Below are 56,866 nucleotides of genomic sequence, written 5' to 3' on the forward strand. Positions count from 1 at the left end.
ATTCCTCGGCATTCTCGCCGCCTGGCGGCGCGGCAGTGTCTTCGACGTCGTCGTGTCCGTCGGCGCGATCTTCGCCACCTCCGTCCCGGCGGTGGTCACGTCGCTGATCGTGCTCTTCTTCTTCGGCTTCACGCTCAACTGGTTCCCGACGGGCTATTCCGCCGATCCGGCGCTCGATCCCGCGTTCTCCCTGACCTATATCCTCAGCGTTCTCTATCACGGCATCCTGCCGATGCTGACCTTGTGCACGGTGCTGACCGGTGGTTTTGCCGTCACCATGCGCAACAACATGATCAACCTTCTTGGCGAGGATTATATCGTCATGGGGCGGGCCAAGGGGCTTTCCGACAGCCGGGTCATGATCTGGTATGCGGCGCGCAATGCGCTCCTGCCAACGGTCAGCAGCCTTGCCATCGCCATCGGCACGGTGCTCGGCGGTTCGCTGGTCACCGAAGTCGTGTTCAATTATCCCGGCCTCGGGAACATCCTCTACCAGGCCATTCTCGCCCGCGACTATCCCGTCATTCAGGGCCAGCTCCTGATCATGACCATCGCCATGCTTGTCGCCAATTTCATCGTGGATATCAGCTATGTGCTGCTCGATCCGCGCCTGCGGAGGACATGAGCCATGCAACCTCTCATCGCCGGACTTGTCCGCAACCGCAAGGCCCTGGTCGGCATGATCATTCTTCTGATCATCGTCCTGATCGCCCTCGCGGCACCGCTGCTGACAGAGTATAACCCGGCAGCGCGCGTCGGCCGGCCGCACCAGCCGCCGTCGGCCGAGCATTGGCTCGGCACCACACGCATCGGCCAGGATGTCTTTGCCCGGTTGATCTACGGGGCGCGGACATCGCTTGCCGTCGGTTTCGGCGCCGGGCTCCTGATTACGGTGCTGGGCACGGCGCTCGGCATCATTGCCGGTTATCGCGGCGGCAAGACAGATGAAGTCATCAGCTTCTTCACCAATATGGTGCTGGTGGTGCCCAACCTGCCGCTGCTGCTGGTGCTTGCCTCCTTCATCGGTCAGGCCAGCCCGCTGGTCATTGCCATTATCCTCGGCTGCACGTCCTGGGCCTGGGGCGCGCGCGTTACCCGCGCCGAAACCCTGTCGGTTAAGCAGAAGGATTTTGTCAAATCGGCCGAAATGATGGGCGAGCCGCGCTGGCGTATCATGACCTTTGAAATCTTCCCCAATCTGATTTCCATCGTCGGCATCAATTTCATCGGCAGCGTGATTTTCGCGATCATCACGGAAGCAACGCTGGAGTTCCTTGGCCTTGGCGATCCCAAGACCGTGTCCTGGGGCATGATGCTGTACAACGCGCAAAAAGCGTCAGCCCTGTCCGTCGGCGCCTGGTGGGATATCCTGACCCCGTGTTTCGCCCTCGCGCTGCTGGGGATCGGCCTGTCGCTGCTGAACTTTGCGGTCGACGAGATCGCCAATCCGCGCCTTCGCACGGGAAACAGCATGAGCCGCTGGTCGGCACTGATCCGCTCCGGGGAGGGCCGCCTGTGACCGCACCGCTGCTTCAGGTGAAAAACCTCACCATCGACTATATCGGCGACAGCACGGATTTTCGCGCAGTGGACGATGTCAGCTTCGACGTCGCCCGCGGGGAAGTCTTCGGTCTTGCCGGAGAATCCGGTTGCGGCAAGAGCACCATCGCCTTTGCCATCAGCCGGCTGCACAAGCCGCCGGCATTGATCCGCTCCGGCCGGATACTGCTCGAGGACAGGGATGTGCTTGATCTCAACCCGGCGCAGTTGCGGGATTTCCGCTGGCGCGAAGTTGCCATGGTGTTCCAGAGCGCCATGAATTCGCTCAATCCCGTGCTGCGCATTCAGGAACAGTTTTATGACGTGCTGCGCACGCACCAGAAGATGAACCGGGCGCAGGCGCGCGAGCGGACGGCGGAGATGCTGCGTCTTGTCGATATTCCGCCCGACCGGATGAAGGATTATCAGCACCAGTTTTCCGGTGGCATGCGCCAGCGTATCGTTATTGCGATCTGCCTTGCGCTCAATCCGAAGATCGTCGTGATGGACGAGCCGACCACCGCGCTCGATGTGGTGGTGCAGCGCGAGATCCTGCAGCGCATCAACGAGCTGCGCCGTACCTTCGGCTTTTCCGTGCTGTTCATCACCCATGACCTCGGCCTGATGGTGCAGTTCTGCGACCGCATCGGCATCATGCTGGCGGGCAGGCTCGTGGAGCAGAACACCGCGGAAAACATCTATGGCGCGCCACAGCACGACTACACCAAAAAGCTCTGGGCTTCCTTCCCGTCGCTGCACGGAGAACCGGTGATGGAGAAGGTATCGATATGAGCGATCCGCAAACCGCCATCCTTGCGCTCGACCGCGTGTCGAAGTCCTTTGGCACCGCGCCCTTCAACGTGAATGCGGCGCAGTCGGTTTCCTTCGAGCTGCATGCCGGCCGGACCCTTGCGCTTGTCGGTGAATCCGGCAGCGGCAAGACCACCTGCGCCCGGCTGGTGATGCGGGAATACATGCCAAGCGAAGGCCAGCTGCTGTTCAAGGGCAAACCTGTCGCGACCGACAACGCCAAGGCGCTCGCCGCCTATCGCCGCTCGGTGCAGATGATCTTCCAGGATCCGTTTTCCTCGCTCAATCCGGCCCATACAATCGACTATCACCTGCGCCGCCCGCTGCAGTTGCACCGGCGCGATCTGCGGGGAAAACAGCTCGATGCTGCCATTGAGGAACTGCTGACCCGGGTCAAGCTCGATCCGAAAATCGTCGCGCGCAAACACCCGCATGAACTGTCGGGCGGACAGCGCCAGCGCGTCAACATCGCCCGCACGCTGGCGGTCGGCGCCGAAGTGATCGTGGCGGATGAGCCGACATCCATGCTGGATGTCTCGGTGCGTCTCGGCGTGCTCAACCTGCTCAACGAGATGAAGCGGGACATGAAGCTTGCGCTGCTTTATATCACCCATGACATCGCCACTGCCCGCTACGTCGCCGAGGACATTGTCGTCATGTATGCCGGACAGATCGTCGAGTGGGGCAATGTCAACAAGGTCATCGACAACCCGCAGCATCCCTACACCCGGCTTCTCCTGTCGGCGGTGCCCGATCCGCAGATGCGGTTCGACGATCCGAAGGCGCAATTGAAGGCGGCCGATGTCGACGAAGTCCGGCGCTTGTCAGCGGTGCCGCAGGATCGCATCGTCGCTATCGAGCCCGGCCATTTCATCCGCCAGATCGCAAGCGGCAGGGCGGCGTAAAGCGCGCCGTCGCGATTGACCAAAACTGCCGGATGATTGCACAATCCTCCAAAGCGGATCAAAGCTGGCGGTTCGGCTCTGGTTCGCGCGCGTGATGACACCTAGATAGGGTGGGCATTACCCGAGGAGAACTGCCGTGGACAAAATTACCGAGCTTGCACAATTGATCGAAAAGCACACGGGTGCCGATGGGCTGTTTTCGACGGATATTCCGCGCCTGAACCTCGCCCGTGCCACGGCGCCGACCGAGCCGAACCATGTGGTGCATGAACCGGCGGTCTGTGTGATCGCCCAGGGCCGCAAGCGCACAATGCTGGGTGACGAGGTCTATTATTATGACAAGGCGACCTATCTGACCGTTTCCGTTGATCTGCCGATTGTCGGACATGTCATCGAAGCGTCGGAAGACGAGCCCTATCTGTCGCTGCGCCTTGACCTTGATCCCACCATGCTCAGCGCATTGCTGCTGGAAGCGCCGAAGGAAAGTTTCAGTAACCAGCTGCCCGACCGCGGCATGTCGCTCAATCCGATGGGGCCGGACCTGCTCGACAATGTCGTGCGGCTCGTCCGCCTTCTCGATACGCCGAAGGACATTTCCATGCTGGCGCCGCTGACCGAGCGTGAACTGCTCTACCGGCTCCTGACGGGCGAACAGTCTGGCCGCCTGCGCCAGATCGCCCAGTCGGAAAGCCGCCTGCATCAGGTGAACAAGGCCATCGGACTGATCAAGCGCAATTTCCGCAAGACGCTGCGCATCGAGCATGTGGCCTCCGAAGCCAATATGAGCCCGTCCTCCTTCCATCAGCATTTCAAGGCGGTGACGTCGATGAGCCCGCTGCAATACCAGAAGCAATTGCGGCTGCAGGAAGCACGGCGGCTCATCCTCAGCCAGTCGCTGGACGCGGCAACGGCGGGCCACGCGGTGGGCTATGACAGCCCCTCGCAGTTCAGCCGCGAATATGCGCGCCTGTTCGGCCAGCCGCCGCTGCGCGATATCGCCCGGCTGAAGGACATGCCGGACTATCTGCTGGAAGGCTAGAGCCGCCTACCGGTCGCCTTGTCGAAAATGTGCAGGGCACCGGCATCGATGGCAAAGCGCTGGGCCATCCCGGCTGTCACCGCCGATTTCGGCGGCAGGCTGGCGGTCAGGCGCTGGCTGCCGATGGTCGATGTGACCACCAGTTCGGGGCCGGTCAGCTCCACCACCTCGACCATGGCATCGATGCCAAGCGCCGCGTCACCAGCCGGAGCAAGGCTCAGGCTTTCGGGGCGGATGCCGATGACGACATCGCGTGCCTGACCGGCCTTTTCCCGGATATCGGCGGGAAGCGCAAAGCCGCTCAGCGATCCGTCAATATGGGCGATACCCTCGGCCACCGTGGCTTCCAGCATGTTCATCGGCGGCGAGCCGACGAAGCTGGCGACATAACGGGTGGCCGGGTGGTTGTAGATCTCATCAGGCGTTGCCAATTGCTCGATCTGGCCGTCGCGCATCACGGCGATGCGGGTTGCCAGCGTCATCGCTTCGATCTGGTCGTGGGTGACATAGACAATCGTCGTCCCCAGCATCAGGTGCAGGCGCTTCAGTTCGGTGCGCATTTCCATGCGCAGTTTCGCATCGAGGTTCGACAGCGGCTCGTCGAACAGGAAAATCTGCGGATCGCGCACCAGAGCCCGGCCGATGGCGACGCGCTGGCGCTGGCCGCCGGAAAGTTCGGAAGGCTTGCGTTCGAGCAGGTTTTCGATCTGCAGGATTTTTGCGGTCTTGCGCACGGCGTCCGTGCGTTCGGCCGCCGGAACCTTGCGCATTTCCAGCCCGAAGCCGATGTTGCGCGCCACCGACATGTTCGGATAGAGCGCATAGGACTGGAACACCATGGCGATGTCCCGGTCCTTCGGATGCACGCCGGTCACGGAGCGGTCGCCGATGCGCACATCGCCTTCCGTTGCTTCCGCCAGCCCTGCAATGATGTTGAGGAGCGTGGACTTGCCGCAGCCGGAGGAGCCGAGCAGCACCAGGAACTCGCCGCTGGCAAGCGACAGGTCAATACCTCTCAGGGTTTCGATGACGCCGTAGCGTTTCCTGATGTCGATGAGTTCAAGGGCGCTCATTGCGCATTCTCCGGCGTGGTGTCGAGGTCATGGCTGTCATAGCGGCGGGGTACGGTCGAGATGGCTTTGGATGCCACATGGACACCGGCGGCGATGCAGTGCTGCAGGGGCATTTCCCGGGCAAGGGCGGCCAGGAAGGCCGCATTGAAAACATCGCCGGCGCCGATCGTGTCGGCAACGGACACCATCGGTGCATCGGTCGTCACCAGCTGATTGTCCGGGCCGATGGCAAGGGCACCGTCCGATCCGCATTTGACCACGACGATGGCGTTTTCCGGCATCAGCGCCTTCAGCGTGCGCGCCGCGTCTGCGGGCTCGATGCTGTTGGCCAGCCGCGTTGTTTCCACCTCGTTGAACAGGGCGCAGTGACAGCGTGACAGCCATCGGCGGGTCGCCGCACGGTTGGCGTCGCTCCAGCCGCCGGCTGGCCAGCCCGTATCGAGCGCGACGCGGATATCGTTGGCATCAGCCCAGTCAAACAGCGCATCATAGTCGGCAACCAGCGCATCGGTCAGGAACGAACCGCACAGGAGGACATAACCGCCGCGCAACTGGTGCGTGTCCAGCATGGCGAGCACATCCGGCCAGGACAGGGCGCCGAGATGGCCGCGCGTGGTGAAGAATGTGCGCTCGCCATTGGGGTGGGTAATACCGACGGACAGGGTTGTTCCCATCGGGGCAACAGGCCAGCGCTGGCCGCGCACGCCGAATTCCTCGCGCAGCCATTGGCCGAACTGGTCGCTGCCGACATTGGCGGCGATCTGGAAGTCGATGCCGAGCCCTTCCCAGGTCAAAGCCGAATTGCCGGCCGAACCGCCGACACGCAGTTCGTCGTAATCGACCATGATCTCGGTGCCGGGCGTCGGCCAGGGGTCGGCAGGGCCGAGGATCAGGTCCACGTTGACATTTCCAATGACGGCCAGCGGGCGCATGTTCCTACTCGCTCCGCGTAATCTTGGTGGAGCGCACGGGCGTTCCGACATCGGCGACCCGTTCACCGGCAAAGGCGATCATGAAATGCTGCGCGGCGGGCAGCAGCGCGAAAATGGCGGCGATCCCGGCGGCTTCACCGGCATTGACGGTGGTAACGCCATCAATCGGCTTTTCGCCCGAGGCGTCGAACACCACCACAGGCGATCCTGCTTCGCACGCGGACACGGCCATTCCGGCAACCAGCCCGGCGGTGGCATCCTTGCCGCGGAACAGCACGACACCGACCTTCGGTCCGAGCATTTCCATCGGCCCATGCCGCAATTGCCCGCCTTCCAGCGAGAAGCAGGGGATGCGCGACAGTTCGGTGAGGCCGAGCGCTATGGCTTCGGCAACGCCCTGCAAACGGCGCCCCGATGTTACCACCGAGGAAACATCGGAGAGTGTTTTGACGGCCGCATCAATCTGCGCTGTGTCACCGCGTTGAAGGCGCTCGAGCGCTGCCGCGGGATCATCGCCAAGCGCTGTCAAAACAGCAAGATGCAGCGCAAAACTGACGGTCAGGCTGCGGGTGGCGGCAAAGGCGTTTTCGGTGCCGCCGGCGCCCACGAGCGAGGGCACGGTGCGGGCCAGCGTCGATCCGCCTTCGAGCGTCAGGCCGAACGTATCGGGCGCCACGCCCGCCTCGGCAAACCAGCGCAGCACTTCGGCGCTTTCACCGGACTGGGACGTTACAAACACTGTCTTGCCGCTGATCGGCACCGGCTGCCCGAGCTGTTCCGACAGGGGCAGCGCCACCGCATCGATCCCCAGGCTGCGATAGAGCGGCTCGACGGCCCGGCTGACCGCGTGGGAGCCGCCCATGCCGAGCAGCAGGAGGCGTCCGGTCTTGCGCAGCGACTGGGCGATTGTCGCGGCAAGCGGCTTTGCCGCTTCGAAGGAAGCGATTGCATCGGCATTCTGCCGCGCCATTTCCTTTTCGATCGCCACAAGGCCGGCGGGCCGGTTCTGGTCAGATGTCATGCTCATCCCTTGACGCCGCCATTGGTCAGGCCCGAAATCAGGGCACGCTGCATGAACAGACCGATGATCAGCGGCGGCAGGGCGGCCAGCACACCCGCTGTGGCGATCAGTCCGTAATCGGAGACCCGGCCGCCTGCAAGATCGGCGATGGCGACGGTGAGGGTCTTGGCCCGCTGGTCGGAGGTGAACAGCAGGGCATAGAAGAATTCATCCCAGGCGAGCAGGAAGGCAAAGAGAGCTGCCGTCGCCATAACAGGCGCAGCCAATGGCAGGGTAATCAGGCGCAGGATCTGGTCAAGCCGCGCGCCATCGACCGTCGCGGCGCTTTCGATTTCGCGCGGAATGGAATCGAAGCCGGATTTCATCAGCCATGTGGTGAAGGGCGCAAGGATGGTCAGATACACCAGGGCCAGCCCGAAAACATTGTTGAGAAGACCGAGGGCCGAGAGGGCCATATAGAGTGGAACGGCGAGAGCGACCGGCGGCAGCATGTAGGTGGCGATGACCGCATAGAGGGACCAGCCGACGCTTGGCGTGCGCGACACCGCCCAGGCCGAGGGTATGGCGACAACAAGTGCCGCCGCTGTTGCCATGCCTGCCACTTTGAGACTGTTGAAAAGCGAGGCGACGAATGCCTCCCCGGCGCTGTTGGCAACGCTCGACAGGAGAACGCCATAGCGTGAGAGGTCGATGGTTTCGGGCCACCAGCGCAGCGGCTTGGTGATGAGGTCGGTGGTCGACGAAATGCTCATGATGAACAGCCAGACCACCGGCGCAAGGATGACCGCCGCCAGCAGGAGCGCTGCGGCGTGGACAAGGATCGTGGCTGTCAGGCTGCGGCGTTCCATCAGGAGGCTCCTGCGCTTTTGCGGATCAAGGCGGCATAGGCGACGGCAAGAACGGTGACGAGAAGCGTGACGATCAGGGCAAGCGACGCTCCGGACCCCGCGCGCTGAAACGAGAAGGCTTCCTGATACACAAGGATGGACAGGGTGCGGGTGCTGTTGGCCGGGCCGCCGCGCGTCATCACCCAGATGAGGTCAAAGACCTTGAATGCTTCGATGGTGCGCAGGACCAGCGCCACCATCAGCGGGCCGGCGAGATAGGGCATGATGACGAAACGGAACCGGGCCCAGGCGCTGGCACCGTCCACCATCGACGCGGCGGTGATATCGCGTGGCACGGCCTGCAGCGCGGCGAGCGCGATCAATGCCACCAGCGGAAAATTCTTCCAGCAGTCGGCAACGATAAGGGCGGTCAGCGCCGTGCCGGGCTCGCCGAGCCATGAGCGATAGGTATCAAGAAGGCCGATCTGCGTGAGTGCCGCGTTGAGCGCGCCATATTCCGGGTTGTAGATCAGCCGCCACAGGGTGGCATTGACCACCGTGGGCAGGGCCCATGGCAGGATCATCAGCGCCCGCAAGACGGAGCGGCCATAGAACTGCTGGTTCAGGAGCAGCGCGGCGAGAACGCCGATCACCATTTCGGCTGCGACCGAAAGCACGGCGAACAGCGTGGTGGTAACGAGGGTCCGCTGAAAATTCGCGCCGGACAGCATTTTCACGTAGTTGTCGAGGCCAACGAAGCCGCCTGCCGTGCCGACCAGTTTGGCATCGGTGAAGGAAAGGCGCACGGTATCGACCAGCGGCCAGCCGATAATCGCAATCATGACGATGAGAAGTGGCAGCATCAGGAGCCACGCGCGTGTCGTAATCCAATTGCTCGTCATGAAAAGCAGCCTGCCACACTATCAATCATTGAGAAAGATACGGGCGGCGGTGCACATCCGCCGCCCGTATGGTTGCATCACAGGCCGCTGTTGGCAGCGGCTGTCTTGAGCGCATCTTCCGGCTTGGCCTGGCCGAGCAGCGATTCCTGCACTGCCTGCTGCAGGGCGGTCGACAACTCCTGATATTTTGGCGTCGTCGGGCGCGGATACATCACCGCAAGGCTCTGCTTGGCGGCGGCAATCAGCTCTTCCTGGCCCTTGGATACCGCCGGATCCGTATAGGATGATGCCCAGATCGGCAGGCTCAGCTTGGCATACTGGTTTTGTGTCTGCTGCGAGGTCATGAACGCAATATACTTCCAGGCCTCATCGGGATGCTTGCTGGTGGAGGTGATGCCGAGGCCCATCGAGCCGTTGACGGCGGAGACGGCGCTCTTGCCGTCGATACCCGGCGCGGGAACAACGCCGACCTTGCCGGCAACCTTGCTGTCCTTCGGATCATTGGCCATGTTGTACATGTAGGTCCAGTTGAGCGCGAAGGCGGCTTCGCCGTTCTGGAATACGCGGCGCACGTCCTCTTCCAGGAATTCCTTGGAGTTGGGGTTGGTCAGGCCGGACTTGTAGCTGTCGACCATGTAGTTGAGGGCATCGAGGCCGCCGCCCGACTGGAAGACGGGCTTGCCGTCCTTGATGAAGCTGCCGCCATAGGCACTGACCAGCGTGGCGTAATCGCAGATCGCGGCTTCCGCCTGCGACCAGCTCCAGGCGATCGGTGTTGCCAGGAGGCCCTTGTCCTTGATGGTCTTGGCCTGCTCGGTCAGTTCCGCCCAGGTCTTGGGCGGGTTCTTGATGCCGGCCTTTTCAAGGATTTCCTTGTTGTAGAACAGGTACTTCGTGTCGAGAATCCATGGCATGCCATAGCGCTTGCCCTGATACTCCACCGTGGTCCATGCCCCCGTGAGCACGCCGGTCTTCATGTCGCCGGTAATCTTGTCCGAGACGTCAAGCAGCACCTTGTTGGTGGCGTATTCCGCCGGCCAGATCACATCGAACAGAACCACGTCGTAACCGCCGCCCGAGCCCTGGGCCAGGACGGTCTTGTCATGCAGGCCTTCATAGGGCACGAATTCGAGGTTGACGGTGACATCCGGATTGGCCTTGGTGAAGGCCTCGCTCATCGCGCGGACATCGGCTTCGCTATAGGCAGCCTGCGCCATGAAAAGCGCGTTGATCTTGGTTTCTGCATGGGCGGGAGAGGCAAGCGCTGCTCCCAGAAGTGTTGCGCCAAGCAGCGCGGTCTGGATGGATTTCAACATGGTACCTCCTATTTGGCTCTTGTGGCCCGGAACCTGTCCGTGATGAACGGGTGCCGGTTGGTGGTCATTATGCGCGGGAGCTTTTGTCATTCAGGACTGTCCGCGACGTGCCTACGTCCAGCCAGTGCTCACGTTCCCCAAGACTCTTGCGGTCTTTTGATTAAATCAATTGTTTTGACTTATTTCTTGATCAATATTGATCTGGTGTCAAGAGGGGGCGGAATGGACGCGAGAAAATCGATCCGGGCCAAGAGCGGAACCAATCTGGGTGGTGCGAGCGCGCACAACCGTCGCATCATGATCGATGCGCTGCGGGTCAATGGCGCCTTGTCCCGCGCCGACCTTGCCCGTGCCACCGGACTGACCCCGCAGACCGTGTCCAACATCATCGAGGAACTGGCCCGGGACGGGCTCGTGCAGTCGCAGGCCAGTGTCCGCAAGGGCCGGGGCCAGCCTGCCACACCGTATCATCTGGTGCCCGATGGCGCTTTCGCCGTCGGCTTGCAGATCGACCGGCATGTCACGCGCACCGTCATCGTCAACCTGGTTGGCGACGTGCTGGTGCAGACGGAATCCAAATTGCCCTCCGGCGGCCCCGCGGAAGGGGTTCTTGTCATTCTCGATATCGTCAAAAAGGCCTGTGAAGCGCTGACAGCGCAATTCCCGCATGCGGCGAGAAAGCTTGTCGGGCTCGGCCTTGCCATGCCCGGCCCCTTCGGCATCAATGAGCTCTATGACGATCCATGGATGATGACAGCGTGGCAGAATTTTCCGCTGGCCGAACGGATAGCGGAAGGCACCGGCCTCGAAGTTGCCCTGCAGAACGATGCCTCGGCGGCGGCAACGGCGGAAAGGCTGCTGGGCGCCGCCCATGGCCTTGACCATGTCGTGTGCATTTATCTCGGCTATGGTCTCGGCGCCGGACTGATCCTCAATGGCGAGATCTATGGCGGGGCCTACTCCAATGCCGGCGAGATCGGCATGATGCTGGCGCTGGCTCCCGGCGACGATGCGAATGTCGAGCCGCTGGAGCACTACACGTCCATGGCCTCGCTGTGCAATGTGCTGGGTATCGACCCTTCGGACCCCCGGCTTTTCGCGCTGGTCACCGATGCGGTGGTCAATGGCGGTCCCGAAGTGGAGCGCTGGATCGACAACGCGGCGGACCGTTTGCGCCGGACTGTCCAGATGCTGGAATCGATCTTCGATCCGCAGACCACCATTCTGTGCGGCGGCGCGCCCAAAGCGCTGATTGACCGCCTGATCGAGCGGATGAGGCCCTTGATGCCGTCGATAGCGGACCGGGCTCTCCGCTACCCCGAGCCCCGCCTTCAGGCAGGGCTCGCTGATCCTTGGTCAGTCGCCTTGGGAGCGGCAGCGGAGCCGATTGCACGGGCCTTTGACCCGCGCTTCTCGGCAATTCTGAAAACGCCCTGATCAGGCGGCGTTCTTGATCGCGTCGCCCAGCATCGACACGATGGTGTCGATCTGTTCCTTCTCGACGATCAATGGTGGCGACAGGGCGATGATATCGCCGGTCACGCGCACCAGCAGGCCTTTCTTGAAGCAGTCGGTGAAGACATCGTAGCCGCGAGCACCCACAGCGTCGGGACGCGAGGCGAGTTCTATGCCGGCAACGAGGCCGATGGTGCGGATGTCGACGATGCCGGGCAGGCCCTTGAGGCTGTGGATCGCATCCTGCCAGTGCTCCGCCACATCGGCGGCGCGGGTCAGAAGCCCTTCCTCCTCGTAGACTTCCAGCGTGGCCAGACCGGCGGCGCAGGCGACGGGATGCCCGGAATAGGTATAGCCATGGAAAAGCTCGATCTGGCTCTCGGGACCATGCATCAGCGCGTCGTAAATGGTTTCGCTGGCAAACACTGCGCCCATGGGTACGGCACCGTTGGTCAGGCCCTTGGCGGTGGTGACGAGATCGGGCACCACACCGAAGTAGTCGACGGCAAACGGGGTGCCGAGGCGGCCGAAGCCCGTGATGACTTCATCGAAAATCAGCAGGATGCCATGCTTCTGGCTGAGTGCGCGCAAACGCTCGAGATAGCCCTTCGGCGGCAGGAGAACGCCGGTTGACCCCGCAACCGGTTCGACGATGACTGCGGCGATGGTTTCCGCACCGTGCAGCGCGACCAGCCGCTCCAGATCGTCGGCCAGATCCGCGCCGTGTTCAGGCAGGCCTTTGACGAAGGCGTTGCGGACGGGATCGTGCGTGTGGCGGATATGGTCGGTGCCTGGCAGGAGCGGAAAGACGCGGCGGTTGTTGACAAGGCCGCCGACGGAAATGCCGCCGAAGCCGACGCCGTGATAGCCGCGCTCACGGCCGATGACCCGGGTGCGCGTGCCCTGTCCGATGGCGCGCTGATAGGCGATGGCGATCTTCAGCGCGGTATCGACGGATTCCGAGCCGGAGCCGGTGAAGAATACTTTTGTCAGGCCGGCCTTCTTGCCGCCCGGTGCGTGCGCCGCAAGTTTTTCGGCAAAGTCGAAGGCGAGGGGGTGGCCCATCTGGAACGACGGCGCATAGTCCATGGTGATCAACTGGCGCGCCACGGCGTCGGCGATCTTTTCGCGCCCGTGCCCGGCATTGACACACCAGAGGCCAGCCGTGCCATCCAGCACCTGTCCGCCATCGACATCGGTGTAGTACATGCCCTTGGCGGAGGCGAGCATGCGCGGCGCTGCCTTGAACTGCCGGTTCGCCGTGAAGGGCATCCAATAATTTTCGAGTGATGGTGTATTGCTCATGAGCATGTGGGGCGACTCCTCTTCTCACCACAGGGAGCCATGCTTTCTATTCACCAACAAGTCCTTTTCTATGTTCACATAAAGCGTTGATTTTACTGAGTATGTCATTCATAAATTCATTATATCGAACATGTAGAACAGCCAGAGGGGCATCCGATGCAAATTGATCTGGGCGGGCGTCTGCGTTTCCTGCGGCAAAGGCACAACCTGTCGCAGCGCGAACTGGCCAAGCGGGCCGGCGTGACCAACTCCACCATCTCGCTGATCGAGTCCAATCAGACCAATCCCTCGGTCGGTGCGCTCAAGCGCATTCTCGATGGCATTCCCATCGGCCTGTCCGAATTCTTCGCCCTTGAACCGGACCGCAAGCAGAAGGTGTTCTACGAGGCGGGTGAGCTGGTCGAAATCGGCAAGGGCAACATCTCCTATCTGCAAATCGGCGAGAACCTGTTCGGCCGTGCCCTGCAGATCCTGAAAGAGCGCTATGAACCCGGCGGCGATACGGGGCGTGTCATGCTCGTGCACGAGGGGGAAGAGGGCGGTGTCGTCATCAGCGGGCGGATTGAAGTGACCGTCGACGACCAGCGCCGCATTCTCGGCCCGGGCGACGCCTATTATTTCGAAAGCCGCCAGCCGCACCGCTTCCGCTGTGTCGGCCCTAATCCCTGCGAGGTCGTCAGCGCCTGCACGCCGCCGACATTCTGATCAGCGCAGGGATGAAAACCAGGCGATGAGTTCGGCGCTGTTGTGCAGCCCGAACGCGCGCATGATGCGGGCGCGGTGCGCCTCGATGGTGCGTTTCGACAGGCCGATTTCCAGGGCAATCTGCGCATTGGTCTTGCCTTGGGAAACAAGGGTCAGCACCTGTTTCTGCCTGTCGGAAATGAGGCTGGCATTGCCTGCCACCGTCCGGTTCATCGGCTCGAAGCAGTAGAGCGCTTCGGCGAAGGGATCGGCGTGGTTGCCGCTGCGTCCGCGCACCCGGCACCAGAAGCTGGCGCCGTCGCGCCGCCGCATCACCCGCTCGTCGTAATAGACGCGCCCGCCGGCGAAATTCGTTCGCCACATTTCTCCTGTCCGCACGAAGTCGGTGATCTTGGGATAGAGGCGGCTGAAGCTCTGGTCGATCAGTTCGCCGCGTTCATAGCCGAAGGTCTCGGCGAATTCGAAATTGCAATCGCGTATGATACGGTGTGTCGCATAGACCATCGGCACCGGCATGTCGGTCAGCACGAAGCGTTTTGCGCTTCCTGAAACGGCAATGTCGGAGATAGGAAACTCGGCTGTGGTCATGCAGTATTAATACGACTACCTGTGCCATCAAGACAAGCCATACCGTTGCGGTAACGGCAGCGTTCAGACCCTGCCGCAGAGGATGCAGAACAATGGGAGAGTGTTCTTGAAAAAAGTACGATCAAATGTAAGCGATGCGCTGGATGGCGTGCTGTTTGACGGCATGACGATCATGGCGGGAGGCTTTGGCCTGTGCGGCATTCCGGAAGCCCTGATCTATGCGATCCGCGATTCCGGCGTGAAGAATCTGACGGTCATTTCCAACAATGCGGGCGTTGACGGCATTGGCCTTGGCGTGCTTCTGGAAACCAGGCAGATCCGCAAGATGATCTCGTCCTATGTCGGCGAGAACAAACTGTTCGCCCAGCAATATCTTTCCGGCGAACTGGAGCTGGAATTCAATCCGCAGGGCACGCTGGCCGAACGCATCCGCGCCGGTGGCGCAGGTATTCCGGCGTTCTTCACCAAGACCGGCGTTGGCACCATCATTGCCGACGGCAAGGACGTGCGCGAGTTCGATGGCGAGTCCTATGTGATGGAACGCGGCCTGTTTGCCGACCTGTCCATCGTTCACGCCTTCAAGGGCGATACCGAAGGCAACCTCGTCTATCGCAAGACCGCCCGCAATTTCAATCCGATCATGGCGACAGCCGCCAAGGTGACGATTGCCGAAGTGGAAAACCTGGTCGATGCCGGCAAGATCGATGGCGACCATGTCCACACGCCGGGCATTTTCGTCAAGCGCATCGTGCATGTGCCGAACCCTGTCAAACATATCGAACAACGGACGACCCGTCCGCGTCTTGTCGCTGCAAGCGAGGTGAACTGAGATGGCCTGGACACGTGATCAGATGGCCGAACGGGCCGCGAAAGAACTGCAGGACGGTTTCTACGTCAATCTCGGCATCGGTATTCCAACCCTTGTCGCCAACTACATCCCGACCGGCATGAGCGTTCAGCTGCAGAGCGAGAACGGCATGCTCGGCATGGGCCCGTTCCCCTATGAGGGCGAGGAAGATGCCGACCTCATCAATGCGGGCAAGCAGACGATTACCGAACTGCCGACAACCAGCTATTTCTCCGGGGCCGACAGTTTCGGCATGATCCGCGGCGGGCACATCGACCTGTCGATCCTTGGTGCCATGCAGGTGGCGCGCAATGGCGATCTGGCCAACTGGATGGTTCCGGGCAAGATGGTCAAGGGCATGGGCGGCGCCATGGACCTGGTGGCTGGTGTCAAGAAGGTCGTCGTTGTCATGGAGCATGAGGCCAAGGGCGAAGCCAAGCTTCTGGAAGCGTGCACGCTTCCGCTCACGGGACAGCGCGTCACCGATCTCGTCATCACCGATCTTGGCGTCTTCACGATCGAGCGGCGCGGTGAACCGAAGATGACGCTCATCGAGATAGCGCCCGGCGTTACCGTGGACGAAATCAAGGCAAAGACACAGGCGGCATTCGACGTCGCCCTGTAAGATATTTTACGTGCCATGCGAGCCGGCAGAGTGTGATCCTCTGCCGGCTCGCTGCGTTTTGGCGGGGGCGCGGCCATTTTACCCCGTTTTATCGGCAATTGGTCTGCAATGCTGACGCAATCTCGTCCTGCGATGATCAGGGCCAGGATGAATGACGACCGCCCGTGCAGGCGGTCAATAGTAAAAAGGCCATCGCATTGAAGTCTGTTTTTTGTGCGCTTATCTCACCCGAAGCGCTTTGGCGTATCATGCAACCGATCAAGCGAATGGCGTAACGGCGTGGATTCCTCAACAAACCAACCCGATCTGAGCAAGACTCTTGCTTCCATTGTGGACAATAAGAGCCGGCGGAACGTCTTTCGCAGGCATCCCTTTCTGTTTGGCGGCGGGCTTCTCGTCATCCTGGCTTTGGCGGCGGTGAGCTGGTTTTCGCGCGGGACCCACTATGACTACACCCAGAAGCCGCTGACCCGGGGCACGCTTTCCATCACCGTATCGGCGACCGGAACCGTTCAGCCGACCGAACAGGTGGATGTGTCCAGCGAGCTCTCCGGCACCGTGCGCACCGTTCTGGTCGACTACAACAGTTTTGTCGCCAAGGGCGACGTGCTGGCAACACTGGATATCGACACGATCAGGACCAACATCGAAAGCTCGAAGTCAAAACTTCTGGCATCGCGTGCGCGGGTCGTGCAGTCGCAGGCGACGCTTGAGGCCAAGAAGAACGCGTTCGAGCGCATGACATCGCTGCAGGACAGCAAGGTTTCGTCGGTACGCGAGCTGGATGTGGCCAAGTCGGAATATGACTCGGCCGTCGCCGCGCTCGACGTCGCCAATGCGGAGGTAGCCGTTTCGGAAGCGGAACTGCAGGTGAACGAGACCTCCCTGCGCAAATCCAAGATCGTTTCGCCGATCGACGGCGTCGTGCTCAGCCGCTCGGTCGATCCGGGGGCGACGGTGGCTGCCGCGTTTCAGGCGCCCGTGCTGTTCAAGCTCGCCGGCAACCTGAAGAAGATGCAGCTGCAGGTCAATGTCGACGAAGCCGATGTCGGTCTGGTCAAGCCGCAGCAGGACGCAACCTTCAACGTGGATGCCTATCCGGACCGGACATTCCCGGCAAAGATCGTCAATATCCGGTTCCAGCCGGAAACCGTATCGAATGTCGTGACCTACAAGGCGATGCTGGCCGTCGAGAATGATGATCTTGCCCTGCGTCCCGGCATGACGGCGACAGCCTATGTCAAGGTCAGGGAGGTCAAGGATGCCCTGCTGGTGCCGAATGCGGCCCTGCGTTTTGCGCCGCCCAACGCGCCGGCGAAAACCGAGGCAGCCGAAAGTCCCGAGCAGACGGCAAGCATCCCCGACACGGTGAAGAAGGAAGCCGGTGTGCAGCGGTCCGTCTGGGTGCTTCGTGCCGGCAAGCCGGAAAAAATCGAGGTACGCGCCGGGGCGACGGACGGGCGCAACACCATCGTGCTCTCGGGCGGCGTCAAGGAAGGCGACGAGGTCATCGTGGCAGCGAGCACGCCGCCCAAATGACCATCCAGTCCGTGCAAAAAGCCGTGCCGCTGATCGAATTCCGCCGGATCACCAAGAGTTATGGAGCGGGCGAGGCGGCGGTCCACGCCCTGGCCGGAGTGGACTTTGCCATCGAACGGGGCGATTTCGTTGCCATCATGGGGCCGTCGGGTTCCGGCAAGTCGACGGCGATGAACCTGATCGGCTGTCTCGACCGGCCAAGCACCGGGCAGTATCTGTTCGGCGGCACCGGCATCGACCAGCTCGACCGGCATCAGCAGACGACGCTGCGGCGCGAATTGCTGGGATTCGTCTTCCAGGGGTTCAATCTCCTGCGCCGCACATCCGCCGTGGAGAATGTGGAGCTGCCCCTCATCTATCGCGGCATGGGCGCTGCGGAGCGGCGCAAGCGCGCACTGGAAGCATTGCGGCAGGTGGGGCTGGCGGCACGCGCCAATCATGTCCCTTCGGAATTGTCGGGCGGCCAGCAGCAGCGTGTGGCGATTGCCCGCGCCATCGTCACCAACCCGCAGGTTCTGCTCGCCGACGAGCCGACCGGCAATCTCGACACGAAGACGAGTGCCGAGATCATGGAACTGATCTCCGGCTTTAACCGCGACAACGGCATCACCGTGATCATGGTCACGCACGAGCCGGATATCGCCGCCTATGCCAAGCGCATCATCCGCTTTGTCGATGGTCACATCCAGAGCGACGAACGCAGACAGGATATATAACCATGCTGCTTGAAGCGTTCCGGTTGGCACTGCACTCCATGTCGCGCAACATGATGCGCTCCTTCCTGACGATGCTGGGCATTGTCATCGGCGTCGGCGCGGTGATCGCCATGGTCACCGTCGGCAATGGCACGCGCCAGAGAGTGACCGGCGAAATCTCCAAGCTCGGCACCAATCTGCTGTTCGTATCGCCCGGCAATCCGGAGCGCCGGTCGACCCTGCCGCCGCGCACATTCGATATCCGGGATGTCGATGCGATCCGCGACCAGGTGCCGGGCGTGGCCGCTGTGGCACCGCTCGGCCAGGTCTCGGGCACCGCCATCCGCGAGGGCAACAGCCGGACGGCATCGATCGTCGGTTCCACCAACGATTACTTCACCACCATGAACTGGCAGCTTGCCACGGGCCGCAATTTTCTGGAATCGGAGGAGCGCAGCGGCCGCTCCGTCTGCATCATCGGTGCGACGGTGCAAAGGGTCCTGTTCGGCAACAGCATTCCGGACGGCGAGCGCATCCGCGTCAACCGCATTTCTTGCGAAGTCATCGGTACGCTGGTCTCCAAGGGCAAGGCAATCGACGGGCAGGATCAGGACAATATGGTCCTCATCCCATTCCGCATGTTCCAGCGGCGTATTGCCGGTTCGACCGATGTCTCCCTGATAACGGTTTCGGCCAGGGATGGGGCAACGGCACCGGTCAAGACAGCGCTTGAGGACCTGTTCAAGGAACGCCGCAAAATCCGCCAGTCGGGCGACCGGGATTTCGAGGTGACCGATCTCAGCCAGATTCTTGGCATCGTTTCCATGACCACCGTGATCCTGACCGGGCTCCTGTCGTCCATCGCTGCGGTCAGCCTGCTCGTCGGCGGCATCGGCATCATGAACATCATGCTGGTCTCCGTCACCGAGCGCACCCGCGAGATCGGCGTGCGCCTGGCCATCGGTGCCACGGAAGGGCAGGTGCTGACGCAGTTTCTGGTCGAGGCCATCGTGCTTTGCCTGTTCGGCGGCCTGATCGGCACGGTTATCGGCCTGGCGCTTGCCTTTACCGCGGTGACATTGATGGGGGTGCCGTTCGTCTTCGATCCGTCGATCGTCCTCATCGCCTTCGGCTTCTCTGCTCTTATCGGCGTGGTGTTCGGCTATTTCCCGGCACGCCGTGCCGCGCGGATGAATCCCATCGACGCACTGCGCTATGAGTAGCACCGGTAGCCCTGCGTCCTGTTTGAGCAGGCAAGCCCCCTGGACAGAACGGAGAGAAAACAGTCTTGGCGGGCAGGGACTGATGGGCGGGATCCCTGCAAGTGCCTTGACCATTCTCTCTCCGAACAGTGCCCATGATGGATAGGCACTTCTACGCCGCAGGCGCGTGGACGGGACTGAAATCCGCGGCGCTGCGGAGTGCGGTCGGACATGATCCCGGCGGCCTTTGCGCCACCGGGATCATGCGTCGTCGTCAGAACCGGTAGTTGAGACCGGCTTTAAGCTCATGACTGCCAATGTCGGTCTCGCTGCGGCCGAGAGCCGACGTTGCCTTCACATTGGGCGTGTGGATGTAGTTGTATTCAATCTTGGCCGACAGGCCGCCGGCAAAGGCCTGTTCAACGCCGGCGCCGACGAGATAACCGGTCTTCCAGCCGCTGGTGTCGCGCACCTTGTCGCCGGAATCGAATTTGGTCATGGCCACGCCGGCCGTTCCGAAGACAAGCGTCTGGTTGAAGGTCAGGCCCGCCTTGGCCTTGGCGGCGGCGCGCCATTTTTCTTCGACCTTGCCGCCAAGGACCTTGTGCTCGGCACCGCCGAGATAGGAGCCTTCCACTTCGGCACCGAGGACAGCCGGTCCCATCTGGTAGTTGTAGCCGCCCTGGATGCCGCCGCTCCAGCCGTTTCTGTCGGCGAAGGGGTTGGGAAACTTGGTAAAGGCGGTTCCGCCATGGGCGCCGATATACGCGCCGCTCCACTGGGAGGCGGGCGGATCACTATAGGCCGGTGCGGAATTGTAGAGATCGGCGGCCATCGCCGTCCCGGTTGATAAGGCCGCCAGCGCAAACACGCCGGCGAGCAAGACAGTCTTTCTCTGAGAGGACATTCGCATTACTCCAAACATACAAGCGCATGATCCACCGAACTGTCCGGCGACATGTTGATGCGCGGGTTCAACTCCTGAGAGCCTGATACACTTGGGTTGATCACGCTCTGGTACAGATGTCTTCCGGCGCGATGATCGCCCGATCCATGAAATGGCCACCGAAACTGACGCAAAACCCCTGCAATCGACCACCCCACTTCCGGCAATACCTATTGCGCCGGAAGACATGGTTTATTTTGCAATTGAAGATTGCATCCACATTGCACAGAACGGGAAAATGAGAAATTTTATTATATATTTCAATAATTTATAGCGTTTTTGTTTACGATTTCTTAAGCAAAAAAGGCATTCGGCGTGTCAGACGCTGTTCGCCGGCATGCCGCAAGGCGCGCCCTGTGCCTGGCGCCGCCGCGATCCCCCGGAAGGGTTTAACGGGTCTTTTCCACCACGCAGACCGGACCCCGCTCCGGGTGGCGCGAATCCGTGTCGACGCAGGTCGCATCATACCGGAACGTATCGTAGTAGACACCGCCTGCGCATCCCGTCAGCAGGGGAAGGCCTGCGGCCAGCGTCAAAAATACCGGTTTGAAATATTTCAGGGGGTGATGGTTCATTTCCGCCGCATCTTTCCTATATATAGCCTGTCACAAGTGACACAGTGGCGTAACAATCCACTGATATTCTTTAGGAATTGGTCGAGTTAACATTCCGCGAATTACAGTATTCTACTGACATCTGGTGCCTAAATAAGGCATGTTCGGACGGAGCTTTGCGATCACGTTTTTGGTGATCGCTGATAAAAGGCTTGATCGAAGACGATGGACGTATAAGTTCTGCCTTCCGATTTGTTAACCAACCATTCACGTTAGGAGCAAAGCGATGAGCACAACCGTCGGCGACTATTCATTGCCAGAAGCCATTTCCACGGCGATAGCCAATGGTACAAACATTGTTAGGGCGTTCCGCGAACAATTCGGATATTCCGTAGAGGATTTGGCCGTTGCGTGCGGTCTTACAACCCTTGAAATTGATACAATTGAAAGCGGGCAGAATTCCGACCCGACGAAATTGGAACGCATTGCCCATGCCCTCGGGCTGCCGGCAAATGCCATGACGCCTGACGTCTCAAAACGTCTAAGCGCATGAAATAATTGATTTTTTAAATCAAAAAATCCAAAAGACTGCCAGAGCCAAATCCCAACTCTGGCAGTCTTTTGATTCTGGTGATTGCCTGCCTACAGGCAGAGCAGCGTACGCGTCAGCGGGTGCTCGCCATCGGCCAGACCGTCAATCACATCGAAATGATGCTTTCCCGCCTCTTCCACCACATCCGCGTGACACTCGAAGCCTGACCAGATATTGGCCAACAGTGTGCTCTGGCGTACGAATTCCGGCCGTTCCGCGCCGCCGACCCAGGCTGTCACATCAATGCCTTCCTGCGGTTCGAGCAGGGCAGGGCTCTCCAGCCGCGCCTCGACAGCATCGAGATGAAACGTTTCATTCATCCGCGTCTTCATCAGGGGACGCAGGTCGCCGAGCGCCGATATGGGCACCGTTTTGCGGATGCGATGGCGAATCGGCTGCCCGAGCGGCGAGGTGGACGACACCATCCGCGCGACGAGATGCCCGCCCGCCGAATGGCCCGTCAGGTGAACCGGTCCGGGGACTTCTCCCGCGGCATGGGTAATGGCGGTGCCAATCTGCACGGTGATGTCGCTGATGCGGGCCTGCGGGCACAGCACGTAGGATGGGATGGCGACGGCAAACCCGTGCGTGAGCGGCCCCTTTGCCAGATGCGACCATGCCGACTTGTCGAAACTCATCCAGAATCCGCCGTGCACGAACACGACGAGGCCCTTCGCCTCACCGCGCGGCATGAAGAGATCGAGGACATTGCGTTCATGCGGACCGTAGCCGATATCGGCCCTCAGCCGCCCGGCGGTCGTCATTTCCGTGCGAAAGTCCGCGGCAAGCCCCTTCCATCTCGGCGGAAAATCATTTCCCCCGGGGATGTAGGCGCCATTGGAATAGGCGGCGTCCCAGTCGAATTTCGCGCTCATGACGGTTCCCCCATCGATGCCGTTGCCCAAGACTATCAGAGGACGAACCCGGCGCAAAATGCCGGGTTCATCATGCGGGTTGTCTATTCCCGTATCTTTTCGCGAATCTGCGTACCGGAACCCGATTTGCGCAGGTTGGGCAAGGCCAGCATCAGCAGAACGAATGCGCCGGTGGCGAATTTCAGATCGGCCGGGGCCAGACCAAGCGTCAGGCAGAAGGAAATCAGCTGGTAATAGACGATCGAACCGACCACCGGCGCCATGACCTGGCGCAGGATGGTTTGCCGTCCGGTGATCGCTTCGCCGATGATCAGCGCCGCAAGCCCGTTGATCAGGATGCCGAAGCCCATGTTGACGTCGACGAAACCTTGCGTCTGCACCATGATGCTGCCGCCGGTTGCCGAAAGCGCACTGGCAACGCCGACGCCCATGATGGTGGCGATGCCGACATTGATGCCCTGTGCCTCGGCCATGTCAGGGCTTGCGCCGACGGCGCGCATCGACGTGCCCTTTTCCGACATGAAGAAATACAGCATCAGGCCGACAACCAGGGCAATCAGGGCGCCGACGATCAGGATTTTCACCCATGAAACATTGGCAGAAGGACCCGCAAGAATGGTGAAGACCGTGTCATAGGTGAAGAGCGGAATGTTTGTGCGGCCCATGATGCGCAGGTTGATGCTGTAGAGCATCGTCATGACCAGGATGCCGGCGAGCAGCGTGTTGATCTTGAAGCGCAAATGGATGAATGCCGTGGTGCAGCCGGCGAGAAAGCCGCAGACAAGCGCGACACCGCAGGCCAGAAACGGATTGACGCCCATGCTGATCAGCGTGCCGCAGACGCAGCCGCCGAGCGGGAAGGCGCCTTCCGATGTCAGATCCGGGAAATTCAGGATGCGGAACGGCAGCATCACGCCGAGCACCACGAAGGCGACGATCAGGCTTTGCGCTATCGTGACGGGAATGAGACCGTAGAAACTGGTAAGAATGTCCAGCATGCTGCTCAACTCCCCTGCAATGCGATGGCGTCGGATTTGGTGTGAAACCGGTCAATCAGGTCGGGTACGGTAATGCCGCGTTTCTCCTCCTGTCCGATCTCAAGCAGAACCTTGCCTGCATCCATCATGACGATCTTGTTGCCGTACTTGATCGCATGTTCCATATTGTGCGTGACCATCAGCGTGGTCAGCTTCAGTTCCTCGACGGCGCGCACGGTCGTGTCCATCACCAGCTTGGCGGTGCGCGGATCGAGCGCGGCCGTATGCTCGTCGAGCAGCAGCAGTTTGGGCCGGGTCGACACCGCCATCACCAGCGATAGCGACTGGCGCTGGCCGCCGGACAAAAGCCCGACGGGCATGTCCAGCCGGTTTTCCAGGCCGAGATTGAGTTCCGCGAGCTGTTCACGATATTTGGCCTTGCGCGGCGCGGTCAGCCCATAGGAAAAGCCGCGCGGCTTGCCGCGCAATTCGGCCAGCAGCATGTTCTCGCCGATGGTCATGGTCGGCGCGGTGCCGATCATCGGGTCCTGGAACACGCGGGCAATGAACTGCGCACGGCGATGCGCGTTCAGCTTGGTGACATCCTGGCCGTCAATCGTGATGCGTCCGGCATCGAGCGGCAGTTTGCCGGAAACGGCGTTGAGAAAACTGGACTTGCCCGCGCCGTTGCTGCCGATGACGATGCAGAAGTCGGCCGGTTTGAGCGCGATGTTCAAGCCATCAAGCGCCCGGCGTTCATCCAGCGTGCCGCGATAGAAAATCTTTGTGCCGCCCGTTACGGCAAGCATGTTGGTAGTCATGTTTGAGCCCCTCAAACCAGGACGAAGCGCCCCGTGTCAAAAGTTCCTGCGCCTGTGATGGCGCAGGAACTATATGTTTGCAGACGATAGGAGAAGGCTTATTTGACGAAACAGCCGCAATCTTTGAGGGAGTCCGGGGCTTTATGCCCGGTTTTCTCCAGGACCTTCTCGTTGATCAGCGCCGCGTGATCCGCATAGGACGGCTTGATCGGTGCGAGGCTGGCAGCGGACTTTCCGGCAATGATCTCTGCAGCAAGCTTGGCGGCGTTCTGGCCAACCTTGGTGTAGGACACTTCGAAGGCAGCGGCGACAAGGCCGTCACGCACGGCCTGGGCCGAGGCATTGACGATCGGGATATTGATGCTGAGCGCTGCGGCGGCAACAGCGGGAACGGCCGGCTGCACCAGGTTCGAGGCCGGTACGTAAATGACATCGGCCTTGCCGGCGAGCGAGCTCACGCGCATCGGAATGTCATTGGTATTGTCGAGACCGACTTCCACGACGGTCAGGCCCTGCGCCGCGGCAGCTTCCTTGACCAGCTTCAGCACGGCAACGTCATTGTCTTCACCCGGATTGTAGAGATAGGCGAGACGCTTGGCATCCGGCAGCAGCTGCTTGATGAACTTGACGACGGAGTTGACGTCCTGCAGATCGGACGCACCGGTCATGTTCTTGTCGCCGGCTTCCCAGGAGGGTGTCAGCTTGGCGACGACCGGATCGGTCACGGCGGCGAAAACAACCGGCGTGCCGGTGTTGCCGACGATCTGGCGGGCGCCCTGTGCCACCGGCGTGGTGACGGCGAGGATCAGTTTCGGATTGGCCGAAGCCAGTTTCGTCACCATTTGCGGAATGAGCGTTGCGTCGAAATTCACCTGCAGCTCATCGAAAACCGCATCGGTAATGCCGAGCTTGACCAGTTCAGCCTTGAAGGCGGTGACTGTTTCGTCCAGCTGCGGATGCTTGCCGAACTGCGCAATGCCGATCTTCGTTTCCGCATAGGCTGCGCTGAGCCCAAGCCCCATTCCCAGTGCTGCAGCAAGCGCTGTCCGCACGACGTATTTTGCACCGATCATCGATTGTTCTCCATTTTTTGTTGGCTTTTTATTGGCCTCGCCTCCTCAGGCTTGAAAATAATATAACAAACGTGAAATGATATACAAACAGAAAATGGCAAAGGCCGAGGGAACGCAATGGCCGAAAGCATCAAGTCGGAAAACCTCTATACAGCGTTGCGCTCGCGCATCCTGAACGGTGACCTGCAACCAGGGCAATCTCTGCGGTTGCGCACGCTGGCCGCCGAACTCGGCAGCAGTGCCACGCCGGTGCGGGAGGCGCTGAACCGGCTGCAGGCGGAGAGCTTTGTCACCACCGAGGCCAACAAGGGCTTTCGCGTGGCCATCGTCACCCTGGAGGAACTGCAGGATCTCGAAGCGGCGCGGTCCGTCATCGAAACCCAACTGCTCGTCAGTTCCATCGAGAACGGCGACCGGGACTGGGAGGCCAATCTGGTCGGGGCGCATTACCGGCTGTCGACCTGCGAAGTGCCCAATTCCTTTTCGCAGTTCGAGGCAATCGATGTCTGGGACGTCGCCCACACCGAATTTCACATGGCGCTCATCGCCGGGGCGTCATCCAAGTGGCTGCTCAACTTTGCCCAGCAGCTGCATGCCCAGCTGCACCGCTATCGCCGCCACATCATCCTGCGGATCGATCACCTGACCCGTGTCGCGCAGGAAAACAGCGACAAGTCGCTCGGCAACCTGTCGCGCGAAGCGCTGGGGATCGATGCCCATACCGCCTTGATGGAGGCGGCGCTTGCCCGTGACAAGGCCAGGGCGGCGGCCCTGATGCTGGACCATGTGCGGCTTGCCAAGGACGCCTTTCTGAAACTTGCCAAAGCCAGCGGCATCGCCGGCTTTGATACGGCCGCCTGACAGATCAAAGAGAAGAGTGACGATGACACGGATCAATGCAACACATTCGGATGAGACGGATACCCTGCGCCATTTCCGCGAGCGGTTCGATCTGCCGGATGGAGTGATTTACCTCGACGGCAATTCACTGGGCGCCCTGCCGAAGACGGTGAAAGCCCGCGTGGCCTACACCATCAGCGAGGAATGGGGCAATCAGCTCATCCGCAGCTGGAATACGGCGGGCTGGGTGCATCTGCCGCAAAAGGTCGGCGGACGGATCGGCCGCCTGATCGGGGCGCAGGAGGGCACTGTCGTGTCGGCCGACAGCACCTCCATCAACCTGTTCAAGGTGCTGTCCGCCGCGCTCGGCCTCAATCCGGGCCGCAGCAAGATTGTCTCGGAACGGGAGAATTTTCCGACCGATCTCTATATCGCCGAGGGTGTCGCCAGGCAGATCGGTCAGGGCCACCGGCTTGTGCTGGCTGACAAGCCTGCCGATATCCCGGCGATGCTGTCGGATGATGTCGCGGTTCTCATGCTGACCCATGTGAACTATCGCACGGGCTATCGGCACGACATGGCCGCGATCACCCAAGCGGCACATGACAAGGGGATTCTCGTCATCTGGGATCTCGCCCATTCCGCCGGTGCCATGGCGATTGATCTCACTGGAGCGGACGCGGATTTTGCCATCGGCTGCGGCTATAAATATCTCAATGGCGGCCCCGGCGCGCCGGCGTTTCTCTATGTCAATCCGCGCCATCACGGCGGCTTTCGCCAGCCGCTGTCCGGCTGGTTCGGGCACCGCGCGCCCTTCGCCTTCGAATCATCCTATGCACCATCGAACAGCATTGACCAGTATCTGTGCGGCACGCCCTCCGTGCTTGGGATGGTGGCGATGGATGAGGCGCTGGCGCTCTGGGACGACGTGGACATGGATGCGCTGCGGGCCAAGTCCGTGGCGCTGTGCGATTTCTTCATTCAGGAAGTCGACGGTTTTGCCGGAGAATTCGGCCTGACGCTGGTCACGCCGCGCAACCCCGATCAGCGCGGCAGCCAGGTTTCCTATTCCTGCGACAATGGCTATGCCATCATGCAGGCGCTGATCGCCCGCGGCGTCATCGGCGATTTCCGCGCGCCCGATATCATCCGCTTCGGCTTTACGCCGCTCTATCTCAGCTTTGCCGAAGTGTCCGAAGCGGTTGCCATCCTGCGGGACATTCTGTCGACACGGGCCTGGGATGCACCGAAATACAAGGTGAGGGAGGCCGTCACATGAGCCGCACACCCTACAATCCGGAGACGGAAGGCGCGCAGATGTCCTTCGACGGGCGCATGTCCTATGGCGATTACCTGCGCCTCGACAAAATATTGACGGCACAGGCACCGCTCTCCGACGCCCATGACGAAATGCTGTTCATCGTGCAGCACCAGGCGTCGGAAATCTGGATGCGGCTGGTCATCCATGAACTCATGTCGGTCTGCGAACACATTGCCAAAGACGATCTTGCGCCGTCGTTCAAGATGCTCAGCCGCGTCTCGCGCATTCTCGACCAGCTGAATTCCGCCTGGGACGTGCTCCGGACCATGACGCCGAGCGAGTACACGACCTTCCGCGAGGCGCTCGGCATGTCATCGGGTTTCCAGTCGTTCCAGTACCGCGCCATCGAATTTCTGGCCGGCAACAAGAACGCCGCCATGATGCGTCCGCACGCCCACAGACCCGATATTCATGCGTGGCTGGAGGGTATCCTGCGCGCGCCCAGCATTTACGACCAGTCCATCCGTCTGCTGGCCCGCAAGGGCTTTGCCATCGACGCGGCGGTGCTGGAGCGGGATTGCGCGTTGCCCTACGAGGCCAATGACAGCGTGCGCGATGCCTGGCTGGTGGTCTACCGCTCGCCGGAGGCCCACTGGCCGCTGTATGAACTGGCGGAAAAGCTGGTGGATTTCGAGGATTATTTCCGCCGATGGCGGTTCAACCACGTCACCACGGTGGAACGCATCATCGGCTTCAAGACCGGCACGGGCGGAACATCCGGCGTCAACTACCTACGCAAGATGCTCGATGTCGTGCTGTTTCCGGAATTGTGGAGCATGCGGACCGAACTTTAGGTCCGCATTGCGTCAGGCGGCGTATTTGTCGATGGCGACGCAGTCCATCGCCGACTTGGCGTGAATGTGGTTGCTGTGCGCAAAGCCGTGCCTGGCAATGGCTGCCAGATCGTCGTCCGGCTTGATCGGCCGTGACCACCAGTTGTCGTTGAGCACCCAGCCCTGGGCGGTGGCGCTTTCGACGTCCTGGCTGTCAGGGCGCAGCACGCAGGATTCATGCATGATTCGGGCATTGGGGGAGCGCCTGTTCATCATCTTGCGGCCTTCGGCGAGGGCGGTGGCCTCGTCTTCGGCAATGACAAGCTGATGAAACAGATGACGTGTCTGTTTGTATTTGGTCAGATAGGCAAATTTGACTTGATACGCTGGCACTTCATTCTCCTGCACCAAAGACTCAGTCGTTAACCATTTATTAATATTGGCACTTGACACGGCTTTTTCAAGGAGATGCAGGTTTTATACAGGTTTATTTGCGGGCGGTTTTCATTGCCTGCGCGTTCGACAAGCCTTTGTTTTCAAATAATAAAGTTATTTTGTTTCATGGTCGAAATAAAAAGCCGTCCTGCCCTTGGGGGCAGAACGGCTCAAATGTGGCGTCAATCGGCTTGACGCGAATCAGCCATAGACGAGCTTGTCCTGCCGCTTCCGCAGCTCGACGATCTTCGAGCCGGGGATGGGGGCGGCATTGGCGCTGGTGATGAGTTCGCCCTTGGCGATGGGCGCCGTCACCGTGCCGCCCTGCAACAGGCCGCAGGGGATGGCTCCGGCGGCCCGCGCTTCCGGCGCCGTCATGATCCAGGCGCGGTAGCAATATTCGCCGATCGCATCGAGTGTCTCGCCGACCTTCAGGTCCTTTTTCGCCACCGCGCAGACTTCCGCCACGGGCTTGGCCAGAGGCACCATGTCGGCCTTGCCGTAGAGCACGACGCGCGCACAGGTCAGCGGCACTTCCAGCGAGGTCAGGTGATAGGGCCGGTGGAAGGTGAAATACGGGCCCTTGCCCATCTTCAGATCCTCCATCCGCTCCGAAATGCGCGGATGCGACATGTCGGCGACCACGAACACGCCCGGCGCCACGCCCTTGCCGATGGAATAGTCGACGACGCCGACCCGCGACAACAGCCCGCCATCCTTTTGCGGGATCAGCGTCTTGTTGAGCTGGTCCAGCGTGGCGGCGGGGCCGTGCATGCCCGCCTTGTCGGGCACCAGCCCCGTCGCATTGGCGATCGCCGCCATTTCCACCATGGTCTTCGAGCCGTCGACGAATTCCACCAGCATGCGCACATTCATGTGGCGCCGCGCCGCCTCCTCTTCGTAATCGTCGGGAATGGCATCGATGTTGAGCGGGTTGTTCTTGCCCTTGCCGGCGGCAACGATCGGATGGCCCATGGCCGAGACGAACTCGATCAGCTCCATGCAGGAGGACGGCTCGTCGCCGGCGCCCAGCGAATAGGTGACGCCCAGGCGGTCGGCCTCGCTTTTCAGATACGCGCCGATGGTCACATCCGCCTCGACATTCATCATGACGAGGTGCTTGCCGTGCTCCATGGCTCTGAGGCCGATCTCGGCCCCGACCGCCGGAACGCCGGTCGCATCGATCACCACGTCGATGAGATCATTTTCGAGGATGAGGTCGGCATTGTCGGTGACGGCGATCCTGCCGCCTTCCATCGCCGCGGTCAGGGCCGAGGCGGTGTTGACTTCTCTGGAATGCCCCGGTTCCTGATAGGCGATATCGACGGCTTTGAGCGCATTGGGCAGGTTCAGTTCGGAAATCGCGCCGATCTCGACGCCCGGCATATGCGCCACCCGCGTGACGATGTCCGTGCCCATCTCGCCCGAGCCGATCAGCCCGATGCGGATCGGACGGCCCGCATCCGCCCGCGCCTGCATGTCCCGCGCCAATCCCGTCAATGCTACATTGCTCGCCATACCAAAACGCTCCTCATCCGGCTGCTTTGCGTTCCGGCATAGGACGGGAGACGGCGCTTGGCAACAGGCTAGATCTGCAGGAAGCGGAATTCCGTCTGCTGCCGGTAGGTCTCGCCGGGCCGCAGCACGGTACCGGGGAAATGCGGCTGGTTCGGGCTGTCGGGAAAGTGCTGGGCCTCCAGGCACAGGCCCGCATGCGGCCCGTAGCGCCTGCCGCCAAGGCCGGTCAGTCCGGGGGCGATCATCCGGCCGTCGTAGAATTGCAGGCCGGGTTCGCTCGTATGAACCTGCAATTCAAGGCCATTATCCGTAGCGAGCGACGCGGCATGGCGCAGGCCGTCCCTGAGTGCACCGCTCAGCACAAAATTGTGGTCATAGGCCGCGGGCGGGTGCGCGCCGATCAGGCGCGAGGCGCGAAATTCGAAGGGCGTTGCGTCGACCGGCAGGATGTCGCCGGTCGGAATGAGGTCGTCCGCGACCGGTGTGTAGCTGTCGGCGAAAATCTGCAGCCGGTGGCCGCGGATATCGTCCGACCCGTCGAGATTGAAATAGCTGTGCTGGGCAAAATTGGCGACGGTCGGCGCATCGGTCGTCGCTGTGATGTTCATGCACAGCGTCGAATCCGCGGTGAAGCGGTAGGTGCAGCGCACCTCCATTGCCCCCGGGAAACCCTGGTCGCCGTCGGGCAGCCGCAAGGCGAGCGTGACCGACGAGGCGCTCCAGTCGGCGATGGTCCACAGCCGTTGCGACGTCCCCATCGCGCCGCCATGCAGGGTCTGCTTCGCGCCTTCATTGCGGTCGAGCTGGTAGTCCCTGCCGTCTAGGCTAAAGCGGCCATGGGCGATCCTGTTGGCGTAGCGTCCGACCAGCGCGCCGAAATAGGGCGACTGGGCGGGATAGGGATCGACGTGGTCGAAGCCGAGCACCACCCGTTGCGGCGTGCCGTCCGCCAGGGGGATGTGCAGGTCGCGGATGACCGCGCCCCAGTTCAGCACATGCGCCAGCGCACCGGATGGCGACTGGATCGTCGCCTGGAACACCGGTTCCCCGGCGAACATTCCGAAGGGCTGGGGGCCGAGCAGCGCGCGCACGCTCAGTGGTCCCGCACAGCTGCATTGCCGCGCGCGGCGAGCTTCGCCTGCAGAACAACGACGATGAGCAGAAACAGGCCGCGAATGACCGACTGCCAGTAGGCGGAGAGCGAAATCCAGCCCTTGCCGTTCTCGAAATTGAGAACGTTGAAGAGAATGCCGAGGAGCAGCACGCCCGCCAGCGTTGCCCCGACCGAACCGACGCCGCCGGTCAAAAGGGTGCCGCCGACGACGACGGCGGCGATGGCAAAAAGCTCCCAGCCGACGCCTTCAATCGGCTGGCCCGCGCCAAACTGCGAGGCGAGGATGACGCCGGCCAGGCCGGCAAGCCCGCCGCTGGCAAAGTAAACCAGAAACTTGATCCGGCCGACCGGCAGGCCCATCATGCGCGTCGCATCCTCATTGCCGCCGACGGCCAGCACGCCGCGTCCGGTACTGGTGAAGTTGAGGATGATCCAGCCGGCGATATAGGCGGCAAGTGCTATCCATGCCGGGATGGGGAAGCCGAAAGAGTTGTCCTGGCCGATGCTGGTAAAGCCGCTGTCATAGGAAACGGAAACCGACTGGTTGTCGGCGAGCAGCAGGGCGGTGCCGCTGGCCGCCAGCATGGTTGCGAGCGTGGCGATGAACGGCATGATTTTCAGCCGGGTTACCAGCGCGGCGTTGACGAGGCCGACGCAGAGCCCGGCACCGACGCCGGCTCCAAGCCCGATCCATACGCCCTGCGGGCTGAAGAGCGCGGCGACCACGCTGCCGAGCGCTGCGGTCGACCCCACGGAGAGGTCGATGCCGCCGGTCATGATGACGAAGCACATGCCAAGCGCCACCAGCGCGAACATCGAATTGTAGCGCAGCACGCTCGATATGTTGAAAAAGCCGAGGAAATAATCATAGCGCAGCCAGCCGAACAGGACGAGCAGCAGCAGCGCGACCACCACGCCGTACCTGCCGAGCAGGGATATCCATCGTGTCCGGGTCATGCGTGCGCCCTGCCTTGCTGCTGGATCCAGACGGCAAGGATGATGATCCCCGCCTTGACCACCAGTGCGGCGGCATCGGGCACGCCATTGGCGAGCAGCGTGTAGCGCACCAGCTGGATCGTCATGGCGCCGATCAGCGTGCCGATGATGGTAGCTTTGCCGCCGCTCAGCAGCGTGCCGCCGACGGCGACCGCGGCGATGGCGTCGAGCTCCATGCCGAGCCCGACCAGATTGGCGTCGCTGGAGGAGTTGATGGCGATGACGACGAGCCCGGCCAGTCCCGCGCACAGGCCGCTGATGGCGTAGACCAGCAGCTTGACCCTGGCGACGGCAATGCCGGACAGTTCTGCCGCCCGTTCATTGCCGCCGATGGCGATGATCTGGCGGCCAAACACCGTCCGTTTCAGCATCCATGCGGCGGCGAGGACGATCAGCAGCATCAGGATGACCTGCACCGGAATGCCGAGCACCCGGCCAAGCCCGATGAACTGGAATTGCGGCACGCGGAATGTCTGCAGATTGCCGTTGGTCATGACCTGCGCGATGCCGCGCCCGGCAATGAACAGCACCAGTGTGGCAACGATGGGCTGGATGCGGAAGGCGGAGATGAGCCAGCCATTGAACAGGCCGAACAGCCCGGCAACGGCGATGGAAACGAGCATGGCAGCGGCAACGGCGAGATAGATATTGCCGATGGGCATGATCTTGCCGAGGAAGATCATGGGCGCCAGGGCGCCCGAGATGGCCATGAGCGACCCGACGGAGAGGTCAATGCCGCCTGTCGCAATGACCAGTGTCATGCCGACCGCGACGATGACGATGGTGCAGACCTGGGTGAGGTTCACATTCAGCGTCTGTATCGTTGCAAAATTGCGGGTGAACGCCAGATTGAACAGGATCAGCAGCAGCAGCGCGATCAGCGTGCCGTAGCGCGCGAGGAAATCGAAGGGATCGAAACGCCGGGCTGTCGTGCGCGCCATTTGGGGTGTGTCGGTCATACCAGGGCCTCCGCGACAGCGGGCGCATTGCCATGGGCCATGGCGCCCATGAGCGCATCTTCGGTGGCGGCGGCGCGGCCGAATTCGGCGACGCTGATACCGTCGCGCAGGACAAACACCCGGTCAGCGCCCTCGATGACCTCTTCCAGCTCGGAGGAGATCATCAGCACAGCCAGTCCCTGGTCCGCCAGCGATTTGATCAGTGACTGGATTTCGCCTTTGGCGCCGACATCGATGCCGCGCGTCGGTTCGTCGAGAATGAGCAGGCGCGGGTTCATCGCCAGCCAGCGGCCAAGCAGGACTTTCTGCTGATTGCCGCCGGAAAGCTCGCGCACCTTCTGGTCCGGTCCGGAGCATTTGATGCCGAGCTGTTTGATGAAACGTTTCACGATCTCCTGCTGCGCCTTCTCGTCGATGACCCCGGATTTGGCGAGTTTCGGCATCAGCGCCAGCATCATGTTTTCCGCGACGCTCATATCCGGCACGATGCCTTCGCTCTTGCGGTCTTCGGTGCAGAAACCCATGCCTGCGGCGATGGCGTCGGAGGGCCGCCGGGGTTCGAACGTCTTGTCGCCATAGGTCATGGCACCTGCTTTCAGGCGGTCGATGCCGAAGACCAGCCGCGCCGTTTCGGTGCGGCCCGCGCCGAGCAGTCCGGCAAAACCGGCGATCTCGCCGCTGCGGATGGTGAAGGAGACGTCCTGAACGATCTGCCCGACGGCGAGATTGTCGGCGGACAGCAGGACCTTGCCGATGTTCTTTTCATCGCGCGCGGTGAAGGCCGTGGCGTGGCCCTCAGTCTTCTCAATGCTGCGCCCCAGCATGGACGAGACGAGCTCGATCTTTTCAATTGCGTCCATGCGGGCGGTCCTGATCGTCCGGCCGTCGCGCATGATCGTCACGCGGTCGCACACCGCATAGAGTTCATCCAGCTTGTGGCTGACGAACACCACGGAAACGCCGTCCTGTTTCAACTGGCGGATGACGTTGAAGAGGACGCCGACTTCGCGCTCGTCGAGCGAGGAGGTCGGCTCATCCATGATGACGAGCTTGGCGGAAAAGCCGATGGCGCGGGCAATGGCCACCATCTGCTGGGTTGCCGTGTTGAATTCCATCAGGGGGCGGCGGACATCGGCGCGGATATTGAAGCGCTGCAACAGGTTTTCAGCCTCCCGGTGCATGCTCGCCCAGTCGAGCAGGCCGAAGCGGCGTTTCTCCCGTCCAAGGCAGATGTTCTCCGTCAGGGAACGGTAGGGCACCAGATTGATTTCCTGATAGATGGTGCTGATGCCGTTCGCCTGCGCCTGCTGCGGCGAGGCGACTTCAAACGGCTTGCCGTCGAACGTCACCTCGCCCGCGTCCCGCCGGTGATAGCCGGTCAGCACCTTGATGAGCGTCGATTTTCCCGCGCCGTTCTGGCCGATCAGCGCATGCACCTCGCCGCGGGCCACGGTGAACGAGGCGGCGGAAAGGGCAGGGATACCCGCAAAGCGCTTGTCGATGCCTGTCATCGACAGAAGAATATCGGTGTCCATTGCAAAGCCGTTTCTGAAATCATCCGGAGCTTTTGCCTGGATGCAGGGTTGCACCAGACATGAAAAAGCCAGCGCTACATGGAAGCGCTGGCTTCATCAGATATCAATAGGCGGAGCTCAACAATTTTGCCGCATTGCCGGCATCGTAGAACTGGTCCGGATTGATGATCTTCGGGGCGATTTTCTCCCCGGCGGCATAGGCGGCTGCCGTATCGTAGGCCTTGGGGCCGAAGCGCGGATTGCATTCGACCACCGCGGCAATCTTGCCGTCGACCACGGCCTGGACCGCTTCCTTGCCGCCATCGATCGACAGGACGAGGATGTCCTTGCCGGGCACCTTGCCTGCCGCTTCAATGGCGGAAATCGCGCCGATCGCCATCTCGTCATTGTGGGCGTAGATGACATTGGCGTCGGGATGCGCCTGCAGCAGGGTTTCGGCGACCTGGCGGCCCTTGTCACGGGCAAAATCGCCGGTCTGCGAGGCAACAATCTTGAAATCCGAATGCTTGGCGATGACGTCGTCAAAGCCCTTCTTGCGGTCATTGGCAGGCGAAGATCCGGTCGTGCCTTCAAGTTCGATGATCTTGGTCTTGCCCTTGGCATTGGCCACCAGCCATTCGCCGATGCGCTGGCCCTCTTCGATGAAGTTGGAGCCGATGAAGGTCACATAGTCGTCGCCGGCCTTGGCGAGGGACGGATCGACGCTGCGGTCAAGCAGGATGACCGGAATGCCGGCGCTCTTGGCGGCCTTGATCGCCGGAATCAGCGGCTTTTCCTCGCGCGGTGCCAGGAAAATTAGGTCGACGCCCTGTGCGATCATCGAATTGACGTCGGCGACCTGCTTGGCCGCGGAGCTTGCCGCATCCGTGTAGACAAGCTGCCAGCCGCGCTTCTTGGCCTCTTCCTGCATGCTGGCGGTCTGGGCCAGACGCCACGGATTGTTGCTTTCCGTCTGGGCGAAACCGACCTTGTAGGTGTCTTTCTTCTTTAGCGGCGGCGACGCGGCGAAAACACTGCCTGCAGCCATGGCGGCGACGAGGCCGGCGGCCGAGGTGAGCAATAGGGTACGACGGGTGATGGACATACGAATTTTCCTCCCAGAAATTCAGAGCGTGGAAATTCCACTGGCCTGATCATCTTCATTTATAAAAATTAGTCAATAATTATTTATGTTGATTAGCCGGTGTTTCGCTGCATAATCATTCCCACGCGGTTTGATTGATTCAGCCGTGCTCGCATGTGGCAAAGGGCTGTTTTCGAATGAATGATACAGTGGATGATGTGACCACTGAAAAGAAAAAGCCCGTCCGGGTCACGGCCCGGCGCAAACGCGTCAACAAGCGCGTGACGATGACCGATATCGCGCGCATCGCCGGCTGTTCGCAGGCAACGGTATCCTTCGTGCTCAACAAGACGCCGGGCATCAAGCTGGCGGCGGAAACGCGCGAACGCGTGATCGAGGCTGCCCGCTCGCTCGGCTATGCCGCGCCCAACTTTGCCCACCTGGACGGCCATGATGCCTATGCGCCTGCGGTCGACGGCAAGATCGGCTTCGTGGTCGACCAGCTGGCAACCAGTCCCGAAGCGGTCGTTGCCATTGAAGGCGCGCGGCAGGCCTCGTGGAATGCAGGCAACATCATTCTGGTTGCCCAGACATTGAATGATCCCGAGATGGAGCCGCGCACCATCCGCGCCCTGCGCGAGCAGGGGATTTCCGCGCTGATCTATATGGCGATCTTTACCCGCGAGGTGACGTTGCCGGACTACCTCTACAATCTCGATATCCCGCTGGTGCTCCTCAACTGCTATACCGCCGACTATGCTTTTCCGGCGGTCGTTCCGAGCGAGATTGCCGGCGGCCAGCACTCGACCCGCCACCTGATCCAGCACGGCCACCGGCGCATCGGCATTATCACTGGCGAGCCGTGGATGGAGGCGGCGAAGGACCGGCTGCGCGGCTATCGCCGGGCACTGGCGACCGCCGATATCCCCTTCGATGCGGAACTGGTGATCGAGGGCGACTGGTCGGCAAGCGCGGGCTACAAGGCGACGAAGACGCTGCTGGCGCTGAAGGACCGGCCCACTGCCATCTTCTGCCAGAATGACCGGACCGCCATCGGCTGCTACGAAGCGCTGAAGGAAGCGGGCATCCGCATCCCGGAGGATATTTCGGTCATCGGCTATGACGATGAAGAAATATCACGGCACCTGCACCCGCAATTGACCACATCCGTCCTGCCGCACCGGGCCATGGGCCGCTGGGCCATCGAACAGCTCGACAGCTATGCCCCTGGGAGCGGAACGCGCTATCCCATCACCAAGCTCGAATGCCCGCTGGTCGAGCGTCTCTCGGTGACGGAGCGCGCCGGGTTGAACGGTGCTAGGTCTGGTCCGGGTGTGACTTTCCTTTGACATAGTCAGCCCGGTCGATGCCGTGGCGCTGAAGCTTGTCGTAGAATGTCTTGCGCGGAATGCCCAGGGCCTCGATCGTCGTCCTCACATCGCCATTGTTGCCGGTCAGGGCCTCGCGGATGAGTTTTGCCTCATGGCGTTCCATGGCTTCGGGCAGGGTGAGCGTGCTGGCCTGCGACGGCGTGTGTTCACTGGTCATTTCATCCAGACCCAGCGCAACCCGCTCGGCGAAATGCGCGAGTTCGCGCACATTGCCGGGCCAGTCATGATCCATCAGCCGCGCGCGCATCGCCGTGTTCATTTCCTGCGGTTCCGTCTTGAAGCGGATGGCGGCGCGATGCAGGAAATGCGTGAACAGCAGCGGAATATCCTCCTTTCGCTCACGCAAGGGGGGGATCGAGACCGTGACGACATTGAGACGGTAGAACAGATCTTCGCGGAAATTCGCCCGCTGTTCGGGGCTGCCGAGATCCACCTTGGCGGCGGCGACGACGCGCAGGTCCACGGGCCTGTGTTCATTGGTGCCAAGCGGCGTGATTTCCCGCATTTCCAGAACGCGCAGCAGTTTGACCTGCGTGGCCAAGGGCATGCTTTCGATCTCGTCGAGGAACAATGTACCGCCGCTGGCATGTTCGATCCGCCCGATACGCTTGTTCTGCGCGCCGGTGAAGGCTCCGGCCTCATGGCCGAACAGCTCGCTTTCGATCACCGATTCCGGCAGGGCGCCGCAGTTGAGCGCAACGAAATTGCCCTGCCTGCGGCGGCTCCATTCATGCAGGAGACCGGCGGCCACGTCCTTGCCGCTGCCGGTCTCGCCGGCGATCAGCACGTCCACATCGGCATTGGCCACATGACGCAGCGTTTTGCGCAGATTCTGCATCACGGGTGTCTGGCCGATCAGCGGCACTGTTTCGTCGGAGGCCTCCATGAATTGCCGCAGCTGGCGGTTTTCCATGACAAGCTGGCGCTTGTCTGCGGCGCGGCGGATGCTCTGGACGAGGCGCTCGGCCGGATAGGGTTTGGCAATGAAATCGTAGGCGCCTTCCTGCATGGCCTCGACGGCCATTTCGATATCGCCATGCCCGGTGATCAGGATGACGGGCAGGTCCGCGTCCATCGCGCGCAGGCGCCGGAAAAATTCCAGTCCGTCCACATGCGGCATGCGGACATCGCTGACGACGACGCCGGCGAATTCCGGCGTCAGGAAGCGCAGGGCACTCATGGCATCGGCGAACGGAATCACGCTGAACCCGGCAAGTTCCAGCGTCTGCCTGTTGGCGTTGCGCAGGTCGTCATCATCGTCGACAAACGCGATTTGCGGCTGGAAACCCATGATCAGGCAACCCTTTTGAGATGGACGGTGAATCGGGTTCCGGCGCTGCTGCTGTCCACTTCGATGCGTCCGCCATACTCGGCGACGATGTCGTGGCAGATGACCAGGCCAAGCCCGAGCCCGCGGTCCTTGGAGGTATTGAAGGGGGTAAACAGCGCCTGCATGATGTCATCGGGAATGCCGGGGCCGTTATCGGCCACGGTCAGCTGCACCTCGTCATCGGCGACGGCGTAGCCGACGCTGATCCGGCTGGATGGCCCGCCTTCGGTTGCCTCCAGCGCGTTCTGCATCAGATTGATCAGCACCTGTTCGAGCCGGATGCGGTTGCCATGCACCCTCAGCCCGGCCGGCGGCGTCTCGGTCGTGATCTTGCCGACCGTCTGGCGGAAACGGCTGCCGAGCAGCAGCAGCGCGCCTTCGATGACGTCGCTGACGTCAGCCGGACCGGCATCGCCGGTGCCCTTGCGCGAGAAGGTGCGCAGTTCATCGGTGATGCTGCCGATGCGTTCGGTCAGGCCCGCGATGGCCGACAGGTTTTCCCTGGCCGGTTCGACCTGATTGCGCGACAGAAACGTCCCGGCATTGTCGGCATAGGCGCGGATGGCCGCCACGGGCTGGTTGATCTCATGCGCAACACCCGCCGTCACCTGCCCGAGAATGGCAAGGCGGTTGGCCTGCACCAGTTCCTGCTGCACGGTCTGCAATTTGTTCTCGGTTTTCTGCCGCTCCTCCGCCTGCATCACCAGTTCGGCATGCGCGGTGCTCAGCGCTTCGGTGCGTTCCGCCACGCGGCGCTCCAGTTCGCGGCGCGCCAGTTCCTGCTCCTGCAGGCGCTGCAGCGCCAGGCCGCGGCGATGCAGAAAAAAGGCGGTGAAGCCGAGGACAGGCGCAATGACCGCCAGGGCCGCGAGCTGCGCGGCACGGATGGCTTCGCTCACCGCCGCGCCGGCCGGGGTCAGCAATTGCAGGATCCAGCTGGTTGTCGGCACGGGAACGCGGACCCGGACATATTCCGCGTCCTGGCTGGAGCCCGGCAGCTGGGCGGTTACCCTGTCCGGCGTCGCGGTTGTCAAGGCGGGCGCGACGTTCAAAGGTTCGAGCGGCGCATTGCCGAACTGCAGGCTTTCCCGGATCGGGCCGAGCTGTTCGGCCGGGATCGGTGCCTGCGCCATGAAGCGCCATTCGGGAAAGCTGGTGATCAGCACGATGCCGCGAGGATCAAGGACATAGGACGGGTCGCTGCTCCGGCGCCAGTCGGCCTCCAGTTCGTCGAACTCGACCTTGACGACAATCACGCCAAGCAGGCCGTTCGGACCGTCGATGCGCCGCGAAATATACAGGCCCGGCCGTTTGCTGATCGTGCCGAGCGCATAGTGCTCGGCGCTGCCATTGGCGAGTGCGCGCAGATAATAGGGGCGGAAACTGTAGTCGACGCCGACAAAGCTGGTCGGTTCCTGCCAGTTGCTGGCCGACAGGGCCGTGCCCTTCGCATCGAGGAGATAGATGACGGACGCGTGCGTGCCTTCGATCAGGCTTTCCAGCTTGCGGTCGACAAGATGCAGCATGCTTTCGCTGCGGGATGACAGCGCGCTGATGAGGTCGCGGTCCTGCGAGAGGACGAAGGGCAGGGAGCGTTGCTTCTCCAGCACGGTCCGCAGCAGGACGGCATTGAGTTCCGCCGCGCTTCTAGCCCGGGTTTCCAGCGCGACATAGGCGCGGTTGCGGCCGTAATCATTGGCTGCCAGCAGGGCGCCGAGGATGATGAAAACGGCCAGGGCGCCATAGACGATTTTGCCCATGGTGCTGAATCCCCCGGTCCGGGGCAGTATATCGGCATCGTTTGGCAGGGGACGGTCCATGGCTGATTTGTGCATATATCCGCACGATTGACAATCTGTTTGTGCGAAATTCCGCACATTTTTATATCCCACGCCCGGAGGATGGAAATAATATGTAACAAAATCAATGTATTATCAAATAGATCAAGATTGGCACGGTGCTTGCTTATGCCTTTCCAGAGAACGCATGCGTTGTTCTCGAGAACAAGAAGGGCCCGGGAGGCTGACAGGGTTTCTGCCAGACGCGGCTCGCACCATGGAGGAAGACATGAGTCCTGTGACCATCAGCGCAGCACCGCAGCCGCGCGTCAAGAAACCAATCTATACCCATCTGTATTTCCAGGTCATCGTTGCCATCACCATCGGCATCGCGCTTGGCCACTATTATCCCGATGTCGGCACGAGCATGAAGCCGCTCGGCGATGCCTTCATCAAGCTGGTGAAGATGATCATTGCTCCGGTCATTTTCCTGACCGTGACGACCGGCATCGCCGGGATGAGCGATCTGCAGAAAGTCGGCCGCGTCGCCGGCAAGGCGATGATCTACTTCCTCACCTTCTCGACACTGGCGCTGATCGTCGGCCTCATCGTTGCAAATGTCGTGCAGCCCGGTGCCGGCATGAACATCAATCCGGCAACGCTTGATCCGGCCTCGGTCGCCACCTACACGCAGCAGGCGCATGAACAGAGCGTCATCGGCTTCCTGCAGAACATCATTCCGACGACCATCGTCGGTGCCTTTGCTTCCGGCGACATTCTTCAGGTGCTGTTCTTCTCGGTTCTGTTCGGTGTATCACTGGCCATGGTCGGCGAGCGCGCCGCGCCTGTCACCAACTTCCTGCATGTGCTTTCCGCACCGGTGTTCAAGCTGGTCGCCATTCTGATGAAGGCTGCTCCCATCGGTGCCTTCGGCGCCATGGCGTTTACCATCGGCAAGTACGGCATTTCATCGGTCGCCAACCTGCTGTTCCTCATCGGAACCTTCTACCTGACCTCGATCCTCTTCGTGGTCATCATCCTCGGCGCTGTTGCCCGCTACAACGGCTTCTCGATTTTCGCGCTGATCCGCTATATCAAGGAAGAACTGCTGCTCGTTCTCGGCACAAGCTCATCCGAAGCTGCCCTGCCGACGCTGATGGCGAAAATGGAAAAGGCGGGCTGCAAGAAGTCCGTTGTCGGCCTCGTCATCCCGACCGGTTATTCCTTCAACCTGGACGGCACCAATATCTACATGACATTGGCTGCGCTGTTCATTGCCCAGGCAACCAACACACCGCTGACCCTGACGGATCAGGTTCTGCTGCTGCTCGTTGCCATGCTCAGCTCGAAGGGCGCTGCCGGTATCACCGGTGCCGGCTTCATCACGCTCGCAGCAACCCTGTCCGTGGTTCCGGCCGTGCCGGTCGCCGGCATGGCGCTGATCCTCGGCATCGACCGCTTCATGTCGGAATGCCGTGCCCTGACCAACCTTGTGGGCAATGCGGTCGCAACAATCGTTGTTGCCCGCTGGGAAGGCGAACTCGACAAGGGCCAGCTTGACCGCGCACTGCATGGCGGCGTCAGCGAAGACGAAGCCCTTGCCTATGCCGGCTGACAGCCGGTAACGACTGAAAGGGAAAGGCGGGCTTTTCAGCCCGCCTTTTTCATGCGAGGTGGTCCCGCCATATTGTCGCATATGTGTCGAATGCGGCATCGAGCGGCTGCACGTTTCCGGTCTTTGCCTGCACGGGGATTGTCGCGCCCGCCAGAAGGGCCGCGCCAAGGCTGGTTCCCGTCGAACCGGGCAGGGCGGCCACGTCACGCCCTGTCAGGCTGCGCAGGGCAGACAGATACACCGCATTGCGGGCGAAGGGACCTTCGACAATCGTGGTGCCTGCCGCCCCGATCAGCCCGAGGCTGACATGGGTCATCAGCGCGGCATAGAGCGATGCGGCGGCGGTGCGTTCGGCCGTTGTCCGGGCCTCGCCGTTCGGCCATACGGCCTCCTGGTGCGGAAAGGGACCCGTTCCCCTGACAAGACTGGGCAGCAGCATGATGTGATCGCGGATGACCCGGTCGAGCGTTGCGGTATCGGGCGCGGCGGCATTGCCGCCGGTCAAAAGGTCAAACTCCCGGCCGCCCATGAACCGGGCCGAGGGCACCGGCTTGCCATAGGCGTCGACATTGGCAAGCGTGTCACGCTCCTGATCGAGCTTGTCCAGATGCCCGCCCACGGCAAACAGCACAACCCACGTGCCCGTCGAGACAACGGAAAATGGCGAGCTGCGCGTCATCAGATGCGGCAGCAGCGATGCGTTGGAATCGTGAATGCCGCAAAAGACCGGCACAGATTTCTTGACGCCTAGTTGATGCTGAAGAGGGGGCAGCAAATCGCCGATATGATCGAAGGCCGGACGGATCGGCGGCAGGAGCGGGCGCAGGTCCAGCGTGTCGACAAGGCTGGAATAATCACCCTTGCGCGGATTCCACAGATCCGTATGGCAACCGAGCGACGTCACTTCATTGACCGCAATGCCGGTGAGCCGCCACACCCAGTATTGCGCATAGGTCAGGATGGTTTTGACATCCCGGAACAGTTCGGGAAACTGCGTCTTCTGGTAATGGATTTGCGCGCCGACATTCAGTCCGCCGGCCAGATAGGGCGAGGCGGTCTCGGCAAAATCCGGCCGCAGGTCCGCATAGGCGCGGCGCACCGCATCGGGATAGCTGTATTCATAGTCGATGACGGGCATAGCCAGGCCGTCGTCTCCGAGCAAGGCTGCCGCGGCGCCATGGGCGGTGACGGATATCGCGTCGAAGCCCGGTGTTGCGGCGAGTTCCGTCAGGGAGGCCAGAAAAAAGGTCCAGAGTGCGTCGATATCGTAATGCGGATAGGGGCCGCCGGTGACCACGCGGTTGGGCGTGCTGCGCGCGGCAAGTTCCACGCCGCTCGCCGCGTCAACGACAACGACTTTGGCGTTGGTCTTGCCGACGTCGATGACAGCGATATGGCGCGGCTTGGTCATGCCGGTTCAGGCCAGATGGAACAGGCAGACCAGATCGGACTGCACCGGTGAATTGTCCGGGTTCGTCACCATGATATCGGCCATGTGCGCCCACCATTTTTTCATCACGGGATGACCGGGAAGATCAGCCATCCCATGTTCCTTCGGGCGGGTCAGGACACCGAACAGCGTGTGGGTGTCACGATCAAGGTGGATCGAATAGTTCTGCACGCCCGCGTCGTGCAGGAGATCGGCAAGTTCCGGCCAGATGGCATCGTGCCGCCGGCGGTATTCCTCTTCCATGCCCGGATGGAGGGTCATCTTGAACGCATAGGTTTCCCGAGTGCTCATGCGTGTTTCCTGTGCCTGAAGCGGCGGATGATGATCGGCAGGGTGATGGTGATGATCAGGAGCAGGCCGATGAAGATCGACATGACGATGCCGGGCACGTTGAGCAGCCCGAGGCCGAATGTCACCAGCCCCATGACAAAGGCGGCGATGACGACGCCGCCGATGGTTCCCGAGCCACCAAGGATGGAGATGCCGCCGAGAACCACCATGGTGACGATTTCGAGTTCCCAGCCTTGCGCGATGGACGGCCGTGTCGAGCCGAGGCGCGAGGTGAGGCAGACTGCGGCGATGCCCGACATCAGCCCGGTCATCAGGAACAGCGTGAACTTGATGCGCTCGACGCGGATGCCGGAGAAACGCGCGGCAAACTCGTTGTTGCCGATGGCATAGACGCGCCGGCCGAAATTGGTCGCGTGCAGGAGAATGGCGAAGAGAATGGCAAGGGCGGCGAACAGGGCGAATTCAAACGAAATGACCCAGAAGACATACCCCTGGCCGAAATAGGCGAAGGAGGCGGGATAGCCGCCATAGGCCTTGTCGCCGAGGACGATATAGGCGATGCCGCGAAACAGGCTCATCGTGCCGATGGTCACGACAATCGACGGAAGGCGCAGCCCGGCGACGAGAATGCCGTTGATCACGCCGCAGCCGACGCCGACCCCGAGGCCGATGGCAACAAGGCCTGGCGTGCCCACGCCCATCTGGGCCGCTGCGCCCATGGCCGTCGAGGCAAGCGCAATGATCGCCGCGACGGACAGGTCGATTTCACCGGCGATGATCAGGAGCGCCATGGCGAAGGCCACCATCGCCTTCTCGGTGAAGTTGAACGTGGCGTCGGACAGGTTCCATGCATTGAGGAAGTAGGGCGATGCAAAGGAGTTGGCGATGAAGATCAGGATCGCGACAACCAGCAGCAGCGCTTCCCAGCTGGCAAACAGCCGCGTTGCGGAGGTGCCGAGCCGGTCCGGGATATGACGTTTTTCGCTGACCACATTCATGCGATACCCTCGATTGTTTCCGATGCCCCGCGGTCACGCAGGATGATGCGGCCGCGCCGCCGTTCCTGCCGCGCATTGAAGATCACGGCGGCGATGATCACGCCGCCGGAAATTGCCATTTGCGAGAACGGCGAAATGTTGATGACCGGCAGGGCATTCTTGATGACGCCGAGAAACAGCGAGCCCAGCACCGCCCCCGCCACCGAACCGATGCCGCCGAGGGTCGAGATGCCGCCGATGACGCAGGCGGCGACGCTGTCGAGTTCGAAGCCTGCGGCGATATCCACATAGGCCACCGCATAGCGCGATACCCAGAGGTAGCCGCAGAGCCCGGCGAGGGTGCCCGATATGACAAAGGCGAAAAAGCGCGTGCGCCCGACATCGATACCGGCATAAACGGCCGCAGTCGGGTTGCCGCCGGAGGCATAAATCGCCCGGCCGAGGAAGGTGCGCGACATGACGATATAGATGACGGCGACGATGACGATGGCCGTCCAGCCGAGCACCGGCAGACCGAGGAAAAGCTGGCGCGGCGTCTGCAGGAAAGGCTCGGTCATCTGGTGGGCATTGACCCAGCCGCCACCGGACAAAACGAAGGCCATGCCGCGATAGATGGTGAGCGTGCCGAGCGTGACGACAATCGAGGGAATGCCGAGCTTCCACACGAACAGGCCGTTGATAGCCCCGAGGATCGCGCCGATGCCAAGCGCGATGAGAACGATCAATGCCAGCGGCAGGCCGGGATGCGCCGCGTTGAGCATGGCAACCGCCATGCCGGTAAAGGCCACATTGGCCGCGACGGAGAGGTCGATCGATTTCGTCAGGATGACGGTCATCTGCCCGAGGGCCAGAATGATCAGGATCGACGTGTCGTTGAAAATATTCGACAGGTTCGACGGGCTGGCAAAGCCGGGCGAGCGGGAAGAGAAAACGCCGAGCAGGACGGCAATGATCACCACCAGCAGCATTTCGCGAAATTTGAACAGTTGCTTGATCATTCCGATCCTCACGCGTTGCCCGTTGCGGCGCGAACCAGTGTCTCGGCGCTCATGTCGGCGCGCTCGAAGAGACCGGCGGACAGGCCTTCGCGCATCACCAGCACGCGGTCCGACATGCCAAGGATTTCCGGCAGTTCCGACGATACCATGATGATGCTGAGGCCTTCGCCGGCAAGTTCGCTGATGAAGGCGTGGACCGCTGCCTTCGAGCCGATGTCGATGCCCTTGGTCGGTTCATCCAGAATGAGGATTTTCGGTTGCGTGGCGAGCCACTTGCCGATGACGACCTTCTGCTGGTTGCCGCCGGAAAGCGTGCCGACCGGCACCGACAGTGCGGCGGCCCTCAGGTCGAAGCGTTCGGCGTATTTTCGCGCCAGCGCCAGTTCTTCGGCGGCGCGCAGGAAACCCGAACGGGATGTCCGTCCAAGCGACGGCAATGAAATGTTCTGGTAGATCGGCAGTTGCAGCACGGCGCCGTGGCGGCCGCGCTCCTCCGGCACATAGACGATGCCCGCATGGATTGCATCGCCGGGCGACCGGATCTGGATCTCTTTGCCGTCCAGTTCCAGCCTGCCGCCGGACGGCCGGGTCACGCCGAACAGGGACTGGCAGATTTCCGAGCGGCCGGCACCGACCAGCCCGTAGATGCCAAGGATTTCACCCTTCCGAAGGGCAAAGGAAATGTCGCGGAATTCGGTGGGATGGCTGTAGTTCTCGACTTTGAGCACCGTTTCGCCGAGCGGGATGTCGACTTTCGGAAAGGCATGCTCGATGGAGCGGCCGACCATGAGGCGGACAATGTCGTTCTGGCTGATCTCGGCGAGAACCCCGCTGCCCACGGCCTTGCCGTCACGGAACACGGCATAATTGTCGGCGATCTCGTAGACCTCGTCGAACTTGTGGCTGATGAAGAGAATGGCCTTGCCCTGCGCCTTCAGCCGCTTGACGATCTGGAAGAGGTCGTCCACCTCCTTGCGCGACAGGGCGGCGGTCGGCTCGTCCATGATGACGATGCGCGCATCGACCGACAGCGCCCGGGCAATGGCAACAAGATGGCGCTGGGCGATGGAGAGATCCTTCAGCCGCGTGCGCGGATCGATATTGCTCTCAAGCGAATGGAGAAGGGCGAGCGCCCTGGCGTTGACGCCCTTCCAGTTGACCAGACCCAGCGATGTCTTCGGCGCATGGCCGATGAAAATATTCTCGGCGACCGAGAGTTCATCGAACAACACCGTTTCCTGATGGATGGCGGTCACGCCGTGATCGATGGCATCCTGCGCGTTGCCGAAGGTGACGGGCTTGCCGTCGATATGGATCTCGCCTTCGTCGGACTGGTAGATGCCGGTCAGAATCTTGACGAGCGTGGATTTGCCCGCACCGTTCTCGCCGATGAGCGCCGTCACCTCGCCGGGAAACAGGGCGATGTTGACGTCATTCAGGGCTTTCACACCCGGAAAGGTCTTGGAGATGGCCCGCATTTCCAGAATGGGGGTCGCGAGGGGTGATTCAGCAAGGGCTGCGGTCATCATGGGCAATACCGAAGGGTTAAAAAATGCCCGGCAGAAGGCCTGCCGGGCTTTGCGGCGCGATTGCCGGATCAGAAAATCTTGGAGAACTGATCGATGTTCTTCGCGTCATAGACGAAGGGATCAGCCATGGCCGCCTCGCCATTGTCGCCGATCTTGATCTTGCCCATGCGGCCGGCACTGATGTCGCTGCCGGGTTTGCCGTCGGTATCACCCTTGACGAGGTGATAGGCGATCTGCGTCGCGGAGTAGCCAAGATCGATCGGATTCCAGATGGCGAATTCCTTGGTGGCACCTGATTTGATGGCGCCGGCCATCTCAGATGGCAGGCCGAGGCCAGTCACGTAAACCGTGCCGATCTTCTTGGCATCGGATACCGCCTGCGAGGCGGCCAATACGCCAACCGTGGTCGGTGCAACGATCACCTTCACATTCGGCTGCGAGGTCAGGAGGCCCTGCGCTTCGCGGTAGCTCTTGTCGGCGAGGTCATCGCCATAGACTGTCGTCACAAGATTGAGGCCGGGAAAGTTCGGCAGCTGCTTTTTCATCTCGGCAATCCAGGTGTTCTGGTTTGTCGATGTGGTCGTGGCCGAGAGGATGGCGAAGTCGCCCTTGCCATCAGGCAGATGGGCAGCGGCAAGCTGCAGGCACATCTTGCCGATCAGCTCGTTCGACGATGGGTTGAGGTGGACGATGCGGCCGTCCTTGGCCACGGCGGAATCCCATGAGATCACCTTGATGCCGCGCGCCATGGCTTTCTTCAGAGCCGGTACGACAGCGTCCGGATCGTTGGCGGAAATGGCGATGGCATTGACGTTCTGCGCGATCAGCGCATTGATGACCTCGATCTGGCCTTCGGCCGTCGTCGATGTCGGTCCGGTATAGATGACTTCGACACCGCCCAACTCCTTGGCGGCTTCCTGCGCGCCCTTGTTGGCTGCTTCAAAGAAGCCGTTGCCGAGTGATTTGGCGACGAGACCGATCTTGATCGTTTCCGCCTGTGCATGCGATGCGAGCATGGCAAGGGCCAAGGCCGATCCCAGTGCGAGTTTCTTCAACAGTTTCATTTCATCCTCCCTAGATTGAAATACGCCGCTTCGGCGCCTGGTTTTTATGCGATCGAAGCGGAATCCCTTGATTTGTCCTGAGCTCCCACCTTTGCGACGATGAGCTCGACCCCGGCATCCTCCACCATCTTCCGGTCGGCATCCGCAATGCCGTCATCGGTGATGATTGTCGCGACCCGCTGCAGCGGGCACAGGATCAGGCTCGACCGGCGCTCGAACTTGCTGGAATCCACCAGCAGCACCAGTTCATCCGCCTGATTGATCAGCTTCTGCTCGCCCTGAATGATCAGCGGGTCCGATTCCATCGCGCCGAACGGACCGACCCCGACGGCGCCCATGAACATGCGCTTGCCATAGAAATTGCGGGTAACGTCATTGTCGAACGGCGAGAGGATCATGCTCTGCTCGCGGTAGATCATGCCGCCGGGAATAATGACCGTGCTCTTGGAGTTCTTCACCAGATGTTCGGCAATGGCGAAGGAATTGGTCATGATCTGCAGGCGGCGGGTGGCGAGATAGTGCACCATCTGGAATGTCGTGGTGCCGCCGTTGAGAATGATGGCGTCGCCCTCGTTGCACAGGCCCACGGCTTCACGCGCAATCGCCCGCTTCTTGTCGATGTTCTCGGCTTCCGAGACGCGGAATGGCCGGCCGGCAAGCGCGGTCTGCTGCGGCGGGTGAATGGCTTCCGCCCCGCCGCGCACCCGGCGCAGCTTGCCCTGGACATGCATGGAGGCAATGTCACGACGGATCGTTGCTTCCGACGCTTCCGTCAGTTCGGCAATGTCCTGAATGGTGATGAACGGCTTTTCCTGAACGGCACTCAGGATAATTCGTTGGCGCTCACGTTCGTGCATTTTTCCCTCCACTGCTGCGAACATTGCGCAAATAACACGGTGGTGTCAATCAACTTCAGTCAAAATTATTCATATTGCACTGCACAATTGCAATTTTATGATTGAATTTGATCATTTGTGATTGACAGCAAATCACTCCCTGCTTCATAGCTAGAGAAAATTCACATGGCTGCGGCGTGTTGTCAGGCCATCAGATCGTCTTCGGGAGGCAAGTATGGCGAACAAGGTCCAACTTCTGGATAATCGTTGGGATGATCAAAAGGCTGCCGCGCTGGATGAGCCCGGCAAGCTGCTCTACCGCTCCAATCTGCTGGGTGCCGACAAGCGCATCACCAATTACGGCGGCGGCAACACCTCGGCGAAAGTGACGCAAACCGATCCGCTCACCGCTACGCCGGTGGAGGTGCTGTGGGTGAAGGGATCGGGCGGCGATGTCGGCACGATCAAGCTCGATGGTTTCGCCACGCTTTATATGGAAAAGCTGGAATCGCTGAAGTCCATCTACAAGGGTGTTGCGGACGAAGACCGCATGGTGGGTTTTCTTCCCCATTGCACCTTCAATCTCAACAGCCGCGCCGCATCGATCGATACGCCCCTGCACGGTTTCGTGCCGTTCAGGCATGTGGATCACATGCACCCCGATGCGATCATCGCCATTGCCGCCTCGAAGAACTCGCGCGCGCTGACAAAAGAGGTGTTTGGCGACGAAATCGGCTGGCTGCCCTGGCGCCGTCCGGGTTTTCAGCTCGGCCTCGATCTCGGTGCCTATGCGGCGGCGCATCCCAATTCAAAAGGTGTCGTGCTGGAAAGCCATGGCCTGTTCACATGGGCCGATGACGCCAAGGAATGCTACGAGCTGACGCTCGATATCATCAACAGGGCGATTGTCTGGTTCGACGCCAAGACGGCGGGCAAACCCGCATTCGGCGGGGAGGTGGTGACAAGCCTCGACGCGCCCGCACGCCGCGCCATCGCCGCGCGGCTGATGCCGGAAATCCGCGGCAAGATCGGTGTAGCCGAACGCAAGCTCGGCCACTTCGACGATCAGCCGGCGGTGCTGGAATTCGTCAACTCCCGCGACCTGCATCCGCTCGCGGCACTCGGGACCAGCTGCCCCGATCATTTCCTGCGCACGAAAATTCGCCCGCTGGTGCTGGATGTCGACGCGGCCAATCCCGACGCTGCAGTCGAAGCGCTCGATGCGGCGCTGGAAGCCTACCGCACCGACTATGCCCGCTACTACACCGCCTGCAAGCATGCCAACTCACCTGCCATGCGCGATCCCAACCCGGTGATCTTCCTCATTCCCGGCGTCGGCATGCTGTCCTTTGCCAAGGACAAGGCAACGGCGCGCATTGCCGGGGAATTCTATGTCAACGCCATCAATGTGATGCGCGGCGCGTCGTCTGTCTCGGACTATCAGGGACTGCCGGAACAGGAGGCCTTCGATATCGAATACTGGCTGCTCGAGGAAGCCAAGCTGCAGCGCATGCCCAAGCCGAAATCCCTGGCGGGCCGCGTGGCTTTTGTCACGGGCGGCGCCGGCGGCATCGGCCGCGCCACGGCAGAACGGCTGCTCGGGCAGGGTGCCTGTGTCGTCCTTGCGGATATCGATGCGGAGGCCCTGAAGGCCGCCCATCAGGATTTTGCCGCGCGCTACAGCGCCGATGCGGTGCGCGGTGTGCAGCTCAATGTGACGGACGAGGCTGCCGTGATCGCCAGTTTCGCCGAAGCGTCGATTGAGTTTGGCGGCATCGATATTCTCGTGTCCAATGCCGGCATCGCCTCGTCCGCCCCGATAGAGGCTACCGAGCTTGCCATGTGGAACCGCAACATGGACATTCTGGCGACCGGCTATTTCCTCGTATCGCGCGAAGCCTTCCGCCTGTTCCGGCGCCAGAAGATCGGCGGCAACGTGGTCTTCGTCGCATCGAAGAACGGGCTTGCCGCCTCGCCCAATGCCAGCGCGTACTGTGCCGCCAAGGCTGCGGAAATCCACCTCGCCCGCTGCCTCGCGCTGGAGGGGGCGGAAGCCGGTATCCGCGTGAACACTGTTAATCCGGATGCCGTGCTGCGTGGCTCGAAGATCTGGAACGGCGAATGGCGCGAACAGCGTGCCGCCTCATCCAACCTGCAGGTGGATGAGCTGGAAGAGCATTACCGCAAGCGGTCGCTGCTCAAGCTCAACGTGCTGCCGGAAGACATTGCCGAGGCGATCTATTTCCTTGCCTCCGATGCATCTGCCAAATCGACAGGCAATATTATCAATGTCGATGCTGGCAACGTGCAGAGTTTCACGCGATAAAGCAGTCCGGGGGAGGACAACATGGCTGAACTGCAAATATCCGGCGATCTGATCGCATCCGAAAACGACAAGCGCGGTGCGGCGCACAACAGCGATTTCGAGGCGCTGGGCGCGCATCTTGCCCGCCGCAACATCGATATCGAGACGATCACCGCCAAGGTGGCCGATTTCTTCGTCGCGGTTCCCTCGTGGGGCGTCGGTACCGGCGGCACGCGCTTTGCCCGGTTTCCGGGGCAGGGCGAACCGCGCGGAATTTTCGACAAGCTCGATGACTGCGCGGTCATCCACCAGCTGAGCCGCGCGACGCCGACCGTCTCGCTGCACATCCCCTGGGACAAGGCTGATCCGCAGCAGCTCAAAGCCCATGCGGAGGCGCTCGGCCTCGGCTTCGACGCGATGAATTCCAACACCTTTTCCGATGCGCCGGATCAGGCGCATTCCTACAAATACGGCTCGCTCAGCCATGCGGATGCGGCGACGCGCAAGCAGGCCATCGCGCACAATATCGAGTGCATCGAAATCGGCAATGCCATCGGCTCGAAGGCCCTGACCGTGTGGATCGGCGATGGATCGAATTTTCCCGGCCAGAGCCATTTTGCCCGGTCGTTCGAGCGCTATCTCGACGCCATGGCGCAGGTCTACAAGGCGCTGCCGGATGACTGGCGCATCTTCTCCGAACACAAGATGTTCGAGCCCGCCTTCTATTCGACCGTGGTGCAGGACTGGGGCAGCAATTATCTGATCGCCCAGACACTGGGGCCGAAAGCCTTCTGCCTGGTTGATCTCGGTCACCACGCCCCGAACACCAATATCGAGATGATCGTGTCGCGGCTGATCCAGTTCAAGAAACTGGGCGGCTTCCACTTCAACGATTCGAAATATGGCGATGACGATCTGGATGCGGGTTCCATCGATCCGTACCGGCTGTTCCTGGTTTTCAACGAGCTGGTCGATGCGGAGGAGCGCGGCGTCGAGAATTTCCATCCCGCGCACATGATCGATCAGTCGCACAATGTGACCGATCCGATTGAAAGCCTGATCTCCAGCGCCAATGAGATTCGCCGTGCTTATGCGCAGGCCCTGCTGGTCGACCGGGCGGCTCTGGATGGCTATCAGAACGGCAATGATGCGCTGATGGCATCGGATGCGCTGAAGCGCGCTTACCGGACGGATGTCGAGCCGATACTCTCCGAAGCCCGCCGCCGGGCAGGGGGCGCCATCGATCCCATTGCCGCCTACCGGGCCAGCGGCTACCGGCAAAAGGTCGGAAAAATCCGGCCGGCCAGCACGGGCGGCAGCGGCGGCATTATCTGAACGGATTGCCGGCCGGTTGCATGATCAAGGCAGCGCCCCTCGCGCTGCCTTTTCTTTTTTGTTTGACAGCGCCTGATACATTTGGTCTTATTCTACTATAAAACATTATATAACATAATAATAGAATAACAAAGGGAACTGTCATGAAATCACTGAAACTCGCACTCCTGTTGGGTTCGGCGCTGGTTGCCCTAAGCCCTGCGGCCTTTGCCCAGACCAAGGGCGGCGTCATCAATGTCGCGACCATCGGCGAGCCGCCGACACTTGACGCCATGGCATCGACGGCCGATCTGGTCGGCATTGTTTCCCAGCACATTTTCGAGACACTCTACACCTTTGATGAAAACTGGAACCCGACCCCGCTGCTGGCGGCAAGCCTGCCGGAGATTTCGGCGGATGGCAAAATTTACACGATCAAGCTGCGCACCGGCGTCAAGTTCCATGACGGCACCGACATGGATTCCGCCGATGTCGTCGCCTCGCTGAAGCGCTGGACCCAGATCGCCTCACGCGGCAAGCAGGTTGCGCCTCTCATCACATCCATTGACGCGGTTGATGCCTCGACGGTCCGCATCACGCTCAATGCCCCGCATGCACCGCTGCTGTCGCTGCTGGCGTTCAACAATGCCGCAGCGATCATCCTCCCAAGCGAAAAGCAGCAGAACCCAATGACCGACCCGGTCGGCACGGGCCCCTACAAGCTGAAGGAGCGCAAGGCGGACCAGTATATCCAGCTCGTCCGCTTCGACGGCTACAAATCTCCGGAAGGGCGCGAGAATGGTTATGGCGGCGCCCGCCATCAGTATCTCGACGAAATCCGTTTCGTTCCTGTTCCCGATGCCAATACCCGGGTCGAAGGCGCGATTTCCGGCCAGTTCGACTATGCCGACAGTCTGCCTGTCGAGGCCTATGACCGCCTGAAGGGCCAGAAGGTCACCGAGCCGGTCCTGCTGAAGCCCTTCGGCTGGCCGGTCTTCGTGCTGAACACGGCGCAGGGCCTGACCAAGAGCCAGGATATGCGCCTGGCGATCCGCGCTGCGCTCAACGTGGAAGACATGCTGGCCGCCGCTTTCGGCAGCAAGGACTTCTATGCGCTGAATGGATCGTTCTATCCGGCATCCTATAGCTGGGCGAGCGATGCGGGCGTCAAGGATGGCTATAATATCGGCGATCCCGAAAAGGCGGCGACGCTTCTGAAGCAAGCCAATTACGACGGCAAGCCGGTGCGTATTCTCACCAGCCGCCAGTATGAGTTCCACTACAAGATGGCACAGGTCGCTGCGGAATATCTGAAGGCCGCCGGGATCAATGTCGATCTGCAGGTGGTCGACTGGGCAACGCTGACGCAGCGCCGTGCCGACCCGGCACTCTGGGATATTTATATCAGCCACAGCCCGTTCCTGCCGGAACCCGCGCTGATCGGCGCCCTGTCGACCAGTGCGCCGGGCAATTGGGATACACCGGCCCGCAAGGTGGCGGTGGATGCCTTCAATGCCGAAACGGACCCGAAGAAGCGTATCGCGTTGTGGGCGGACGTTCAGAAGGTGATCTACGCGGAAGCACCGATCATCAAGATCGGCGATTTCAACGCGCTGTCGGCCAAGTCGCCCAAGCTGGAGCACTTTACCCCGGCGCCCTGGCCCTATTTCTGGAACGTGTCGCTCAAGCAGTAATCTGAAGCGTTCGGGCGCGGGCGGCTGCAAGCCGCCTGCCGCCAGTCCCTTCGTATCGTAGCTCCCGCAGCAGGATCCAACCGGCCCATGCTCCGTTACATCTTCCAACGCTTTATCGGCATGATTGTCGTGATGTTTCTGGTGGTGACCATCGTGTTCATCATCGTCCGCGTCACGCCCGGCGATCCGGCGGCCGTCATGCTCGGACCGGAAGCAACCGCTGCCGATATCGCGCAGTTGCGGACAGCGCTCGGGCTCGACCGCTCCATCCTCGTCCAGTACGTCTATTTCATCGGCCAGTTACTGCAGGGCGATCTCGGACGGTCGATCTTTCTCGACCAGCCCGTGCTGACGGCATTGGCGCAGCGCGCCGAGCCGACATTTTTCCTCACGGTTTTCTCGATCCTCATCGCCAGTGCCATTGCGATTCCCATCGGGGTCTATGCCGCGTACCGGCGCGGATCGATTTTTGATCAGGCCGCAACGGCGCTGGCCATGCTGGCCGCCAGCATTCCGAGTTTCTGGCTCGGCCTGATCCTGATGCAGGTGTTTGCCGTCCGCTTCGGCATCTTCCCGGTCTCGGGTTATGGCGGACCGGACACGACGCTGGGCGAGCGACTGTATCATCTCGTTTTGCCGGCTTTTGCGCTGGGAATCGTTTCATCGGCGCTGATCATGCGGTTTACCCGCGCTTCGATGCTGGATGTGCTGGGGGATGACTACATCCGCACCGCCCGGGCCAAGGGTGTTGTCGAGCGCAGCGTCGTGCTCAAGCACGCATTCAAGAATGCGCTGATCCCGATCATCACCGTCGTTGGCCTGACGGCCGCCGTGCTCATCTCCGGTGCGGTGGTAACGGAGACGGTGTTCGGGTTGCCCGGTGTCGGCAATCTCGTCGTCTCGGCTGTGCTGCGCCGCGATTACCCCGTCATTCAGGGCGCGCTCCTCATCATCGCCGGGCTCTACGTCCTCATCAATTTCGCCATCGACATGCTTTACCTCGTCGTTGATCCAAGGGTGCGCTACTGATGACCGATATCGTTTCACCCGTTCCCGCCAGCGAACGCAGCAAATTCCTGCGCGTTCTCCTGCGCCGCAAGACCGTCCTGTTCGGCCTGATCGTTCTGGCAATCTTCATCACGCTTGCCATTCTCGCGCCGCTCATTGCCCCCTATGCGCCGAACAAGCTGTCGATCGTCAACAGGCTGAAGCCGCCGAGCGCCCAATGGATTTTCGGCACCGACGAGTTCGGACGCGACGTGTTTTCGCGCACGATCTATTCCGCCCGGCTGTCGCTGCTCGTTGGTTTTGCCGTGGTGGTGCTCGCCTCGCTCATCGGTGTTACGCTCGGTATTCTCGCCGGTTTCTTCCACAAGCTTGATGCGCCGATCACCCGGCTGATCGATGCGATGATGGCATTCCCCGACATCTTGCTTGCCATTGCACTGGTTGCGGCGCTCGGTCCGTCGCTGACGACGGTGATCATCGCGCTCAGCATCGTCTATGCGCCGCGGCTTGCCCGCGTGGTACGGGCCTCGACACTGGTCATCCGCGAACTGCCCTATGTGGAAGCCGCCCATGCGCTTGGCATTTCGACGCCGCATATCCTGACGCGCCACATCCTGCGCAATCTGCTCTCGCCCATCCTCGTCCAGGGAACGTTCCTGTTTGCCCATGCCATGCTGGCGGAAGCCGGCCTGTCCTTCCTCGGGCTTGGCGTCAGCCCCGAAGTGCCGACCTGGGGCACGATGATTGCCGCAGGGCGGCAATATGTCGGTCAGGCCGACTGGATGACCCTGTTTCCCGGTATCGCCATCGTGCTCTCCGTTCTCTCCCTGCAGATGGTCGGCGACGGCTTCCGCGACCTCCTAGACCCCCGCCTCAGAAAGGATCTCTGATCATGCCCGCCCCCTCCGCAACCGACGGCCGTTTGCTGCTGACCAATGTCAAGCCGGTTGCCTTTGGCCCCAATACACCTTCCGGCACCATCGATATCCTGATCGGTGCGGACGGAAAAATCGCCGAATTCGGCCCCGCCCTGAACGTCGCCGGCGATGCCAGGCGCATTGACATGAAGGGCGCCTGGATCTCGCCCGGCTGGACCGACCTGCATGCCCATGTCTGGCATGGCGGAACCGATATCTCGGTTCGCCCGCAAATCTGCGGTGTCGAGCGCGGCGTGACGACCATCGTCGATGCGGGCTCGGCGGGTGAAGCGAATTTCCACGGCCTGCGCGAATATATCATCGAACCGGCAAAGGAGCGCATCAAGGCTTTCCTCAATCTCGGCTCGATTGGTCTTGTCGCCTGCAACCGCGTCAGCGAACTCAGCGATATCCGCTCCATCGATCTCGACCGCACGGTCGCCTGCGTCAACGAGAACCGCGACCACATTGTCGGCCTGAAGGTGCGTGCCAGCCATGTCATCACCGGCTCCTGGGGTGTGACACCGGTCAAGGTCGGCAAGAAGGTGGCAAAAATTCTTAAACTGCCGATGATGGTGCATGTGGGCGAACCGCCTGCACTCTATGACGAAGTGCTGGAGATTCTGGGACC

General features: G+C 61.3%; 54 protein-coding genes (2 of these 54 cut by a window edge). 24 read left to right on the forward strand and 30 right to left on the reverse strand.

Features of this window, described 5'->3' with window-relative positions; translation table 11 throughout:
- The 5 genes from J1W56_RS18305 to J1W56_RS18325 all read left to right on the forward strand — a co-directional run.
- Positions 1-625, forward strand: partial view of an ABC transporter permease gene (locus tag J1W56_RS18305; protein ID WP_105733352.1) — the 3' portion only. 353 nt of this gene lie to the left of the window's left edge; the window shows 625 of its 978 coding nt (coding positions 354-978); its start codon lies beyond the left edge, outside the window; the stop codon is at positions 623-625.
- A gap of 15 nt (positions 626-640) precedes the next feature.
- Positions 641-1,519, forward strand: a complete 879-nt coding sequence (locus J1W56_RS18310) for an ABC transporter permease (RefSeq protein ID WP_223614936.1) — start codon at positions 641-643, stop codon at positions 1,517-1,519.
- A complete protein-coding gene (locus tag J1W56_RS18315; RefSeq protein ID WP_223614733.1) occupies positions 1,516-2,331 on the forward strand; it encodes an ABC transporter ATP-binding protein in 816 nt (271 codons plus the stop codon). Before J1W56_RS18310 ends, J1W56_RS18315 begins: the two co-directional genes overlap by 4 nt.
- Positions 2,328-3,254 carry an ABC transporter ATP-binding protein gene (locus J1W56_RS18320; RefSeq protein WP_223614734.1) on the forward strand — a complete coding sequence of 309 codons (927 nt, stop codon included), beginning with the start codon at positions 2,328-2,330 and terminating at the stop codon, positions 3,252-3,254. Before J1W56_RS18315 ends, J1W56_RS18320 begins: the two co-directional genes overlap by 4 nt.
- 136 nt (positions 3,255-3,390) lie before the next feature.
- Entirely contained in the window at positions 3,391-4,293 is a 903-nt protein-coding gene (locus J1W56_RS18325) for an AraC family transcriptional regulator (protein ID WP_105733355.1), read from the forward strand.
- Here the strand turns inward: J1W56_RS18325 and J1W56_RS18330 are convergent.
- The 6 genes from J1W56_RS18330 to J1W56_RS18355 form a co-directional block, all read right to left on the reverse strand.
- Positions 4,290-5,366 (reverse strand): ABC transporter ATP-binding protein, encoded by a 1,077-nt coding sequence (locus J1W56_RS18330; protein ID WP_223614735.1) that lies wholly within the window; start codon positions 5,364-5,366, stop codon positions 4,290-4,292. The genes J1W56_RS18325 and J1W56_RS18330 overlap by 4 nt on opposite strands.
- Positions 5,363-6,298, reverse strand: a complete 936-nt coding sequence (locus tag J1W56_RS18335) for a PfkB family carbohydrate kinase (protein WP_223614736.1) — start codon at positions 6,296-6,298, stop codon at positions 5,363-5,365. Before J1W56_RS18335 ends, J1W56_RS18330 begins: the two co-directional genes overlap by 4 nt.
- Positions 6,299-6,302: 4 nt before the next feature.
- Positions 6,303-7,325, reverse strand: a complete 1,023-nt coding sequence (locus tag J1W56_RS18340) for an SIS domain-containing protein (protein WP_223614737.1) — start codon at positions 7,323-7,325, stop codon at positions 6,303-6,305.
- On the reverse strand, positions 7,322-8,167 hold the full coding sequence (locus J1W56_RS18345) for a carbohydrate ABC transporter permease (protein ID WP_130271882.1): 846 nt from the start codon (positions 8,165-8,167) through the stop codon (positions 7,322-7,324). The genes J1W56_RS18340 and J1W56_RS18345 overlap by 4 nt, the downstream gene beginning before the upstream one ends.
- The gene (locus J1W56_RS18350; RefSeq protein WP_223614738.1) at positions 8,167-9,048 is read right to left on the reverse strand and encodes a carbohydrate ABC transporter permease; all 882 of its coding nucleotides are present in this window, start codon (positions 9,046-9,048) and stop codon (positions 8,167-8,169) included. The genes J1W56_RS18345 and J1W56_RS18350 overlap by 1 nt, the downstream gene beginning before the upstream one ends.
- A gap of 77 nt (positions 9,049-9,125) precedes the next feature.
- Positions 9,126-10,364, reverse strand: a complete 1,239-nt coding sequence (locus J1W56_RS18355; protein WP_223614739.1) for an extracellular solute-binding protein — start codon at positions 10,362-10,364, stop codon at positions 9,126-9,128.
- Positions 10,365-10,586: 222 nt separating this feature from the next.
- Here J1W56_RS18355 and J1W56_RS18360 point away from each other — a divergent pair, with 222 nt between their 5' ends.
- A complete protein-coding gene (locus J1W56_RS18360) occupies positions 10,587-11,801 on the forward strand; it encodes an ROK family transcriptional regulator (protein ID WP_223614740.1) in 1,215 nt (404 codons plus the stop codon).
- Here the strand turns inward: J1W56_RS18360 and J1W56_RS18365 are convergent, their stop codons facing one another.
- The gene (locus J1W56_RS18365) at positions 11,802-13,130 is read right to left on the reverse strand and encodes an aspartate aminotransferase family protein (protein WP_223614741.1); all 1,329 of its coding nucleotides are present in this window, start codon (positions 13,128-13,130) and stop codon (positions 11,802-11,804) included.
- Positions 13,131-13,280: 150 nt separating this feature from the next.
- On the opposite strand from J1W56_RS18365, the gene J1W56_RS18370 reads away from it, so the two are divergent.
- Positions 13,281-13,829 carry a cupin domain-containing protein gene (locus J1W56_RS18370; protein WP_223614742.1) on the forward strand — a complete coding sequence of 183 codons (549 nt, stop codon included), beginning with the start codon at positions 13,281-13,283 and terminating at the stop codon, positions 13,827-13,829.
- Here J1W56_RS18370 and J1W56_RS18375 read toward each other — a convergent pair whose 3' ends face one another.
- On the reverse strand, positions 13,830-14,417 hold the full coding sequence (locus J1W56_RS18375; protein WP_223614743.1) for a LuxR C-terminal-related transcriptional regulator: 588 nt from the start codon (positions 14,415-14,417) through the stop codon (positions 13,830-13,832). It lies immediately after the preceding gene.
- Between the two features lie 82 nt (positions 14,418-14,499).
- Here J1W56_RS18375 and J1W56_RS18380 point away from each other — a divergent pair, with 82 nt between their 5' ends.
- From J1W56_RS18380 to J1W56_RS18400, 5 genes are all read left to right on the forward strand, one after another.
- Positions 14,500-15,246: a CoA transferase subunit A gene (locus J1W56_RS18380; RefSeq protein WP_223614744.1), complete on the forward strand. Its 747-nt coding sequence runs from the start codon at positions 14,500-14,502 to the stop codon at positions 15,244-15,246.
- A 1-nt stretch (position 15,247) separates the two neighbouring features.
- Positions 15,248-15,889, forward strand: a complete 642-nt coding sequence (locus J1W56_RS18385; RefSeq protein ID WP_223614745.1) for a 3-oxoacid CoA-transferase subunit B — start codon at positions 15,248-15,250, stop codon at positions 15,887-15,889.
- Between the two features lie 279 nt (positions 15,890-16,168).
- Positions 16,169-17,428, forward strand: a complete 1,260-nt coding sequence (locus J1W56_RS18390; RefSeq protein WP_223614746.1) for an efflux RND transporter periplasmic adaptor subunit — start codon at positions 16,169-16,171, stop codon at positions 17,426-17,428.
- Positions 17,425-18,144 carry an ABC transporter ATP-binding protein gene (locus J1W56_RS18395; RefSeq protein ID WP_223614747.1) on the forward strand — a complete coding sequence of 240 codons (720 nt, stop codon included), beginning with the start codon at positions 17,425-17,427 and terminating at the stop codon, positions 18,142-18,144. The genes J1W56_RS18390 and J1W56_RS18395 overlap by 4 nt, the downstream gene beginning before the upstream one ends.
- A gap of 2 nt (positions 18,145-18,146) precedes the next feature.
- Positions 18,147-19,346, forward strand: a complete 1,200-nt coding sequence (locus tag J1W56_RS18400; RefSeq protein WP_223614748.1) for an ABC transporter permease — start codon at positions 18,147-18,149, stop codon at positions 19,344-19,346.
- Between the two features lie 253 nt (positions 19,347-19,599).
- Here J1W56_RS18400 and J1W56_RS18405 read toward each other — a convergent pair whose 3' ends face one another.
- Together J1W56_RS18405 and J1W56_RS18410 are read right to left on the reverse strand one after the other, a co-directional pair.
- Complete coding sequence (locus tag J1W56_RS18405; protein WP_223614749.1) at positions 19,600-20,232, reverse strand: outer membrane protein; 633 nt, start codon at positions 20,230-20,232, stop codon at positions 19,600-19,602.
- 428 nt (positions 20,233-20,660) lie between these two features.
- The gene (locus tag J1W56_RS18410; RefSeq protein WP_223614750.1) at positions 20,661-20,846 is read right to left on the reverse strand and encodes a hypothetical protein; all 186 of its coding nucleotides are present in this window, start codon (positions 20,844-20,846) and stop codon (positions 20,661-20,663) included.
- A 265-nt stretch (positions 20,847-21,111) separates the two neighbouring features.
- Here J1W56_RS18410 and J1W56_RS18415 point away from each other — a divergent pair, with 265 nt between their 5' ends.
- Positions 21,112-21,378 (forward strand): helix-turn-helix domain-containing protein, encoded by a 267-nt coding sequence (locus tag J1W56_RS18415; protein WP_105733374.1) that lies wholly within the window; start codon positions 21,112-21,114, stop codon positions 21,376-21,378.
- 89 nt (positions 21,379-21,467) lie between these two features.
- On the opposite strand, the gene J1W56_RS18420 is transcribed toward J1W56_RS18415, so the two are convergent.
- The 4 genes from J1W56_RS18420 to J1W56_RS18435 form a co-directional block, all read right to left on the reverse strand.
- Positions 21,468-22,292, reverse strand: coding sequence for an alpha/beta hydrolase (locus J1W56_RS18420; RefSeq protein ID WP_223614751.1), 825 nt, complete (start codon positions 22,290-22,292; stop codon positions 21,468-21,470).
- An 83-nt stretch (positions 22,293-22,375) separates the two neighbouring features.
- Positions 22,376-23,290: an ABC transporter permease gene (locus J1W56_RS18425; RefSeq protein WP_223614752.1), complete on the reverse strand. Its 915-nt coding sequence runs from the start codon at positions 23,288-23,290 to the stop codon at positions 22,376-22,378.
- Positions 23,291-23,295: 5 nt separating this feature from the next.
- The gene (locus J1W56_RS18430; RefSeq protein ID WP_223614937.1) at positions 23,296-24,078 is read right to left on the reverse strand and encodes an ABC transporter ATP-binding protein; all 783 of its coding nucleotides are present in this window, start codon (positions 24,076-24,078) and stop codon (positions 23,296-23,298) included.
- Between the two features lie 110 nt (positions 24,079-24,188).
- Positions 24,189-25,163, reverse strand: a complete 975-nt coding sequence (locus J1W56_RS18435) for an ABC transporter substrate-binding protein (RefSeq protein ID WP_223614753.1) — start codon at positions 25,161-25,163, stop codon at positions 24,189-24,191.
- Positions 25,164-25,280: 117 nt separating this feature from the next.
- On the opposite strand from J1W56_RS18435, the gene J1W56_RS18440 reads away from it, so the two are divergent.
- Genes J1W56_RS18440 through kynA form a run of 3 tightly spaced genes read left to right on the forward strand, consistent with a single transcriptional unit; the run spans position 25,281 to position 28,118 of the window.
- Entirely contained in the window at positions 25,281-26,024 is a 744-nt protein-coding gene (locus J1W56_RS18440) for a GntR family transcriptional regulator (protein WP_223614754.1), read from the forward strand.
- 22 nt (positions 26,025-26,046) lie between these two features.
- Positions 26,047-27,282, forward strand: a complete 1,236-nt coding sequence (kynU, locus tag J1W56_RS18445; RefSeq protein ID WP_223614755.1) for a kynureninase — start codon at positions 26,047-26,049, stop codon at positions 27,280-27,282.
- Positions 27,279-28,118, forward strand: coding sequence for a tryptophan 2,3-dioxygenase (kynA, locus tag J1W56_RS18450; RefSeq protein ID WP_223614756.1), 840 nt, complete (start codon positions 27,279-27,281; stop codon positions 28,116-28,118). Before kynU ends, kynA begins: the two co-directional genes overlap by 4 nt.
- Before the next feature lie 12 nt (positions 28,119-28,130).
- Here the strand turns inward: kynA and J1W56_RS18455 are convergent, their stop codons facing one another.
- The 7 genes from J1W56_RS18455 to J1W56_RS18485 form a co-directional block, all read right to left on the reverse strand.
- Positions 28,131-28,490: a hypothetical protein gene (locus J1W56_RS18455; protein WP_223614757.1), complete on the reverse strand. Its 360-nt coding sequence runs from the start codon at positions 28,488-28,490 to the stop codon at positions 28,131-28,133.
- 243 nt (positions 28,491-28,733) lie between these two features.
- Positions 28,734-30,050 carry an NAD(P)H-dependent oxidoreductase gene (locus tag J1W56_RS18460; RefSeq protein ID WP_223614758.1) on the reverse strand — a complete coding sequence of 439 codons (1,317 nt, stop codon included), beginning with the start codon at positions 30,048-30,050 and terminating at the stop codon, positions 28,734-28,736.
- A 68-nt stretch (positions 30,051-30,118) separates the two neighbouring features.
- A complete protein-coding gene (locus J1W56_RS18465; protein WP_223614759.1) occupies positions 30,119-31,108 on the reverse strand; it encodes an aldose epimerase family protein in 990 nt (329 codons plus the stop codon).
- Between the two features lie 35 nt (positions 31,109-31,143).
- Positions 31,144-32,121, reverse strand: coding sequence for an ABC transporter permease (locus J1W56_RS18470; protein WP_223614760.1), 978 nt, complete (start codon positions 32,119-32,121; stop codon positions 31,144-31,146).
- A complete protein-coding gene (locus J1W56_RS18475) occupies positions 32,118-33,119 on the reverse strand; it encodes an ABC transporter permease (RefSeq protein ID WP_374042774.1) in 1,002 nt (333 codons plus the stop codon). Before J1W56_RS18475 ends, J1W56_RS18470 begins: the two co-directional genes overlap by 4 nt.
- Positions 33,116-34,654, reverse strand: coding sequence for a sugar ABC transporter ATP-binding protein (locus tag J1W56_RS18480; RefSeq protein ID WP_223614761.1), 1,539 nt, complete (start codon positions 34,652-34,654; stop codon positions 33,116-33,118). Before J1W56_RS18480 ends, J1W56_RS18475 begins: the two co-directional genes overlap by 4 nt.
- A gap of 103 nt (positions 34,655-34,757) precedes the next feature.
- Positions 34,758-35,738, reverse strand: coding sequence for an ABC transporter substrate-binding protein (locus J1W56_RS18485; RefSeq protein ID WP_374042775.1), 981 nt, complete (start codon positions 35,736-35,738; stop codon positions 34,758-34,760).
- Between the two features lie 176 nt (positions 35,739-35,914).
- Between J1W56_RS18485 and J1W56_RS18490 the strand changes: the two genes are divergently transcribed.
- Positions 35,915-37,066, forward strand: coding sequence for a LacI family DNA-binding transcriptional regulator (locus J1W56_RS18490; protein WP_223614762.1), 1,152 nt, complete (start codon positions 35,915-35,917; stop codon positions 37,064-37,066).
- Here the strand turns inward: J1W56_RS18490 and J1W56_RS18495 are convergent.
- Positions 37,035-38,399, reverse strand: coding sequence for a sigma-54-dependent transcriptional regulator (locus J1W56_RS18495; protein ID WP_223614763.1), 1,365 nt, complete (start codon positions 38,397-38,399; stop codon positions 37,035-37,037). The two genes, J1W56_RS18490 and J1W56_RS18495, sit on opposite strands and share 32 nt — an antisense overlap.
- 2 nt (positions 38,400-38,401) lie before the next feature.
- Positions 38,402-40,198, reverse strand: coding sequence for a sensor histidine kinase (locus J1W56_RS18500; RefSeq protein ID WP_223614764.1), 1,797 nt, complete (start codon positions 40,196-40,198; stop codon positions 38,402-38,404).
- Between the two features lie 307 nt (positions 40,199-40,505).
- On the opposite strand from J1W56_RS18500, the gene J1W56_RS18505 reads away from it, so the two are divergent.
- A complete protein-coding gene (locus J1W56_RS18505) occupies positions 40,506-41,831 on the forward strand; it encodes a dicarboxylate/amino acid:cation symporter (RefSeq protein WP_223614765.1) in 1,326 nt (441 codons plus the stop codon).
- A gap of 49 nt (positions 41,832-41,880) precedes the next feature.
- On the opposite strand, the gene J1W56_RS18510 is transcribed toward J1W56_RS18505, so the two are convergent.
- The 7 genes from J1W56_RS18510 to J1W56_RS18540 form a co-directional block, all read right to left on the reverse strand.
- Positions 41,881-43,242, reverse strand: coding sequence for an FGGY-family carbohydrate kinase (locus J1W56_RS18510; RefSeq protein WP_223614766.1), 1,362 nt, complete (start codon positions 43,240-43,242; stop codon positions 41,881-41,883).
- Between the two features lie 6 nt (positions 43,243-43,248).
- Positions 43,249-43,572 carry an L-rhamnose mutarotase gene (rhaM, locus tag J1W56_RS18515; protein WP_223614767.1) on the reverse strand — a complete coding sequence of 108 codons (324 nt, stop codon included), beginning with the start codon at positions 43,570-43,572 and terminating at the stop codon, positions 43,249-43,251.
- Positions 43,569-44,570, reverse strand: a complete 1,002-nt coding sequence (locus tag J1W56_RS18520; protein WP_223614768.1) for an ABC transporter permease — start codon at positions 44,568-44,570, stop codon at positions 43,569-43,571. Before J1W56_RS18520 ends, rhaM begins: the two co-directional genes overlap by 4 nt.
- A complete protein-coding gene (locus J1W56_RS18525; protein ID WP_223614940.1) occupies positions 44,567-45,565 on the reverse strand; it encodes an ABC transporter permease in 999 nt (332 codons plus the stop codon). The genes J1W56_RS18520 and J1W56_RS18525 overlap by 4 nt, the downstream gene beginning before the upstream one ends.
- A gap of 11 nt (positions 45,566-45,576) precedes the next feature.
- Positions 45,577-47,097 carry a sugar ABC transporter ATP-binding protein gene (locus J1W56_RS18530; protein WP_223614769.1) on the reverse strand — a complete coding sequence of 507 codons (1,521 nt, stop codon included), beginning with the start codon at positions 47,095-47,097 and terminating at the stop codon, positions 45,577-45,579.
- Positions 47,098-47,165: 68 nt separating this feature from the next.
- On the reverse strand, positions 47,166-48,161 hold the full coding sequence (gene rhaS, locus J1W56_RS18535; RefSeq protein ID WP_223614770.1) for a rhamnose ABC transporter substrate-binding protein: 996 nt from the start codon (positions 48,159-48,161) through the stop codon (positions 47,166-47,168).
- A gap of 44 nt (positions 48,162-48,205) precedes the next feature.
- Positions 48,206-49,018, reverse strand: coding sequence for a DeoR/GlpR family DNA-binding transcription regulator (locus J1W56_RS18540; protein WP_223614771.1), 813 nt, complete (start codon positions 49,016-49,018; stop codon positions 48,206-48,208).
- Positions 49,019-49,232: 214 nt separating this feature from the next.
- On the opposite strand from J1W56_RS18540, the gene J1W56_RS18545 reads away from it, so the two are divergent.
- From J1W56_RS18545 to J1W56_RS18570, 6 genes are all read left to right on the forward strand, one after another.
- On the forward strand, positions 49,233-51,323 hold the full coding sequence (locus J1W56_RS18545; protein ID WP_223614772.1) for a bifunctional rhamnulose-1-phosphate aldolase/short-chain dehydrogenase: 2,091 nt from the start codon (positions 49,233-49,235) through the stop codon (positions 51,321-51,323).
- Positions 51,324-51,344: 21 nt separating this feature from the next.
- The gene (gene rhaI, locus J1W56_RS18550) at positions 51,345-52,637 is read left to right on the forward strand and encodes an L-rhamnose catabolism isomerase (RefSeq protein ID WP_223614773.1); all 1,293 of its coding nucleotides are present in this window, start codon (positions 51,345-51,347) and stop codon (positions 52,635-52,637) included.
- A gap of 143 nt (positions 52,638-52,780) precedes the next feature.
- Positions 52,781-54,310, forward strand: coding sequence for an ABC transporter substrate-binding protein (locus J1W56_RS18555; protein WP_223614774.1), 1,530 nt, complete (start codon positions 52,781-52,783; stop codon positions 54,308-54,310).
- Between the two features lie 87 nt (positions 54,311-54,397).
- Positions 54,398-55,339 (forward strand): ABC transporter permease, encoded by a 942-nt coding sequence (locus J1W56_RS18560; RefSeq protein WP_223614775.1) that lies wholly within the window; start codon positions 54,398-54,400, stop codon positions 55,337-55,339.
- Positions 55,339-56,208, forward strand: coding sequence for an ABC transporter permease (locus tag J1W56_RS18565; protein WP_105733398.1), 870 nt, complete (start codon positions 55,339-55,341; stop codon positions 56,206-56,208). The genes J1W56_RS18560 and J1W56_RS18565 overlap by 1 nt, the downstream gene beginning before the upstream one ends.
- A gap of 2 nt (positions 56,209-56,210) precedes the next feature.
- A protein-coding gene (locus J1W56_RS18570; protein WP_223614776.1) for an amidohydrolase/deacetylase family metallohydrolase crosses the window boundary here: on the forward strand, positions 56,211-56,866 show its 5' portion. Its footprint extends 556 nt past the window's final position; 656 of the gene's 1,212 nt are visible here — the first part of the coding sequence; the start codon lies at positions 56,211-56,213; the stop codon falls past the right edge of the window.

The sequence above is a fragment of the Phyllobacterium calauticae genome, assembly GCF_019991125.1.
GTDB classification, from domain to species: Bacteria; Pseudomonadota; Alphaproteobacteria; order Rhizobiales; family Rhizobiaceae; genus Phyllobacterium; species Phyllobacterium calauticae.

Bases quoted from the DNA above. Each gene is read 5' to 3' on its own strand.
- J1W56_RS18320 (WP_223614734.1), top strand. From the start codon at position 2,328: ATGAGCGATCCGCAAACCGCCATCCTTGCGCTCGACCGCGTGTCGAAG.
- J1W56_RS18330 (WP_223614735.1), bottom strand. From the start codon at position 5,366: ATGAGCGCCCTTGAACTCATCGACATCAGGAAACGCTACGGCGTCATC.
- J1W56_RS18335 (WP_223614736.1), bottom strand. From the start codon at position 6,298: ATGCGCCCGCTGGCCGTCATTGGAAATGTCAACGTGGACCTGATCCTC.
- J1W56_RS18340 (WP_223614737.1), bottom strand. From the start codon at position 7,325: ATGAGCATGACATCTGACCAGAACCGGCCCGCCGGCCTTGTGGCGATC.
- J1W56_RS18345 (WP_130271882.1), bottom strand. From the start codon at position 8,167: ATGGAACGCCGCAGCCTGACAGCCACGATCCTTGTCCACGCCGCAGCG.
- J1W56_RS18350 (WP_223614738.1), bottom strand. From the start codon at position 9,048: ATGACGAGCAATTGGATTACGACACGCGCGTGGCTCCTGATGCTGCCA.
- J1W56_RS18355 (WP_223614739.1), bottom strand. From the start codon at position 10,364: ATGTTGAAATCCATCCAGACCGCGCTGCTTGGCGCAACACTTCTGGGA.
- J1W56_RS18360 (WP_223614740.1), top strand. From the start codon at position 10,587: ATGGACGCGAGAAAATCGATCCGGGCCAAGAGCGGAACCAATCTGGGT.
- J1W56_RS18365 (WP_223614741.1), bottom strand. From the start codon at position 13,130: ATGCTCATGAGCAATACACCATCACTCGAAAATTATTGGATGCCCTTC.
- J1W56_RS18370 (WP_223614742.1), top strand. From the start codon at position 13,281: ATGCAAATTGATCTGGGCGGGCGTCTGCGTTTCCTGCGGCAAAGGCAC.
- J1W56_RS18375 (WP_223614743.1), bottom strand. From the start codon at position 14,417: ATGACCACAGCCGAGTTTCCTATCTCCGACATTGCCGTTTCAGGAAGC.
- J1W56_RS18380 (WP_223614744.1), top strand. From the start codon at position 14,500: ATGCAGAACAATGGGAGAGTGTTCTTGAAAAAAGTACGATCAAATGTA.
- J1W56_RS18385 (WP_223614745.1), top strand. From the start codon at position 15,248: ATGGCCTGGACACGTGATCAGATGGCCGAACGGGCCGCGAAAGAACTG.
- J1W56_RS18395 (WP_223614747.1), top strand. From the start codon at position 17,425: ATGACCATCCAGTCCGTGCAAAAAGCCGTGCCGCTGATCGAATTCCGC.
- J1W56_RS18400 (WP_223614748.1), top strand. From the start codon at position 18,147: ATGCTGCTTGAAGCGTTCCGGTTGGCACTGCACTCCATGTCGCGCAAC.
- J1W56_RS18405 (WP_223614749.1), bottom strand. From the start codon at position 20,232: ATGTCCTCTCAGAGAAAGACTGTCTTGCTCGCCGGCGTGTTTGCGCTG.
- J1W56_RS18410 (WP_223614750.1), bottom strand. From the start codon at position 20,846: ATGAACCATCACCCCCTGAAATATTTCAAACCGGTATTTTTGACGCTG.
- J1W56_RS18415 (WP_105733374.1), top strand. From the start codon at position 21,112: ATGAGCACAACCGTCGGCGACTATTCATTGCCAGAAGCCATTTCCACG.
- J1W56_RS18420 (WP_223614751.1), bottom strand. From the start codon at position 22,292: ATGAGCGCGAAATTCGACTGGGACGCCGCCTATTCCAATGGCGCCTAC.
- J1W56_RS18425 (WP_223614752.1), bottom strand. From the start codon at position 23,290: ATGCTGGACATTCTTACCAGTTTCTACGGTCTCATTCCCGTCACGATA.
- J1W56_RS18430 (WP_223614937.1), bottom strand. From the start codon at position 24,078: ATGCTTGCCGTAACGGGCGGCACAAAGATTTTCTATCGCGGCACGCTG.
- J1W56_RS18435 (WP_223614753.1), bottom strand. From the start codon at position 25,163: ATGATCGGTGCAAAATACGTCGTGCGGACAGCGCTTGCTGCAGCACTG.
- J1W56_RS18440 (WP_223614754.1), top strand. From the start codon at position 25,281: ATGGCCGAAAGCATCAAGTCGGAAAACCTCTATACAGCGTTGCGCTCG.
- kynU (WP_223614755.1), top strand. From the start codon at position 26,047: ATGACACGGATCAATGCAACACATTCGGATGAGACGGATACCCTGCGC.
- kynA (WP_223614756.1), top strand. From the start codon at position 27,279: ATGAGCCGCACACCCTACAATCCGGAGACGGAAGGCGCGCAGATGTCC.
- J1W56_RS18460 (WP_223614758.1), bottom strand. From the start codon at position 30,050: ATGGCGAGCAATGTAGCATTGACGGGATTGGCGCGGGACATGCAGGCG.
- J1W56_RS18465 (WP_223614759.1), bottom strand. From the start codon at position 31,108: ATGTTCGCCGGGGAACCGGTGTTCCAGGCGACGATCCAGTCGCCATCC.
- J1W56_RS18470 (WP_223614760.1), bottom strand. From the start codon at position 32,121: ATGACCCGGACACGATGGATATCCCTGCTCGGCAGGTACGGCGTGGTG.
- J1W56_RS18475 (WP_374042774.1), bottom strand. From the start codon at position 33,119: ATGACCGACACACCCCAAATGGCGCGCACGACAGCCCGGCGTTTCGAT.
- J1W56_RS18480 (WP_223614761.1), bottom strand. From the start codon at position 34,654: ATGGACACCGATATTCTTCTGTCGATGACAGGCATCGACAAGCGCTTT.
- J1W56_RS18485 (WP_374042775.1), bottom strand. From the start codon at position 35,738: ATGTCCATCACCCGTCGTACCCTATTGCTCACCTCGGCCGCCGGCCTC.
- J1W56_RS18490 (WP_223614762.1), top strand. From the start codon at position 35,915: ATGAATGATACAGTGGATGATGTGACCACTGAAAAGAAAAAGCCCGTC.
- J1W56_RS18495 (WP_223614763.1), bottom strand. From the start codon at position 38,399: ATGGGTTTCCAGCCGCAAATCGCGTTTGTCGACGATGATGACGACCTG.
- J1W56_RS18500 (WP_223614764.1), bottom strand. From the start codon at position 40,198: ATGGGCAAAATCGTCTATGGCGCCCTGGCCGTTTTCATCATCCTCGGC.
- J1W56_RS18505 (WP_223614765.1), top strand. From the start codon at position 40,506: ATGAGTCCTGTGACCATCAGCGCAGCACCGCAGCCGCGCGTCAAGAAA.
- J1W56_RS18510 (WP_223614766.1), bottom strand. From the start codon at position 43,242: ATGACCAAGCCGCGCCATATCGCTGTCATCGACGTCGGCAAGACCAAC.
- rhaM (WP_223614767.1), bottom strand. From the start codon at position 43,572: ATGAGCACTCGGGAAACCTATGCGTTCAAGATGACCCTCCATCCGGGC.
- J1W56_RS18520 (WP_223614768.1), bottom strand. From the start codon at position 44,570: ATGAATGTGGTCAGCGAAAAACGTCATATCCCGGACCGGCTCGGCACC.
- J1W56_RS18530 (WP_223614769.1), bottom strand. From the start codon at position 47,097: ATGATGACCGCAGCCCTTGCTGAATCACCCCTCGCGACCCCCATTCTG.
- rhaS (WP_223614770.1), bottom strand. From the start codon at position 48,161: ATGAAACTGTTGAAGAAACTCGCACTGGGATCGGCCTTGGCCCTTGCC.
- J1W56_RS18540 (WP_223614771.1), bottom strand. From the start codon at position 49,018: ATGCACGAACGTGAGCGCCAACGAATTATCCTGAGTGCCGTTCAGGAA.
- J1W56_RS18545 (WP_223614772.1), top strand. From the start codon at position 49,233: ATGGCGAACAAGGTCCAACTTCTGGATAATCGTTGGGATGATCAAAAG.
- rhaI (WP_223614773.1), top strand. From the start codon at position 51,345: ATGGCTGAACTGCAAATATCCGGCGATCTGATCGCATCCGAAAACGAC.
- J1W56_RS18555 (WP_223614774.1), top strand. From the start codon at position 52,781: ATGAAATCACTGAAACTCGCACTCCTGTTGGGTTCGGCGCTGGTTGCC.
- J1W56_RS18560 (WP_223614775.1), top strand. From the start codon at position 54,398: ATGCTCCGTTACATCTTCCAACGCTTTATCGGCATGATTGTCGTGATG.
- J1W56_RS18565 (WP_105733398.1), top strand. From the start codon at position 55,339: ATGACCGATATCGTTTCACCCGTTCCCGCCAGCGAACGCAGCAAATTC.